Consider the following 56,909-nt stretch of genomic DNA (forward strand, 5'->3'; position numbering starts at 1 on the left):
AGGCGGCGCGTATCGCGAGCAGTTCGTCGACGCGGCGGGCGGTGGTCTCGTCGAGCGCGGGTTCCGGTGCGGCGAGCGCGGCCGGCGCGAGCGGCGCGAACCCGCAGAGCGCGACGATCACGACGGCCAGTACGCGAACGACGAACCGCAAGACGCCTCCCGGACAACGATGCACTCGGACACCCCACCGTAGCGGTGCGGGCCGGGCGCCGGTCTACCAGTAGACGCCGGGCACCAGATTGACCGCCCGGCGCAGCGCGGTGCCGGTGACCCAGCGGGCGCCGGAACGGCGGGTGAGCCGGGCGGGGCGGGCGGCGGGGATCTCGGTCTGCGGCTCGGCGTCGGCGGCGCCCTTGGCGGCCGGGGAATCGGGGATCGCGCGGTAGTACTGGTGCAGCACGAAGTCGCGCACCCTGGGGGCGAGCAGCGCCCCGAACTCGGCGACGGTGCCGAGCGGCACGTCGATGCGGCGCGGCCGTTCCACCAGGGCGCGCACGATGAGCGCGGCCGCCCATTCCGGCGACCGGGAGGGGCCCTGCCTGCCGGTGGGGGCGATCATCGGCGTGCGGACCAGCGGCATGTGGATGGTGGTGAAGGTGACCCCGTCGGCCATCGTCTCCACCGCCGCCACCTCGGTGAACTTGTCCAGCGCGGCCTTGCTGGCCAGGTAAGCGGAGAACCGGGGCGTGGTGGCCTGCACGCCCGCGCTGCTGATCTGCACGATGTGGCCGAACCCGCGCTCGCGCATGCCCGGCAGCACCGCGAAGGTGACCCGCAGCGCGCCGAAGTAGTTGACCGCCATGGTGCGCTCGTAGTCGTGCAGGCGGTCGGTGGAGCGGTGGATGGCGCGACGGATGCTGCGACCGGCGTTGTTGACCAGCATGTCCACGCGCTCGTGCTCGTCGAGGATCGTCTTCATGGTGTGTTCGACGGATTCGGCGTCGGTGACATCGCACTGGTAGCCGTACGCGGCGCCGCCCGCAGCGCGGATCTCCTCCACGGCGGTGACGAGCTCCTCGCCGCGGCGGGCCAGCAGGAACACGGTGGCACCGTGCTCGGCGATCAGCACGGCGGCGGCCCGGCCGATGCCGGAGGAGGCGCCGGTGACGAGCACGTGCCTACCCGCGAGGTCTCGCCGGTGCTGCGCAGCTGGGGCCATGATCGCTCCTCGTCGAACGGATGAGACGGCCGGAACGGCTGCCTGCCGGGCTCGAACTTACTCCAAAGTAAGTTCGACGCCAAGGGGTCCGCCTCTCCATTCTGCCCATGCGCACCCCCGGCCGGGCGGGGTTCCGGGGTGGCCGGGAGGCCTGTCCACCGGGCTTGCTGTTTCGTTGCCGGCGTCATCGGAAACCGAGGTGAGAATGCCCTCGAATGCGGCTCGAAACCTTCGAACATATGTGCGATACTCGTGCGCATGGCGGACGATCGGATGGCGGACATCTTTGCCGCGGTGCGGCTCGGCAGCGATAACCCGGAGGCGGCGCGCAAGTCGCTCGGGGCGCTGTGGGACGAGCTCGATCCCGTCGCGGCGCCGCTACAGCGCTGCGTGGTCGCCCATCACCTGGCCGTCCTCCAGGACGACGACTTCGAGGCGCTGGCCTGGGACCAGCGCGCGCTGGCGGCCATCTTCAGCCCCGGCGTCGCCCTGGACGAGGGGATGCGCTGCTTCCTGCCCTCGCTGTATCTGAACCTGGCCGACAGTCATCGCCGCGTCGGCGATTTCGACGCCGCGCGCATGCAGCTGGCCATCGCTCGCGGGCATCTGCGCATCCTCTCCGAAGACGCCTACGGCGAGCTGATCCGCACCGGTCTGGACCGGGTCGAGGAAGCCGTGCACGCGGGCGCGACCCAGCGCCTGCGCAGCGCGTAGGAGCGCGGCCGTGGCCTGGGACTCCGGCCCGCCCTCGTGGTCGGAACTGGAACGGGTGCTCTCCGGGCGCCCGGGCAGGCATGCCGCCGCCCAGGGCGACGGCGGTGACAGCCCGGCCTGGTCGCCGCGCCGCGAGCCCTATCGGCCCGCGCCGATCGCCGCCGCCGAGAGTCCCACGGTCGCCTACGCCGAGTTGCACGCGCACTCGGCCTACAGCTTCCTCGACGGCGCGAGCACGCCGGAGGAACTGGTCGAGGAGGCCGTGCGGCTCGGCCTGGAAGCCATCGCCCTCACCGATCACGACGGTTTCTACGGCACCGTGCGCTTCGCCGAAGCGGCCCAGGAATGGGGCATCGCCACGGTCTTCGGCGCCGAACTGTCCCTGGGGGCGAGCACCCCCGCCGAGCCGGCACCGCCCCGCGGCGGGCGGACTCTGTCCGGTTCGGCGCTGTTCTCCGGTGCGGCATCGTCTCCCGGTGCCGAGCCGCGCTCCGGTCCCGCGACGTCGGCCGTGGCACCCGACTCCGCGCCGCGCACCGGCGACCCCGATCCGCCCGGCCCGCATCTGCTGGTGCTGGCCCGAGGGCAGGAGGGCTACCGCAGGCTCTCCCGCGAGATCGCCGCCGCGCACCTGGCGGCGGGGGAGAAGGGCATCCTCCGCTACGACTACGACCGGCTGACCGCCGCCGCGGGCGGGCACTGGCACATTCTCACCGGCTGCCGCAAGGGCCACCTGCGCTCCGCACTCGCCGCGGACCTGGCCGGCGGCGACACCGGCCTGCCCCGTGCCGAGGCGGCGTTGCGCGATCTCGTCGACCGGTTCGGCGCGGACCGGGTGAGCGTGGAACTCACCCACCACGGCATCCCCGAGGACGACGAACGCAACGCCCTGCTCGTCGCGCTCGCCGACCGTGTCGGCCTGCCGGTCCTGGCCACCACCGGCGCGCATTTCGCCGGCCCCGGCCAACGGCACCGGGCGATGGCGCTGGCCGCGGTCCGGGCGCGGCGCAGCCTGGACGAGGCGGCGGGCTGGCTGGCCCCGACCGGCGGCGCGCACCTTCGGTCCGGCGCGGAGATGGCCCGGCTTTTCGCGCAGTGCCCCGGCGCGGTCGCCCGAGCCGCCGAACTCGCCCGCGAATGCGCCTTCGACCTGCGGTTGATCGCCCCGCAACTGCCGCCGTTCGAGGTGCCGGACGGCCACGACGAGAACTCCTGGCTGCGGGAGCTGACCCTGCGCGGGGCGGCCCGCCGATACGGGCCCCCGCACGCCGCCCCGCCCGCCTACCGCCAGATCGAGCACGAACTCGACGTCATCACCAGGCTCGGCTTCCCGGGCTACTTCCTCGTGGTGCACGACATCGTCGGCTTCTGTGAGCGCAACACCATCCTGTGCCAGGGCCGAGGGTCGGCCGCCAACTCCGCGGTCTGCTTCGCACTCGGCATCACCAACGTCGATCCGGTCGCCAACGAGTTGCTGTTCGAGCGATTCCTCTCCCCGGAGCGTGACGGCCCGCCCGATATCGACGTCGACATCGAATCCGATCGCCGGGAGGAGGTGATCCAGCACGTCTACGCCCGCTACGGGCGCGAATACGCCGCGCAGGTGGCGAACGTGATCACCTACCGGGGCAAGTCGGCGGTGCGCGATGCGGCCAAGGCGCTCGGTTTCCCGCCCGGCCTGCAGGACGCCTGGAGCAAGCAGGTCAGCCGCTGGACCGGGGTGGGCGCCGAGACCGGCACCGACATCCCCGAGCCGGTGCTGCGCCTGGCCGCCGATATCGAGGGACTGCCCCGGCATCTGGGCATCCACTCCGGCGGCATGGTGATCTGCGACCGGCCCATCGCCGATGTCTGCCCGGTGGAATGGGCGCGCATGCCCGGGCGCAGCGTCCTGCAATGGGACAAGGACGACTGTGCTGCCGTGGGCTTGGTGAAGTTCGACCTGCTCGGCCTCGGCATGCTCTCGGCGCTGCACTACATGATCGATCTGGTGCGTGAGCACAAGGGCATCGAGGTGCGGCTGCACGAACTCGACCTGCAGGAGCCCGCCGTCTACGAGATGCTCTCGCGGGCGGATTCGGTCGGGGTGTTCCAGGTGGAGTCGCGGGCGCAGATGGCGACCCTGCCCCGGTTGAAGCCGCGCGAGTTCTACGACCTGGTGGTCGAGGTCGCGCTGATCCGGCCCGGGCCCATCCAGGGCGGCTCGGTGCACCCCTACATCCGCCGCCGCAACGGCACCGAGGAGGTCACCTACGACCATCCGGCGCTGGCGAATTCGCTCGGTCGCACCCTCGGCGTGCCGCTGTTCCAGGAACAGCTCATGCAGATGGCCGTCGACATCGCCGGATTCAGCGCCGCCGAGGCCGACCAGCTGCGCCGCGCGATGGGGTCCAAACGCTCGCCGGAACGGATGGAGCGGCTGAAGGGCCGTCTCTATCAGGGGATGGCCGAGCTGCACGGAATCACCGGCGAGGTCGCCGACCGCATCTACGACAAGCTCTACGCCTTCGCCGATTTCGGCTTCCCGGAAAGCCATTCGCAGAGCTTCGCGGCGCTGGTGTTCTATTCGGCCTGGTTCAAGCTGCACCATCCCGCCGCGTTCTGCGCCGGGCTGCTGCGCGCCCAGCCGATGGGCTTCTACTCGCCGCAATCGCTGGTGGCCGACGCGCGCAGGCACGGGGTGCGGGTGCACGGTCCCGATATCAACGCCGGTCTCGCCGAAGCCACCCTGGAGGCCGAGGGCACCGAGATCAGGCTGGGGCTGGCCGCGGTCCGTCATCTCGGCGAGGACCTGGCCGAACGCATCGTCGCGGCCCGCGCGGGCGGCCCCTACACCTCCTTCCTCGACCTCACCGGTCGCGTGGAACTCACCGTCGCGCAAGCGGAATCGCTGGCCACCGCGGGCGCGCTCGACAGCCTCGGCATCAGCAGGCGCGAGGCGCTGTGGGCGGCGGGCGCGGCGGCCGGGGAGCGGGCGAACCGCCTGCCCGGCACCGGCGCGGCCACCGTCGCGCCGGCACTGCCCGGCATGAGCGCGCTGGAACTGGCCGCCGCCGACGTGTGGGCCACGGGCGTCTCGCCCGGCAGCTATCCGACCGAGTTCCTGCGGGAACGGATGAACGCACTCGGGGTGATCCCAGCCGCCGGGCTGCTCGACGTCCCCGACGGTTCCCGTGTCCTGGTCGGCGGTGCGGTCACCCACCGGCAGCGCCCGGCGACGGCGGGCGGTGTCACCTTCCTCAATCTGGAGGACGAGACCGGGATGGTGAACGTCGCCTGCTCGCCCGGCCTGTGGAAGCGTTATCGGGCACTGGCACAAGGGGCTTCGGCGCTGCTGGTGCGCGGGCGGGTGCAGAACGCCGAGGGGGCGGTCAGCGTGACGGCCGAACATGTGGAGCAACTGCGGCTGAGCGTGGCCGCGACCTCCCGTGATTTCCGTTGACGCGGCCGCGAACTCGGTGCTCACCCGGTTCGGCGATCCGTACGATAATCCTTCGTGTCTGTGATCGTCGCGTCGGTGCTGACGCTGCCGACCGTCCTGCTCAGCTTGCTGATCGCGGGCACGGCGGGTGCCCTGTGGGGCTCCTGGGCCGTGCTGGCGGTGGGTGGCGCGTGGCTGCTGTACGGGGTGGCGCTGGTCTGGGTCGCCTGGTACGCCCCGGAACGGGAGAAGGCCGGCACGATCCTGCACGACTACCGCCGTCCCGACACCGCCGAAGCACTGCGCCTGAACCGCGAATGGCGCACCGTCGCCGAGGATTCCGGCGTGCCGGGCGAGCACTATCCGCTCTGGGTGCAGGACACCGACCGGGTCAGCGCGCACGCCGCTCCCGCCCGCGCCCTCGCCGTCACCACCTGGGCGCTCGAGCATCTGCCCGCCCCGCAGATCCGGGCGCTGCTCGCCCAGTCGCTCGGCCACCACGCGGGCGCCGACCCCCGGCTTCGGCTGTGCCGGGACTGGTGCGCCTGGCCGGGCACGGTGCTGTGGCGGTTGCTCGCCCTGCTCGGCAAACCGCTCGACGCGCTCGGCTCCTACGCCCTGCCGGTGCGCGCCGCGCTCGTCTCGCTGTTGTTGCCGGCGCTGCTGTTCGCCTCCGGGCACCGGCTCGGCCTGCCGGGCGTCGTCGTGTTCGCCGTGCTGCTGGCCGTCGAACCCCTGGCGCGCGCGGCGTATTCGCGCGGCGCCGAGTCCGCGGCCGATCGCTATGCCGTCACCATCGGCTACGGCCCCGCGCTGGCCGAGGCGCTGCGCACCTGGTCCGCCCGCCACGAACCACCCGCTCCGTCGCTGATGCGCCGGTTGCTGAGTCATCGGGCATCCGCGCGAGTCCGGTTGCGGGCGATCGAACGCGCCGCGTAACGGCCGTCATCGGCGCTGTGGCGTGCTTCGGCCTCGCTGGATGCCCAGCGCCCGCAAGACATCGGGGGACGAGGATCGGTGTCGGCGCAGCGAGCGTTCACGCCGTCCGGGGCGGCGTGCCCGGCCGGTCGCGACGGCGGGATGTACTCGAGTGGTTCGGCTTTCCCGATCCGGCCGCTACGCTGCGTTCATGCGCAAGCTCGCGGTCATGTCTGTGGCCCTGCTCGGGTCGGTACTGCTCGTCTCCTGTGGCAGCGACGACGGCAGCAGCGGTGGCGCGCCCGCCCGAACGGACATGGGCACCGCCGCGCCCGCGATTTCCCCCGGACTGCGGGAGCAGGCGCCGTCGCCGTCCGACAGCGCCCCGGCCGCGGGCGTGGAACGCAAGGAAGTGATCACCGGCAGCGTCGACATCACCTCCGCCGACCCGGTCGCCGCCGCGGGCCGGGTCGCCGAGCAGGTCCGTGCTCTGGACGGCCGGATCGACAGTCGCACCGAACAACCCGGCACCGACGACACCGACCCATCGGCCACGCTCACCGTGCGGGTCCCCGCCGACCGCAGCGACGCCTTCGTCGACGGACTCGGCGGCGTCGGCGAGATCACCCGGGTGAGCACCAACCGCGACGACGTGACCATGCAGTGGGAGGATCTCGACGCCCGCATCAACGCGCTCCAAGCCTCCGTCGACCGCCTGCGGGCGCTGATCGCGACCGCGAGCAGCACCGCGGACCTGATCGACGCCGAAGAGGCGCTCAGCAGCCGCCAGGGCGAACTCGACAGCCTCACCGCCCAGCAGCGCCGCCTCGACGACCAGGTCGCGCTGTCCACCCTCACCATCTCGATCACCGCCCCCGGCAACGGCTCCGGCGCCGGGCCCGACAACTTCCTCGACGGCCTGGTGGCGGGCTGGAACTCCCTGATCGACTGGTTGCAGGACGCGATCGTGTTCGCGGGCAGGGCGATTCCGTGGCTCGGCTTCCTCCTCGTGCTCGGCGCGCTCGGCTGGTTCGGGCGCCGGCTGCTCCGCCGTCCCCGACCGGCCGCACACCGGCACGCGGCGCGGACCGAGAGCCCGGCTGCGCCCGGCAGTTCCGCGCGCACGGCGTCCGTGCCCGCCGGAGCCGAGCAGCCCGTGCCCGCGGAGAACGGACCGCCGAAAACCGAGTCGGCGAGAACCGGGTCCGCGGAGACCGCGTCCTCGAGAAACGCGCCTGAACGGACAGCGGCCGACGCCGGCGATGACTCCGGTGCGGGGGTCGCCGCCGAGCCCGCCGACGAGAAGCCCGAGACGACAGGAGGTTCCGGTGCCGCCGACCGTGGTGCGGGCGACGATCAAACCGAACAGTCGTAAGGGCCCGCTCGTCGAAACCGCCGAGGACGGCACGCTCACCCTCTACGTCCGCGCGCCCGCCGTCGAAGGCAAGGCCAACAAGGCCGCCGTCGAACTCCTCGCGGCCCACTTCGGCGTCCCCCGCTCGGCGGTACGCCTCACCGCGGGCGCGACCTCGCGCCACAAGCGCTTCGAGATCGACGCGTAGCCGAACGGCTCAGATCGCGCCGGGGAACCCGTGCTGGCGCCACGCCTCGTAGACCGTGACCGCGGCCGCGTTGGACAGATTCATCGACCGCCGCCCCGGCAGCATCGGGATCCGCACCTGCTCGGTGATGTGCGGATCGGCCAGCACCTCCGCGGGCAGGCCGGTCGGCTCGGTCCCGAACAGCAGCACGTCACCGGCTTCGTAGGCGATGTCGGTGTATCGGGAGGCGCCCGAGGTGGTGAACGCGAACACCCGCCGCGGCGTCAGCGCCTCCCACGCCGCCGCGAGACTCGCGTGCACGGTCACACTCGCCAGATCGTGGTAGTCCAGCCCGGCCCGCCGCAGCTTCGCCTCCGACAGGTCGAAGCCCAGCGGCTCGATCAGGTGCAGTTCGCATCCGGTCCCGGCCACCATCCGGATCGCGTTGCCGGTGTTCGGGGGAATGCACGGCTCGTGGAACATCAGATGGAACACACATGCCAGTCAATCAGGCGCCACCGTCGCCGGGCCGCCGGGATCGCTCGGCGCAGGATCGGCCGAACCCGTCGAGGGCGGGGCCTGCGGAATCCGTCGGCGGCGGGGCCTGCCGATCACCTCGCCGGTGCGGAAGTGTGCGCCACCGTGGCGCGGCCGGCTGTTCCGCCGATGTGGGGGACATGGCGGCGTCTGGAAGAATCTCGGGGGTGATGGACGTCGACGCTTCCACCGAATCCCAGGGCGGCCGGGCCGGGCGATTCCTGCGCGGAAATCTGCCGATGGTGGCGGTGGGACTGGTGGTGCTGGTGGCGGTGGTGTTCGTGGCCTCGGACCGGTGGCGGCGCGGGGCGCTCATCTTCGGCGGCGCGGCGTTGCTGGGGGCGGCGTTGCGCTTGTGCCTGCCGACCGTTCAGGTGGGTCTGCTCGCGGTGCGCAGCAAGCCGTTCGACGTGGGGGCGCTGACCCTGCTCGGGTCGTCGATCGTGTTCCTCGCGGTGACCATCAACACCCTCGGCGTGGGCTGACCGACGCGCCGAGCTCGGCTCGGCGCGCGGGAAAGATCTGTCAGCGGTTCTCCCTGGCCAGTCGCATCGTCTCGACGAGCAGTTGGCCGACGGCTTCGGTCTCGGTGAGGAAGCCGTCGTGGCCGTCGCGGGAGAGCACGATCTCGAGGCCGTCGCAGCCGGGCAGCAGGTCGGCGAGTTCCTGCTGGGTGTGCAGCGGGTAGAGGCGGTCGGAGTCGACGCCGCCGACCACGCACGGCACCGGGGTGGCGCGCAGGGCGGCCTCGATGCCGCCGCGGCCGCGGCCGACGTCGTGGCGGTTCATGGCCTCGGTGAGCAGCACGTAGGTGGCCGGATCGAAGCGCTTGGCCAGCTTGGTGGCCTGGTGGTCGAGATAGCTCTGCACCGCCCAGCGGCCGCCGTCGTAGGGGTCCTCGCCGTTCTGGGCCTGATTGGCGAAGCGGGCGTCGAGCTCGCCTTCGGTGCGGTAGGTGAGGTGCGCGATGCGGCGCGCGATGCCCATGCCGGTCAGCGGGGCGCGGCCGGTGCCGTGGTAGTCGCCGCCCTGCCAGTCCGGGTCGGCGGTGATCGCGGCGATCTGGGTGGTCTGGGTGCCGATCTGATCGGCGGTGGCCCGTGCGCCGACGGCCAGGACCAGCGCGGACGCCACGCGATCCGGAGCGCCGACCATCCATTCGAGCACCCGCATGCCGCCCATCGACCCGCCGACCACGGCGGCCAGGCGCCGCACGCCGAGCAGGTCGAGCAGCGCGGCCTCGGCGGTCACCTGATCGCGGATGGAGATCGCCGGGAAGCGCGAACCCCACGGCTTGCCGTCCGGGGCGATCGAGGACGGGCCGGTGCTGCCCTGGCAGCCGCCGAGCACATTGGTCGAGACGACGCACCACTCGTCGGTGTCCATCGGTGCGCCGGGGCCCACCATGCCGTCCCACCAGCCGGGAAGTTTGTGGATCGCGTCGGGGTTGCCGACGACGTGCGAGTCGCCGGTCAGGGCGTGCTCGACGAGCACCACGTTGTCGAGCGTGGGGGAGAGTTCGCCCCAGCGTTGCACGGCGAGTCGCACGTCGGGGACGACGGCACCGCTCTCCACCGTGACATCGCCGATGGGAATCACGCCGAGGGTGCCGTCCGGCGGCGGCAACAGATCGGCTCCGGTGGCGGACGGGCAGCGGTCGGGATCGGTGCGCACGGTCACCTGGACCACTCGCTCATCTCGTGCGACCTCCTGCCGGCGTTTGCTCCCGTCCTTCGGGAACCCGGTCATCACCCGGAGCACCCCACCGCGGGCTGGAGGGTTGCCGACCAGCGAGCCGGGGCTTGACGCTGGCGCTCATGACCTGATCGTCATGGTAACGGGCAATCGGTTCACGGCCGAAATCCACCCCTGGGTGCCATCATGGACGATGTGTGCTGAGTCACTCGAAAGCTACTTGCCGGTAACCATCACAGTGTCCGCACAAGGCACCCTCCCCGAGCGGTGAGACTCCCGGAACCAGTACGCTCGTCTTGTTTGCACCACGTGTCCCGCAGACAATGCGGGGCATATACGTTGTCTGTTGAACAGCTGGGGTCCGCTCACAAGCGTGTTCGCCTGGCCGTGCAATGAGGGCACCATCCTAGGAGGACACGAAGATCCATGTCCAAGATCAAGGTTGAAGGCACCGTCGTCGAACTCGACGGTGATGAGATGACCCGGATCATCTGGCAGTTCATCAAGGACAAGCTGATCCACCCGTATCTCGATGTGAATCTCGAGTACTACGACCTGGGCATCGAATACCGGGACAAGACCGACGACCAGGTCACCATCGACGCGGCCGAGGCCATCAAGCGTCACGGCGTCGGCGTCAAGTGCGCCACGATCACGCCGGACGAGGCCCGCGTCAAGGAATTCGGTCTCAAGAAGATGTGGCGCTCGCCCAACGGCACGATCCGCAACATCCTCGGCGGCACGATCTTCCGCGCCCCCATCATCATCTCTAACGTCCCGCGTCTGGTTCCGGGCTGGACCAAGCCGATCATCATCGGCCGTCACGCCTTCGGCGACCAGTACCGCGCCACCGACTTCAAGGTCTTCCAGGCCGGCACCGTCACCATCACCTTCACCCCCGACGACGGCAGCGAGCCGATCGTCCACGAGGTCGTGAAGATGCCCGAGGACGGCGGCGTCGTGATGGGCATGTACAACTTCCGCAAGTCCATCGAGGACTTCGCGCGGGCCTCGTTCAACTACGGCCTGCAGCAGAACTACCCGGTGTACATGTCGACGAAGAACACCATCCTCAAGGCCTACGACGGCATGTTCAAGGACACCTTCCAGGAGGTGTTCGACGCCGAGTTCAAGAGCCAGTTCGACGCGGCCGGCCTGACCTACGAGCACCGGCTGATCGACGACATGGTCGCCTCCTCCATGAAGTGGGAGGGCGGTTACGTCTGGGCCTGCAAGAACTACGACGGCGATGTGCAGTCCGACACCGTCGCGCAGGGCTTCGGTTCGCTGGGTCTGATGACCTCGGTGCTGCTGACCCCGGACGGCCGCACCTGTGAGGCCGAGGCCGCGCACGGCACGGTCACCCGGCACTACCGCCAGCACCAGCAGGGCAAGCCGACCTCGACCAACCCGATCGCGTCGATCTTCGCCTGGACCCGTGGCCTCGAGCATCGCGGCAAACTCGACAACACCCCCGAGGTGATCGGCTTCGCGCAGACCCTGGAGGACGTCGTCATCAAGACCGTCGAGGGTGGTCAGATGACCAAGGACCTCGCGCTGCTCGTCGGCGGCGACCAGGGCTACCTGAGCACCGAGGAATTCCTCGGCGCGCTCGACACCAACCTGGCTCGCGCGCTGCGCTGAGCCGATCGCGGGGCGGACCGACCGGTCCCGCCCCGGCCGGCGCCGGGCACACGAACCCGGCGCCGGATGAACCGGGCACCCGCCCCGCCGTCGACACGGTGGCACGGGTGCCCGATCTGTTTCCCGGCCGGGATCGGAGGCCGTGTGCGCGCGGCGGGAGCGGGTCCGGCGCGGCGTGGGTGGCCGAACTCACTCGCGCTCGGGAAGCAGCCGCGCGGACGCGCCGGTTACATGGACACGTGAACCGCCCCGTGACGACCGGTCCTGCCGGCGCTGCCCCTGTCGACGTCGGTCCTGCCGACTCCGGTCCCGTCGGCCTGGGTCCCGTCGACGTTGGTCCCGTCGACGGGGGTCCTGCGGGCGCCGGTCCTGCCGCCGCCGGATGCGCGGGCTCCGCGGCCGTCGAGGCCGCCGCCGCGGAGACGGCCCTCGCACCACGCACCACCTGGCACGTGCCCGCCATGCTCGCGCTGGCGGCCGGTGGGTTCGGCATCGGCACCACCGAATTCGTCATCATGGGCCTGCTACCCGATATCGCGGCCGCCTTCTCGGTGTCGGAGCCGACCGCGGGCCATGCCGTCTCGGCGTACGCGCTCGGTGTGGTGGCCGGTGCGCCGCTGATCGCCGCACTGTGCGCGCGAGTGCCGCGCAAGCGCCTGCTCCTGGCGCTGATGGTGGCCTTCACCCTGGGCAATGTCGCCACCGTGCTCGCCCCGGCCTTCCCGGCGCTGGTGATCGCGCGCTTCGTCGCCGGGCTGCCGCACGGCGCGTACTTCGGTGTCGCCATGCTGGCGGCGGCCACGCTCGCACCGGCGGGACAACGGGCCAAGGCGGTGGCCGCCGTGATGCTCGGGCTCAGCATCGCCAATGTGGTCGGGGTGCCGGCGGCCACCTGGCTCGGTCAGCACTACGGCTGGCGCGGGGCGTTCGTCCTGGTCGCGTTGATCGGCGCGGCGACGGTGGCGGCGCTGAGCCGGTACGTCCCGGAACTCACCGGATACGTCGCGACCGACCCGAGGACCGAGCTCGGCGCCCTGCGCAGGCCGCAGGTACTGGCCACGCTGCTGGTCGGCGCGGTCGGCTTCGGCGGCATGTTCGCCGTCTACACCTACATCGCGACCACGCTGACCGACGTGGCAGGGATGTCGGCCGCGACGGTGCCGCTGGTGCTGGCGCTGTTCGGACTCGGCATGATCGTCGGCAATGTGGCCGGCGGCGTACTGGCCGACCGGGGCGTGGACCGGTCGATCCTGCTCGGCCTGGTCGTGATGATCGTCGTGCTCGCCGGGTTCGTGCTCGCCGCCCATCACCCGCTGACCGCGAGCATCGGGGCCTTCCTGGTCGGCGCCTCCGGGGCGGCGCTCACACCCGGCCTGCAGACCCGGTTGATGGATGTGGCCGCCGACGCGCAGACCCTGGCCGCCGCGCTCAATCACGCGGCGCTGAACATCGCCAATGCGGCGGGAGCCTGGCTGGGCGGGCTGGTCATCGCCGCGGGCTTCGGCTACACCGCGCCCGCGATGGTGGGCACGGTGCTGGCGGTGAGCGGTCTCGCGCTGTTCGGCGCCACCGTGTGGGCGGCCCGGCGCCGAACCTAGACGCAGTTACATACAGAAGTGTACGTAAGCTGTAGGATCGCCGGATGACCACGACCGCGTCCGGCAGGCCGCGGCGGCGCACCCAGGAGCAGCGCAGCAGCGAGATGCGCACTCGCCTGCTCGACGCCACCATCGACTGCCTCGTCGACTACGGCTACGCGGGCACGACCACGCCCCGGGTGGCCGAGCGCGCGGGGGTCACGCGCGGCGCGCAGGTGCACCATTTCGGGTCCAAGACCGATCTGGTGGTGGCCGCGATCAACCATCTCGCCCAGCGCCGGGTGCAAGCGGTGCTCCGGGAGATCTCGGAGGTGCCGCCGGACGCCGAGCGCGTCGACGCCACCTTGAACTTCCTGTGGGAACTGCACCAGGACCGGTTGTTCACCGCGACCGTCGAGCTGTGGGTGGCCGGGCGCACCGACCCGGTACTGGCGGCGGCGATGGACGAGGTCGAGCCGTTCGTCAACAACGCGGTGCTGACCGCGGTGGAACGCTTCGTGCCCGACGAGGTGCGCCGCAAGGACGCCCGCGATTTCGTCTTCACCGCGATGGATGCCCTGCGCGGCATCCTCATCGCCGCGTGGGGCGACTCCGACACCGAACGCGCCCACCGGCGCTGGCAGCGGGCCTCGGCGTTGCTGCGGCTGACCGCCGAGACGATCGTCGGCTGAGCGCCGAAACGGCCGGCGCCCCCCTGTCGTCGGCGAACGCGCGGCGAATCGGCCGAACCGTTGCGCAGTTACATGCAGCTCTGTACGTTTGTTGCAGCTCGATACGCCGAGCCGGACGATGTGGTCCGGGTCATCCGGTTCCGGTGCCGTCCGGTCCCCGGGTTCCGGCGCGCCCGGCCGGGGGCCGAGTGGCACTGCGACAGGAGTGAACGACGATGTTCGAATGGTCCGAGACCGATCTGATGGTCCGCGACGCCGTACGCGCCTTCATCGACCGGGAGATCCGCCCGAACCTCGATGCCCTCGACAGCGGCGAGATGCTGCCCTACCCGATCCTGACCAAGCTGTTCGCCGAGTTCGGCATCGCCGCGATGGCGACCGATTCGCTGGAGAAGGCGCTGGCCGCCGAAGAAGCCGAGGCCGCGGGCTCGGCCGAGGGCGCCGAGAAGGCCGAGAGTGCGTCGGCCGCGGCCGCCGAGCAGCAGTCGATGATGGCCGTGCTGGTCAGTGAACTGTCCGGGGTCTGTCTCGGCCTGGTCAGCGCGCTGGGCGTGAGCACCGGCCTGGGCGCGGCGACCATCCAGTCGCGCGGCACGCTGGCGCAGAAGAAGCGCTGGCTGCCCGAGCTGGTGACCATGGAGAAGGTCGCCTCCTGGGCGATCACCGAACCCGACTCCGGCTCCGACGCCTTCGGCGGCATGAAGACCTACGTCCGCCGCGACGGCGAGGACTACATCCTCAACGGCCAGAAGACCTTCATCACCAACGGCCCGTTCGCCGACGTCATCGTCGTCTACGCCAAGCTCGACGAGGGCGACGCGAGCGTGGACAAGCGCGATCGCAAGGTGCTGACCTTCGTGCTGGACAAGGGGATGGAAGGCCTCACCCAGGGCAAGCCGTTCAAGAAGATGGGCCTGCACAGCTCGCCCACCGGTGAACTGTTCTTCGACAACGTCCGCCTCGGCCGCGACCGGCTGCTCGGCGAGACCGAGGAGCACCGCGGCGGCGACGGCCGCGAGTCCGCGCGCACCAACTTCGTCGCCGAGCGCGTCGGCGTCACCTTCCAGGCACTGGGCATCATCGAGGAATGCCACCGGCTCTGCGTGGACTACGCCAAGAACCGGAAGCTGTGGGGCCAGGAGATCGGCCGGTTCCAGCTGGTGCAGCTCAAGCTGGCCAAGATGGAGATCGCCCGCGTCAACGTCCGCAACATGGTGTTCAACGTCATCGAGCGCGGCCGCGCGGGCAAGCCCCTCTCGCTGGCCGAGGCCTCGGCGATGAAGCTCTACTCCTCCGAGGTCGCCACCGACGTGGCCATGGAGGCGGTACAGCTCTTCGGCGGCAACGGCTACATGAGCGAATACCGCGTCGAACAGCTCGCCCGCGACGCCAAGTCGCTGATGATCTACGCGGGCAGCAACGAGATCCAGGTCACCCACATCGCCAAGGGCCTGCTCGGCCGCTGAGCACGGCGAGCACTGAGAAAGGCATACACACAATGAGTTCAGCCGCACGTATCGCGGGCAAGGTCGTCGTCATCACCGGCGGCGCGCGTGGCATCGGCTTCGCCACCGCGCGCAAGCTGCGTGACCTCGGCGCGCAGGTCGCCATCGGCGACGTCGACGAGGCCAAGGTCAAGGAGTCCGGCGCCGAGCTGGGTCTCGAGGTCTACGGCAAGCTCGACGTCACCGACCCGGAGAGCTTCGAGGCCTTCCTCGACCAGGTCGAGCGCGTGCTCGGACCGATCGATGTGCTGGTCAACAACGCGGGCATCATGCCGGTCGGCCACTTCCACGAGGAGCCGGACCGCGTCTCCCGCCGCATGATCGACATCAACATCTACGGTGTGGTGCTCGGCAGCAAGCTGGCCGCCCAGCGGATGCTGCCGCGCGGCTCCGGGCACGTCATCAACATCGCCTCGCTGGCCGGCGTGCTCGCCACCCCGGGCCTGGCCACCTACGGCGGCAGCAAGGCCGCGGTGCTCACCATGACCGACGCCCTCTACGCCGAATACCGCGGCACCGGCGTCGAGTTCTCCTCGGTGGCGCCCACGTTCACCAACACCGAACTGGTCGCGGGCACCAAGGGCGCCAAGGGTGTGCGCAATGCCGAGCCGGAGGAGATCGCCGACGCGGTGGCCGGGCTGATCGTCAAGCCGCAGCGCCGGGTCGCGGTCACCAAGCTGGCGGGCCGGCTGGCGAACCTGCAGTACTACGTGCCCAACAAGATCCTCGACGCGCTGGGCGAGAAGTTCGGCATGAAGGAAGCCTTCCTCGGCGACATCGACAAGGAAGCGCGCGCCGCCTACGAGCGTCGTGCCCGTGGTGAAGAAGACCAGGCGGACTCCTGACCCGACGCGGGTGAGCCGGGTGCGTCAGACCGCGCGCAGCCTGTTGCGGCTGGCGTAGACGTGCTCGGCGATCAGGGTGGCGATCCGATCCGGCGCCTCCAGCATGGGGACGTGCCCGACCCGGTTGACCAGGATGCGGTCGGCCGAGTCGGGCAGTTCCCTCAGGTAACGCTGCGCGTAGACCCGGTTGGGGATGAACCGGTCGTACTCGGCCAGCAGCAGTCGGACCGGCGTCTTCAGCTCGGCCAGGTCGCCGGGGAGCGGGGCGCGCAAGCTGCCCCGGATCAGCGGCATCATCGCCCGGCAGTTGACGGCCGCGGTGATGGCCGCCGTCGCGTCGCGTCGCGAGACCGCCGACGGATTCTTGGCCACCACGAACAGCGCCACCCGCCGCGAGAACGGGTTGCGCGCGGTGAAGCCGGCCAGCTTCCTGCCCAGATGCGCCAGCGGCACCAGTGACAGAAATTTCAGCGCGACCCGGAACTGGGTCAGCGAGGGCACATTCCAGCCGCCGGTGGGCGCGATCAGAGTCAGCGTGCGGGCCCGGTTGCGCCGGGCCAGCTCCACTCCCACCCAGGCGCCCAGCGAGTTGCCCGCGATATGGCAGGTCCGCCAACCCATCTCATCGAGCTGTCGTTCCACCTCGTCGGCCAGGGCGGCGATATCGACGGTGTCGCCGATGGCCTCCGGGCCGCCCCAGTGCCCGGCCAGTGCGGGCGCGAACACCTCGCAGTGCGAGCCGAGCAGCGTCGCGGTCTGCTCCCAGCAGTGCGGCGAGAGCATGAAGCCGTGCAGCAACAGCAGCGGGTCGCCCGAGCCGATGTGCAGTGCCTTCATCGCGACCGGCTGGTCGGCGCCGCGGCGGATGTTCTGCCCGGCGGACTTCTCGGGCCCGGTCTCGTCCGCGGCGGCCGGGTCGAAGTCGGCGGAATCGAAGTCGTCGGCGCGCCTGGCGATATCGGCGGGGCGGGCCTTGTCGGACGGGCGGGAGGTGTCGGACGTCATCGTCAGCACCCCTTCCTGGACCGCGTGGTCCGGGGCAGGTACATCTGACCTGCATTGTACGGTCGGACAGTGCCGAACATTGTCTCAACGATCAACGCCAACGGGATCAGGGCCGCCGCGGGCAAGGGAATGCTCGCCTGGCTCGCGGCCACCGAAGCCGACTTCGTGTGCGTGCAGGAGACCCGCGCCACCGACGAGCAGACCCGCGCCGCGCTGGCACCCGCGCTCGACGACGGCTGGATCCTGACCGCCGCCGAGCCGAGCGCCAAGGGCCGGGCCGGCGTCGCGATCCTGTCCAGGCGCGCGCCCGACGCGGTGCGGATCGGCTTCGGCAGCGCCGAGTTCGACGCGACGGGTCGCTACGTGGAAGCCGACTTCGGCGAGCTGACCGTCGCCAGCGTCTACGTGCACTCCGGTGAGGCGGGCACCCCGCGCCAGGACGAGAAGTACCGGTTCATGGCCGAATTCGGCGCCTACCTGAAGGCCAGGACCGGGGAATTCGTGGTGAGCGGCGACTGGAACATCGCGCACACCGAGCGGGATCTGAAGAACTGGAAGGGCAATCGCTCCTCGGCCGGATTCCTGCCCGAGGAACGGGCCTGGATCGACGAGCTGATCGCGGCCGGATACGTCGACGTGGTGCGCACCCTGCATCCCGGCGTCGACGGCCCGTACAGCTGGTGGTCCTATCGCGGCCGCGCGTTCGACAACGACTCCGGGTGGCGCATCGACTATCAGCTGGCCCGCGGCGAACTCGCGGAGCGGGCGAAACAGGCCGTGGTGGAGCGGGCGCCGTCCTACGATCAGCGCTGGTCCGACCACGCGCCTGTCACCGTGCAGTATCGATGAACGGCCCCGCGTCCGCGCCGGGCGCCGACGAGCGAAGGACCAGCGCACGATGAATCCGAAGGTTCTCAAGGCGGTCGCGGCACTGGGCGCGCTCGCGCTGGTGCTGCTGCTGTCGCTGCTCACCACCCGGGGCGCCGACGATACCGCGGCGGACAGCACATCCGGCGCGACCCCGGCCGCCACCGCGAGCGCCGCCCCGGGCGCGACGACCACCGGCAAGGCGGCGCCGAAACCCGGTCCGGCGAGCCCGGTCACGTCCCGCGCACGGGTCGCGGGTGTCCCGGATCGCGCCTACGACACGCTCGCCGAGATCGACGCGGGTCGCTGGCCGGATTCGGCGAACGCGCCCGGCACCAAGGGCGGGGACCGTTTCATGAACCGCGACAAGGATCTGCCGCTCACCGACAGCGCCGGCAACCAGATCACGTATCAGGAGTGGGACGTCAATCCCAAGCAGCGCAACCGGTCCCGCGACGCCGAGCGCATCGTCACCGGCAGCGACGGATCGGCCTGGTACACCGGCGACCACTACGAGACATTCACGAGGATGCGCTGATGCCCCTTCCGCTCTCGCGTTTTCTCGCCCGCCCGGTCGACGCCGAGCCGGGCTCCGGCCCGCATCCGGTGCTCGGCGCCTTGCCGGTGACCGCGCCGGAACTCTCGGAGGTGCGCTACCGCGCGCCCGCCGGGTTCCTGGTGCGGGAGCTGCGCGGCGACCGGATGCGCACCGTCGCCGGGGTGTTCGACGAGTGGGCGGCGGCCTTCCAGTTCCCCTACTACTTCGGCGGCAACAAGAACGCCTTCGACGAATGCCTGCGCGATCTCGACGATTTCGTCGGCGAGGCCGCCGGTTACGTCGCGGTGGTCCGCGATGCCGCCGAGTTGCTGGCCGAGCAGGTCGAGGAGCGGGAGTGGTTCGTGGAGGCGATGCGCGATTGCGCCGACCACTGGCGTCGTCGTGAGGTCGCGTTCCTGGTGATTCTGCAGGACGATCCGGTCGCGGGCACGGTCGAGCTCACCCTCGACTGACCACGGCGCGGCTCAGCGCAGGCGGCCGGCCAGATCCTCGCCGAGCAGGACGAAGACATCGGTGGTGTGCTCGACGAGTTCGTCCTGGCTGAGCGCGATCTCGCCGTGCAACCACGACGTCAGCGTGTGCACCAGGCCGCCGACCAGGTAGGTCGCGCGGAAGTCGATCACCGCGTCGGGCAGCGGATCGGTGATGCCGTAGAAGCCGATGCCCTGCGCGGCGACCATGCGCGCGAATGCGCGGATGGTCTGGTTGCCGCGCGCCCGCAACTCCGGGGTGGCCATGCCCGCGACCAGCGCCACGTGCGCCTTGCGGGGGTCGTCGGTGAGCACGTGGATGCCCGCGGCGATGGCGGCGTGCGCCTTGCCCCTGGTCGTCTCGTCGGTGGTGTCGCGCAGCGCCTCCAGGATGGTGAGCGCCAGCTCCTCGGCGATGCGATCGAACAGTGCGGACAGCACGGCGTCGCGGCTGTCGAAACTCTCGTAGTAGTAGCGCTCGTTGAGCCCGGCCCGGCCGCACAGGCCGGAGACGGTGAGTTTGCCGAGTCCCTCGGTGCCGATGATGTCGAGCGCGGCGTCGAGCAGCGCGGTGCGCCGCTGAGCCCTGCGCTCCTCGGCGGAGACGCCGCCGTAGGTCCGCTGCGCAGTCACCCGTCCGATTCTGGCACGTTTCCGCATCGCGCAGTTTTGGCATGGGGTATTGCCAGAATCCCGCATCTGGTGGATTCTATTTCCAGATGACTCGACGAGGAGGCTCTCCCATGTCCCACGCGCCACTGACCGACCTCGGGCCGGATACGCCGAGCTCTCCCGAGCCCGGCTACTTCACCGACGACTCGATGATCCGGCGGGTCATGCGCAAGCGTGCGGTGGGCGTCACCTACGGCCTGCGCGCGCTGGTCATCGGCGCCGTGCATCCGCTGCTGTACGTGGGAACCGCCGAGAACACCCACCACCGGACCACGCCGTACACCCGGCTGGCCATCACCGGCAGGCTCTTCGAGGCCGTCTTCCTCGGCAGCAAGGCCGAGGCCGACCGGGCGCTGTCCTACACCGGCAAGCGGCACGTCAAGGTCAAGGGGCAGCTACCCGAGGACGCCGGCCCGCACAATCCGGCGGGCACGCCCTACTCGGCGCTGGACCCGGAGCTGATGTTCTGGACGATGGCCTTCACCATGGACTCTGCCGAGGTCATGCACGACATCCTGATCCGCGAGCTCACCGACGGCGAGCGCGAGGGCCTCTACCAGGACTATGTCACCTGGGGCGAGCTGTTCGGCATGCCGCGCTCGGCCGCCCCGGACACCTACGCCGGCTTCCGCGAGCGCTTCGACGGCTACATCGCCTCGCTCGAGCCGCATCTGACCGACGAGGCCGAGCTGGTCGGCTCCTACCTGATGGGCCAGCGCATTCCGTACCCGCTGCCGATGTCGGCCCAGCAGGTCAGTGTGGGGTACTACCGGCTGGTGCAGGGCAGCCTGCCGCCCGCGGTCCGCGCGATGTACGGGCTGGAGTGGGGTTCGCGTGAGCAGCGGCAGTTCGAGCTGATCGCGCGCGGCGTGCGGGCCGTGCACCGCACGCCGGTCCGCGCGGTGCGCCCGCTGAAGAACGCACTGCGCGGTCCCAGCGCGCCGCTGTACCAGACCGCCGCCAAGCGCGAGGCCGGATTGCAGCGGACCGGGCAGCCGAGCATGCCCGGTGTGGATCCGCGCACCTGGGCGGAGCGAAATTCCGCTTGAGCGGCATGGGAAGATCAGGGGTATGTCCAGTCCTGCATCAGCCCCGGCCGCGGAGCGCAAGCAGCGTGTGCTGTCCGGGATCCAGCCGACCAGTGCCTCCTTCCACCTCGGAAACTATCTGGGGGCGCTGCAGTACTGGGTAGGGATGCAGGACACCTACGACTCGCTCTACTTCATCCCCGATCTGCACGCCATCACCGTCAGCCAGGATCCCAAGGAGCTGCGGGCGCGCACCAGGGCGGCCGCGGCCCAACTGCTGGCCATCGGCATCGACCCCAAGCGATCGACGCTGTTCGTGCAGAGCCAGGTGCCCGAGCACGCCGAGCTGGCCTGGGTGCTGTCCTGCATCACCGGCTTCGGCGAGGCGAGCCGGATGACGCAGTTCAAGGACAAGTCGGCCAAGCAGGGCGCCGAGAACTCGACCGTCGGCCTGTTCACCTACCCGGTGCTGATGGCCGCCGACATCCTGCTCTACCGCGCCCATCAGGTGCCGGTCGGCGAGGATCAGCGCCAGCACCTCGAGCTGACCCGTAATCTGGCCCAGCGCTTCAACACTCGCTTCAAGAAGACCTTCGTGGTGCCCGAGGCGCACATCGTCAAGGGCACCGCCAAGATCTACGACCTGCAGGATCCGACCTCGAAGATGAGCAAGTCGGCGGCCTCGGACGCGGGTCTGATCAACCTGCTGGACGACCCGAAGGTCAGCGCCAAGAAGATCCGCTCGGCGGTCACCGACACCGAACGCGAGATCCGCTACGACCCGGAGGCCAAGCCGGGCGTCAGCAATCTGCTGGTGATCCTCGGCGCGTTGACCTCGACCCCGATCGTCACTCTCGAAAGCGACTACGCGGGCAAGGGATACGGCGACCTGAAATCCGATGTCGCCGACGCATTGGTCGAGTTCGTCACCCCGCTGCGCGCGCAGGTGGAAGAGTATCTGTCGGATCAGGGCGAACTCGACCGCATCCTCGCCGCCGGCGCGGCGCGGGCACGCGAGATCGCCGGCAACACTCTCGCGCAGGTCTACGACCGGGTGGGTTTCCTGGCTCCCTAGCCCGGGTACGACTCGTGCGAGGGCGGGCGTCGAAGGGGTGAGCGCGGTGCAGGTGGTCGACCAGGTCAAGGCCCGTATCGATCGGGAAGTGGGCCATCGCCCGTGGCTGAAGCATCTGATCCGGACAGCGGGCCGGTACCGGGACCGGCGCGGTGACCACTATGCCGCCGGCATCACCTATTTCACCGTGCTGTCGTTGTTCCCGCTGCTGATGGTGGCATTCGCGATCGCGGGCTTCGTGCTGGCGGGCAACCAGGAACTGTTCGAGGACCTGCAGGCCAAGATCGTCGAGAACATGCCCGGCGAGTTCGGCGCGCAGATCAACGATCTGGTGAACTCGGCGGTCGAATCGCGCGGCACCGTCGGCGTCCTCGGCCTGCTGACCGGTCTGTGGACCGGGCTGGGCTGGATGGCGAACCTCCGCGCGGCGCTCACCGAGCAGTGGGAAGGCAACCTGCCCGACGGTGGCAACTTCCTGACCACCAAGATCTCCGACCTCGGTGCGCTGATCGGCCTCGGTCTGGCGCTCGTGCTCTCGCTCGGTCTGTCGGCGGTGGGCTCGGGCGGACTCGGCGCGCGGGTGGTCGACGCGCTCGGGCTCGGCGACGTCTTCGGTATGGGCGTGCTGCTGCGCCTGGTGTCGATCGTGCTCGCCGTGCTGGCGACCTGGGCGGTGTTCGTCTGGACCATCGCCAGGCTGCCGCGCACGAAGGTCACGCTGGCCAGCGCCGCCAAGGCGGGGCTGATCGGCGCGGTGGCCTTCGAACTGTTCAAGTTCGTCGGCTCGATCTACCTGCGCTCGGTGCTGCACAGCCCCGCGGGCGCGACCTTCGGCTCCATCATCGGCCTGATGGTGTTCAGCTACATCACCTACCGGATCATCCTGTTCGCGACCGCCTGGGCCGCGACCACGGCGGAGAACGAGTTGCCCGCCGAGATCGAGCCGCCCCCGCCCGCGGTCATCCGGCCCAGGGGCGTCCGCAGCGGACTCTCCGGCGGGGTCGGTGCGGCCGCTTTCGGTGCGGGTGCCTTGGCGACCTTGGCTCTGACTCTGCTGCGCCGCAATTAGTTTCGGATGTCCGGCCACGGCGCGACCGGAACAGCCGGGTTCGATGGGCGGGCGAAACCTGTCAGGGGCGGCGGCGATTGATCCGGAACGCGCCGAGCAGCAGCACGACCACGGCGACGCTGCCGACGATCACCAGCAGCGCTCGGGTGTCGGCGTGCGAGACCGTATGCGGTGCGGCCAGATCCCCGTCCAGCGGCGGGGCCGCGGGTACGACGGTCGGTCCGTCGAGGTGGCTCTCGGCGCCGGGCAGGGCGCCGACCGCCGCGTCCTCGGGGAGCGCGAATCCGTAGTCGAGCAGCCGCGCCGCCTGCTCCCAGGGCCGGATCGGCAGCACGTCGGCCTTCAGCAGGGTGACGGCGAGGCGGCGGCCGCCGCGTTCGGCCGCGGCGACGAAGGTCTGGCGGGCGTCGTCGGTGAAGCCGGTCTTGCCGCCGAGCGCGCCCGGGTAGTTGTACAGCAGCGCGTTGTCGTTGCCGATGGGGAAGCCGGGGTGGTCGGTGTCGTCCGGGATCGCCGGATCCGCCGGATAACCGGGGAACTCGACCTGCTCGGTGCCGATCAGCTCGGCGAACAGCGGAATGGACATGGCCTCGCGCCACAGTGCCGACAGGTCGTAGGCCGAGGTCGACATACCCGGGCCGTCCAGGCCGGAGGGGGTGGCGGTGCGAGTGTCGAAGGCGGACAACGACTTCGCGAGCTCGTTCATCTTCGCCACCGCCGCCTCGTCGCCGCCGAGCTGGGCGGCGATCATGTGCGCGGCGTCGTTGCCGGAGACCATGATCAGCCCCTCCATCAGCTGACGGTTGGTGTAGCGCCCGCCCGGGCCGATGCCGACCCGCGAGCCCTCCACGTCCGCGGCCTCCCGGGTGCCGTACATCACCCGGTCCATGTCGAGGGTGCGCAGCGCGACGATGGCCAGCAGGACTTTGATGGTGCTGGCCGGCCGGTAGCGGCCGTGCGGATCCTTGGCCGCGAGCACCGCGCCGGTGTCGAGGTCGCTGACCAGCCAGGCGGTCGCGGAGATGTCGGCGGGCGGGGCGGGCGCTCCGTCGGGCAGCACGACGCCGCACTCGCTCATCCGCTCGCCGCCGAGCGCGGGCACCGGCACCGGCAGGGGCGCGGGTGTGGGATCGCCCGGCGCGGGCACCTCGGAGGCGTCGATCGCCGGGGGCGGGAGGTTCTTCTGCGGGCAGGTCGCGGTGTCGGGGGTGGTGAACGGCGCGGATGTGCTGGTCACCGGCTGGGAGGTGCCCGACGGTTGGGCCGCCGCCGGTTCGGCGGTGACCGGGGCGGCCGTCAGGCCGAGCGCGGCCGTGACGACGGCGGTGCACACGGCGCGTCCGAGGACCGAGGAGCGAGATCTCATCGCCACTGAGCCTAGCGGTCACGGCCGTGTGGAACCCGGCGCCACCGGCCGCCGGCGTCGAGCGGGGGCTACGGGGAACGGGGGCGCAGGGCGGTGCGGCACGACGAGGGCCCTCACCACCGGCCAGCCTCGGGCGAAGCGCCGCCGCGCACCGGCCGGGGGAGCGGCGCGGGCGGCCGGTCCGTGCGGGGATCGTGCCGCCGAGTGCGCACGGCCGGTGTCGGTGGGTGCTGGCATGATCGGCGAATCATCGTGTGCGACAGGGGGTTGGGATGTCGGTACCGATCTCGCGGATGCCCAGTGCGCAGCGGCCGAGGGAACGACTGTTCGCGCTCGGGCCGCAGGCGCTCAGCGACGGCGAACTGCTCGCACTGCTGCTCGGGCAGGGCCGACGCGGGGCGAGCGCGCTGGAACTGGCCGCCGAACTGCTCGCCGACCACGGCGGGGTCGCCGGTCTGGCGTCGGCTCGGCCCGAGGAACTCGCCGGCCGGGTCGGCGTCGGCTCGGCCAAGGCGGCGGCCCTCGTCGCGGCCTTCCAGCTCGCCAGCCGGGCCCGAGCCGATCCGGATCGGGCCCCGCGCCTGGTCGGCGCCGAAGATCTGGCCCGGGTCGCCGCCCCGCTGTTCGCCGGCGCCCGGGTGGAACGCATGCTGGTGCTGATCTGCGACGCCCAGCACCGGCTGCGCCGCACCGTGTTCGTCGCCGAGGGCGCGATCGACCGGGTGGCCGTCCCGGTACGGGAGATCCTCAACACCGTCCTGCGCCACGACGGCAGGTGTTTCGCCGTCGTGCACAACCACCCCTCCGGCGATCCCCATCCCAGCGTCGACGACCGCCGCGCCACCACCCTGCTGCGCGCCGCCGCGGAGACCGTGGGGCTGCGGTTTCTCGACCACGTGGTCCTCGCCGGTGATCGCTGGGCCCGCGCCGCGGCGCTGTCCGTCGGCGAGGACTGAGAGTTGTCGTGCGGGCGGACCCCGGGGCCTGCCGGGACCCTGGCTCTCAACCGAACTCGGCCGCCACGGAATCCGCGAAGTCACGGGGCGGCCCGCCGGTGATACGGGCGACCGTGTCGTGGACTTCGCCGCCTCGGCCCGCGCGACGAGGTAGATCGCGGCGGCTCCGTCGACGGCACGGCGATGGGTGGACGGGTCCGCCCAATCGAAACGCAGGTGTCGCGGGTCGTCCCCGCGTGGATGTCGGGTTGGCGAGCCGGACGGTGGCGCCCGCGCCGGTCAGGACCCTCGCGACCCGACGGCCGGTGGTCCTGCCCGATCTGGTCGCCGAGTCGGCCCGGCACCCGGCGCTGGGCGTTCCTCGTCGGCTCGAGCCGACAGGCCGACAGTGCGCCCCGGTGACGCCACAGTGGGGCCGGCCGGTTACATGACGGTGGCGGTCCCCGGCGGCCTGACAGTGCGGGCGGGTCGTGTGACGGCACCGGCCGGTGGCGCGACGGTACGGCCCCGGTGCGGAAACGACGAAGGCCGCCCGTGTCCGTCGACACGAGCGGCCTTCGCCCAGAGCGATGATCAGCGGGTGAACAGCAGGGCCCGCTTGACCTCCTGGATCGCCTTGGTGACCTCGATACCGCGAGGGCAGGCGTCGGTGCAGTTGAAGGTGGTGCGGCAGCGCCACACGCCCTCGACATCGTTGAGGATGTCCAGGCGCTCGCGGGCGCCCTCGTCACGGCTGTCGAAGATGAAGCGGTGCGCGTTCACGATCGCGGCCGGGCCGAAGTAGCTGCCGTCGCTCCAGTACACGGGGCAGGAGGTGGTGCAGCAGGCGCACAGGATGCACTTGGTGGTGTCGTCGAACCGGGCGCGGTCGGCCTGGCTCTGGATGCGCTCACGGGTCGGCTCGTTGCCGGTCGCGATGAGGTAGGGCTTCACCGCGCGGAACGCGTCGAAGAACGGCTCCATGTCCACCACGAGGTCCTTCTCCACGGGCAGGCCGCGGATCGGCTCGACGGAGACGGTGATGGCCTTGCCGTCCTTGGGCAGCATGTCCTTCATGAGCACCTTGCAGGCCAGCCGGTTGACACCGTTGATCCGCATGGCGTCGGAACCGCAGACACCGTGGGCGCAGGAGCGCCGGAAGGTGAGCGTGCCGTCCAGGTAGGACTTGATGTAGATGAGCACGTTCAGGAAGCGGTCGGTCGGCAGGACCGGCACCTGGAAGGACTCCCAGTGCGCGCCCTTGTCGTCTTCGGGGTTGAACCGCGCCACCTTGACCGTGATCATCACCGAGCCCTCCGGCACCGGGGCCGGATTCGACGGAGTGGTCTTCTCGAGTACGGCAGTCATCAGTACTTACGCTCCATCGGCTCGTAGCGGGTCTGCACCACCGGCTTGAAGTCGAGCCGGATGTCGGACAGCAGATCCGTGCCCTCCTTGTAGGCCATGGTGTGCCGCATGAAGTTCACGTCGTCGCGGTCCGGGTAGTCCTCGCGGGCGTGGCCGCCGCGCGATTCCTTGCGGTTGAGCGCGCCGACGACGGTGACCTCGGCCAGCTCGAGCAGGAAGCCCAGCTCGACGGCCTCGAGCAGGTCGCTGTTGTAGCGCTTGCCCTTGTCCTGCACCGTGATCCGCGCGTAACGCTCCTTGAGCTCGTGGATGTCGGTGAGGGCCTGCTTGAGGGTGTCCTCGGTGCGGAACACCGAGGCGTTGTTGTCCATCGACTTCTGCAGCTCGGTGCGGATGTCGGCCACCCGCTCGTTGCCGTGGTCGGACAGGATCAGCGACAGCCAGTCCTGCACCATCTGCGCCGGGTTCTCCGGCATGTCGACGAACTCGCTGCGCTCGGCGTACTCGGCGGCGGCGATGCCCGCGCGACGGCCGAAGACGTTGATGTCGAGCAGCGAGTTGGTGCCCAGGCGGTTCGCGCCGTGCACCGAGACGCAGGCGCATTCGCCCGCGGCGTAGAGGCCGGGCACGATATCGGTGTTGTTGCGCAGCACCTCGCCGCGGATCCGGGTCGGGATGCCACCCATCACGTAGTGACAGGTCGGGAACACCGGCACCAGTTCCTTCACCGGGTCCACGCCCAGGTAGGTGCGGGAGAACTCGGTGATGTCGGGCAGCTTCTCCTCGAGCACGTCCTCGCCGAGGTGGGTCACGTCGATGTAGACGTAGTCCTTGTTCGGTCCGGCGCCGCGGCCTTCGAGCACCTCGAGCACCATCGAGCGGGCGACGATGTCGCGGGGCGCGAGGTCCTTGATGGTGGGGGCGTAGCGCTCCATGAAGCGCTCGCCGTCGGCGTTGCGCAGGATGCCGCCCTCGCCGCGGACCGCCTCGGAGATGAGGATGCCCAGGCCGGCCAGGCCCGTGGGATGGAACTGGTGGAACTCCATGTCCTCGAGCGGCAGGCCCTTGCGGAACACGATCGCCATGCCGTCGCCGGTCAGCGTGTGCGCGTTCGAGGTGGTCTTGTACATGCGACCCGAACCACCGGTGGCGAACACGATCGACTTGGCGTGGAAGATGTGCAGCTCGCCGGTGGCCAGCTCGTAGGCGACCACGCCGGTGGCGACCGGACCGCGCTCGGTCTCGGTGAGCACCAGGTCGAGCACGTAGAACTCGTTGTAGAACTCCACGTCGTGCTTGACGCAGTTCTGGTACAGCGTCTGCAGGATCATGTGACCGGTGCGGTCGGCGGCGTAGCAGGCGCGGCGCACGGGGGCCTTGCCGTGGTCGCGGGTGTGGCCGCCGAAGCGACGCTGGTCGATCTTGCCTTCGGGGGTCCGGTTGAACGGCAGACCCATCTTCTCCAGGTCGAGCACCGCGTCGATGGCCTCCTTGGCCATGATCTCCGCGGCGTCCTGGTCGACGATGTAGTCACCACCCTTGACGGTGTCGAAGGTGTGCCACTCCCAGTTGTCCTCTTCCACGTTGGCCAGCGCGGCGCACATGCCGCCCTGGGCCGCGCCGGTGTGGCTACGGGTCGGGTACAGCTTGGTCAGCACGGCCGTCCGGACGCGGGGGCCCGCCTCGATGGCCGCGCGCATACCCGCGCCGCCGGCACCGACGATGACGACGTCGTAGCGATGCTCCTGAACAGGACGGGCTGCGACGGCGCCGCTGTTACGTTCGCTGGACTCACTCATGCGAGGTGGCCTGTTCCTAACTGATGTTGGGGTCGAAGGTGAAGATGACGTACGTGCCGACGCCCATGACCAGGATCATCGATACGGCCAGCAGGGTCTTGAGCCAGAAGCGGGTCGAGTCCTTGCGGGAGTAGTCGTCGATCACGGTGCGCAGGCCGTTGCCGCCGTGCAGCTGGGCCAGCCAGAGCATGGTCAGATCCCAGATCTGCCAGAACGGGGACGCCCAGCGGCCGGCCACGAACGCGAAGTTCAGCCGCTTCACGCCGCCGTCCATCATCAGCATGATGAACATGTGGCCGAGGACCAGCACGATCAGCAGCAGGCCGGAGAAACGCATGAACAGCCACGCGTACTTCTCGAAGTTGTTCTTCGAGCGGGCACGCGGCGAGCGCGGCAGATCGAGGCTGGCAGGCCGGTCGTAGGACTTGCCGAGAACAGGTGCGCTCATCGTGATCAGTGCTCCGTCAGCAGGTAGAAGAACTGGCGGCCGACGCCGGCGGCCGAGACCAGGATCCAGATCGTCAGCACGATCCAGAGCATCTGGCGCTGGAAGCGCGGGCCCTGGGACCAGAAGTCGACGAGGATCACGCGGACGCCGTTGAGTGCGTGGAACAGCACGCAGACGACCAGGCCCATCTCCATCAGAGCGACGAGTGGGCTCTTGTAGGTCTCGATCGCCTCGTTGTACGTCTGCGGGCTGACCCGGACCAGGGCGGTGTCCAGCACGTGTACGAAGAGGAAGAAGAAGATCGTGACACCGGTGATCCGGTGCAGCGCCCAGGACCACATTCCGGGGTCGCCTCGATAGAGCGTCTTCCGCTTCGGCTGAGCCGGAGCTTCGATCGTGGTCATAGAGTGCGCTGCCTCCAACGTCGTCGATGGACCCGGTTGCAGGCCCGGTGCCGACCGCGCTTGATGGGGCGAAATCCCCAGGTGGCTGTGCCTTGCTCCTCTAGCACGTGCCCGCTGTCGGGAACCTGAACCGATCTATCTCGGACTCTAATCCTCTCCGTTTCCCGGAACTAATTCGGCGTGCCGTGCGTTACCTGGCGAGCCGGTGGGTTAGGTTTACCTTCGTTGCCACGAAACGGGACGCGCTTCGCCATGCGCGCGCGTGGCCGCGACCCGTTCGAGCGGAGGTCGGTCATGCCCGAAATCGACTGGAATGTATTGCGCGACAATGCTGTTCACGCAATGCGACGAGCCTATTCGCCGTACTCGCGGTTTCCGGTCGGCGCTGCCGCTCTCAGCGGCGACGGCCGAATTGTGAGCGGATGCAATGTGGAAAATGTCTCATACGGACTGGGCCTGTGTGCCGAATGTGTACTCGTCGGTAACTTTATCGTGACCGGCGGCGGACGCTTGGTGGCGGTCTCCGTGTGCGATTCCCGGGGCGAAATTCTGACCCCCTGCGGCCGCTGCCGCCAGGTGTTGCTGGAACACGGCGGCGCCGAGTTGCTGATCGACCACCGCGACGGCCCGCGCCCGCTGCGCCAACTGCTGCCCGACGCGTTCGGGCCCGACGATCTGGCGGCCGGGCAGTCCTGAGCGCGCTCGGATCGCGCATGCCAGACTGGCGCGCGTGACGGCATTGGACGCGGTTTCGATCATCACGACCAAACGCGACGGCGGGCAGCTGTCCGACGAGCGGATCGACTGGGTGATCGATGCGTTCACCCGCGGCGAGGTCTCCGACGAGCAGATGGCCGCGCTGGCGATGGCCATCGTGTGGCGGGGGATGACCAGGGCCGAGACCGCGCGCTGGACCGCGGCCATGATCGCCTCCGGACAGCGACTGGACTTCACCGATCTGCCCCGCCCGACGGTGGACAAGCACTCCACCGGCGGTGTCGGCGACAAGATCACCCTCCCGCTCGCGCCGCTGGTCGCCGCCTGCGGCGCGGCGATACCGCAACTGTCCGGGCGCGGCCTCGGTCACACCGGCGGCACGCTGGACAAGCTGGAGTCGATCCCGGGCTGGCGCGCCGACCTCGGGCCCGCAAGGCTGCGCGAGATCCTCGCCGACCCGGCGATCGGCGCGGCGGTGTGCGCGGCGGGCGCCGACCTCGCTCCGGCCGACAGGCGCCTCTACGCGCTGCGTGACGTGACCGGCACCGTCGAATCGATCCCGCTGATCGCCAGTTCGATCATGAGCAAGAAGATCGCCGAGGGCACCGCCGCGCTGGTGCTGGATGTGAAGGTGGGCACGGGCGCCTTCATGAAGGACCGGGCCGGCGCCACCGAACTGGCCACCACCATGGTCGAGCTCGGCGCCGACGCCGGGGTACGCACGGTCGCCCTGCTGACCGCCATGGACATCCCGCTCGGCCGCACCGCGGGCAACGCCCTGGAGGTGGCCGAGTCGGTGGAGGTGCTGGCGGGCGGCGGACCCGCCGACGTGGTGGAGCTGACGCTGGCCCTGGCCACCGAGATGATCGCGCTGGCCGGCCTGGACGTCGATCCGGCCGAGGCGCTCGCCTCCGGCCGGGCCATGGACCACTGGCGCGCCATGGTGCGCGCGCAGGGCGGCGACCCCGACGCGCCGTTGCCGCGCGCCGCCCACACCGAGACGCTGCGCGCCGATCGCGACGGCGTGCTCACCCGGCTGGACGCGCTCGGCGTGGGAGTGGCCGCCTGGCGGCTCGGCGCGGGCCGGGCCAGGCAGGGCGACCCGGTGCAGTACGGCGCCGGTGTCGAGTTGCACGCCAAGCCCGGCGACATGGTGCGCGCCGGGGATCCGCTGGTCACCATGCACACCGACACGCCGCACGCCTTCGCCGGCGCCGCGTCGGCCCTGGCCGAGGCGACGGAGATCGGTGACCAGGCGCCCCCCGCGGCACCGCTCATCCTCGATCGCATCGGCTGACGGCCCGCGCCGCACCAGACCCTCGGTCACGGGCTCGAGCAGCCGATTCCGGCCCGCGGCTCCCGCGATGCCGGTGCGGGTGGCCGCTGCCGTGCATCGGCGCGGGTTGGTCGCGTGTGCCGCCGGGCTTCGGCGTGCTGCGTGCGTGCGTTGCGGGGTTTCGGCGTGCTGCGTGCGTGTGCCGCCGGGGCTCGGCGCGCTGTGTGCGTTGCGGGGTTTCGGCGCGGGTTGCTCGCATGCGCTGCCGGGCACGGTAGCCGGCCGATGACCGTGTGACCTGCGCGGCGACGCAACATGCCTGCGCTGCGGTCGCTCACCGCGTGTCGGGACAGCCGCGCCGGCGGGTGCGAGGGGATCGGTGAGATGGACGGAACCGGTCGCCCGGGTGACCTCCCGGTGTCACCTGCGCGGTCCGCTGCCGAAACGGGGGACCGCGGCTAACGTATTGCTATGACAGGACCGACGCCACCGACCCTCGCTTCGATCCGCCGAGCTCCCAAGGCCTTGCTGCACGATCACCTCGACGGTGGCCTGCGGCCCGCCACGGTGCTGGAACTCGCCGCCGAGTGCGGTTACGACGAGCTACCGGCCGACAACGAAGCCGATCTGGCGGCCTGGTTCCGGGAAGCCGCCGACTCCGGCTCGCTGGAGCGCTATCTGGAAACCTTCGCCCATACCGTCGCCGTCATGCAGACGCCCGAGGGCCTGCGCCGGGTCGCCCGCGAGTGCGTCCTGGATCTGGCCGACGACAGCGTCGTCTACGCCGAGGTCCGCTTCGCCCCGGAACAACACCTCGAACGCGGCCTGAGTCTCGACGAGGTGGTCGAGCACACCCTGGCCGGATTTCGGGAGGGCGAGGCCGAGGCCGCCGCGGCCGGGCAGCCGATCGTGGTGATCTGTCTGCTGACCGCCATGCGGCACGCGGCGCGCTCGCGCGAGATCGCCGAGTTGACCGTGCGCTGGCGTGACCGCGGCGTCGGCGGCTTCGACATCGCGGGCGCCGAGGCCGGTTTCCCGCCCACCCGGCACCTGGACGCCTTCGAATACATGCGCGCCAGCAACGCCCACTTCACCATCCACGCGGGCGAGGCGTTCGGGCTGCCGTCGATCCACGAGGCGCTGGCCTACTGCGGCTGCGACCGGCTCGGGCACGGGGTGCGCATCATCGACGACATCCGGGTGCCCGGCGGCGACATCGCCGAGGCCGAGCTCGGCAGGCTGGCCTCTTATGTGCGCGACAAGCGCATCCCGCTGGAACTGTGCCCGTCGTCGAATGTGCAGACCGGCGCGGTGCCCTCGCTCGACAAGCATCCCTTCGACCTGCTGGCCCGGCTGCGTTTCCGGGTCACGGTCAACACCGACAACCGGCTGATGAGCGACACCAGCATGAGCAAGGAGATGCTGGAGCTGTCGCAGACCTTCGGCTACGGCTGGAGCGATCTCGAGCGGTTCACCATCAACGCCATGAAGTCGGCGTTCATCCCGTTCCCGGAACGCCTGCGCATCATCGACGACATCATCAAGCCGGGTTATGCGGTCCTGATCGGCTGATCAGGACCTATTCCGAGGTCAAGCGGGCCTCGAACGCGCGCTCGAGCTCCCGCCAGGCCTGCGCCTCGGCGTTGAACGGCGGGTTCGGGGCCAGCCGGGTCGGGTCCGGGTTGAGCAGGTAGGAGACATACCAGCCCAGTGGGGTGGACTTGGCCAGCGCCACCTCGACCACGTCGTCGTCGGCGTAGTCGGCGGCGTCGGTGAACAACTCGACGGCGAGGTCGAGCTGGTCGATGTCCACGGCGTCCGGGCCCGCGGCCAGGTCGTCGGCCAGGCCGGGCAGCACGTAGACGTTCTCGTCGGTGACCTCGACCTCGAGCGAGCCGTCGATGGCGGCCGTCTGCACCTCGCCGAAGGTGCTGACCCTGGCCAGATCGTGCTCGTGGTCGTCGGCGAGGTAACGGGCCAGCGCGCGCTCGGAGGCGAAGGTCAGGATCGCGCCGTCGTTGCCGAGGAAGATCGGCTCGTCGTCGAGGTAGCAGCGCAGCGTGAAGTGGCTGCCCTCGGAGGTGATGATCTTGATCGGGTCGATGCCGACCTCGTGCCAGAACGAGTCGTCCTCGTCCTCGTCCTCCTCGTCGGCCGCGTCGAGGTCGACCGGTTCGAACTCGGACTCTTCCTCGCTGTCGGCGACGTCGTCGGCGTCGACGACGTTCTCCTCGGCGGCCAGCAGCTCGGCCTCCGCCACGGACACCGCCGTGGCATCCACGTCGGGAGTGCTCACCACCGAGTCGATCGCGTCGAGCACGCCGTCCCAGTCCTTGGCGATCGCGGCGCCGATCTGATCCCAGAGTTCCTCGCCGTCACGCCCGACGAACGCGCTCACCCCGCCGGGCAGCGCGCCGAGCACCGGGTGCGAACTGAAGAATTTGGTGACCGCCTCCAGCTCGCATACCTCGCCCAGGTTGCGCACCATGTCGAGGGTGTCCTCGAGTTCGGCGACGGTTTCCGGCTCCGGGTCGCCCGCGGCCAGCTCGGGGACGCCGACCAGGTCGAAGGTGTGGTGTTCCTGCGGCTCCAGTTCCACCGCTGACAGCCCCACCACGACCTTCCACGCGGGATGGTCGACCAGATCGTTGTCGGTGTCGGTGCGGACGAAGGCCGCCAGTTCCGCGACGGACTCGAATCCGTAGAGGTCGTCCTCGTGTCCGAGGAACGCCATCCACTCGTCGTCACCGTCTCGCCAGCGCGGTGCCCACAGAGTGACGAGATCGCCGTCGGTCAGGCCGAGCTCGATCGGGACGATGTCTCCAGAAGCCATGAGCGGAAGCCTATCGAGCTTCCGGCTCAGGCACTATCCCGCCCGCCCCCGAGCGGACCCGAAATCGAGTTCGTGTCCGAGGCGAACGACTCGTTCAGTGCCGCAACGACCTTCGAACGCTGTTCACCGGCGTCCTCGGCGGCCTGTCGGCACGCCCAGATGATCAGCTGACCGACATCGGCCGGGGCCATCGTGGTGACCGCTTCCGAGAGCCGCAGCCCGACCAGCGCGCCGTTGCTGTCGATCTCGACGGCGACCGCGCCGTCCTCGCTGGTGAAGCTGCCGCGCACCTGGCCGAGGCCGTACAGGGCGGCCTCGAGCGCCTCCAGCTTGGCGGTCGCGTTGGCGACCAGGGCATCCATCTCCGCGCTCACAGTGGCCTCATCCAGGTGGTCGGTCCGGTGTCGGCGTCGTCGATCCGGTCGAGCTCGTCGACCGCCTGCTGCCGGGTCGGCAGGCCGAGCTTGTCGAGGATGTCGGCGGGCATGCCCGTCTCGGCGAGCAGCTCGCGGCGCTTGGCCCGCGCGGCGATGGCCGAGCGCTGGGTGAGCCGCAGGATCTCGTTGGCCAGTGCCTGCGCGCCGTAGCGGTATTCGCTGCGCTCGAACTTGATCTCCACCGGCATGCCCTGATCGGTCGCGCGCACCGCGATGGTGCCCGACCGGTTCTGGCTGACCGCCACGGTGACGTTCGGAATCTGCTGTTCGCTCATTCTGTGGGCCTGTAGAAGCCGTAGAACTCCATACCCATGTTCTCCGTTCGGATATTGCTGATCGAGACCGGATCGCCCGCCTCGATGAGCTGGCCGTTGCCGACCACCATCGCGACGTGGCCGTCCCACACCGCCAGATCGCCGGGCATCAGATCACCGGGGGAGACCTGCGGGTGGCCGATGTGCTGCTCCTGCGCCAGGCGCGGCAGCTCCACCCCGGCCTCGCCGTAGGCCCACTTGGTCAGACCGCTGCAGTCGATGCCGGAGCCGGGAGTGTTGCCGCCCCAGACATAGGGGGTGCCGGTGGCGCTGATCGCCGAGGTGACCGCCTTGGCGGCCTTCTCGTTCGGCGCCTCGACCACGCTGCCGTCGGGCAGGGTGATCTTCACGCCGTCGGAGGTGGCGCTCGACGAGTTCGAGGTGTTCGTGTTCTGGCCGCTCGGCGTGCTCGCGGCCGGGGTGGTGGAGGTGCTGGTCTGCGCGACCTGCTTCAGTGGCGTGCTCGCCAGCGAGGTGGCCAGCGAACCGGCCTGGCCCGCCATGCCGAGCAGGCTCTGCAGTCCGGAACCCGCCTGGCTGGTGACGGCCCCCGGCAGGCTCGCCACCGCCGGGCTCGACGGCGCGGGCGTCAGCTGGGTGATCGCGGCCGTCTGGGTGTCGAGTTCGCTGCGCACCCGGCCGACCACGCCGATGCCCTGGTTCAGATGCTCGATGGCCGAGCCGACCAGCAGCGAGAAGCCCTGCGGCGTGGCCACGGTCGGACCGAGCGCGGTGGCCGTGTTCACGAAGGACTGCACGATGGCGTTCAGGTCCTTCTGACCCGTTTCCACTTCGGCGGCAGCCTGATTCACCACGGTGGCCATCTCGGTGCCCCGGTCGGAGATGGTGGCCGCGGAGGTCTGCACCCGCAACGCCTTCGAGGTCGCCGAGTCGGCCGCGAGGCCGTCCCACACGCTGTTGAGTTGGTTGATGCTCGCCTTGCCGAACTGGTGCAACTGATCGAGCGCGGTGGAGGTGGACACCAGCGAATCGCCGGGGCCGCCGCTGGGCTGCACGCCCGTGCCGAAACTGCTGAGCAGGTCGAGCAAGGGCTTGACCAGCACATTGATGTCGATCACCGGCTCACCCGTCCAGATCGGCCGAGCGCAGTGCCGCCGCGTTGTTCAGGTCCGTCTCGGTGAGCACGGTGGCCGAGGCCGCGGCCGCGCCGCCCATGCTCGACAGCACCGCCGACAACTGGGCGATCGAGGCCACGTGCCCGGCGTGCGCCGCGGCATAGGCGGCCATGAAGTCGCCACCGATGAGACCCATGATCGGACCGAGCAAGGCGGGCGAGGCGCCCGCGGCCCCCGCTGCGATCCCAGCCATTTCCCCCGCCATGACACCGGCGGTCGCGCCATAGGCGACGATGCCCTCGGTGTCCGCCGACATCTTGGTCATGAAGTGCTTCCCCCATCCGTTCGTTCCCAGGCAGAGTACGTCATCCACCTATTTCGACGCGCCGTCTCGCCGCGTGGTTCCACACCCCCGGGAAAAAGATTCACGCCTTCGCTCGCGATCGACCTTATCGTTCCTTGCATGCGCACCCACACCGTGGATCACCCGCTGGCCGCCGCCCTGCTGACGACGATGCGCGACGAGCGCAGCACCGACGCCGCGTTCCGCGCGGCGCTGTCCGACCTCACCGGAATACTGATCTACGAGGCGCTCCGGGACGCCCCGGTGGCCACCTACGAGATCACCACCCCGGTCTCGCGGACCGTCGGCGTCCGGCTGGCGACCCCGCCGCTGCTGGTGCCGGTGCTGCGGGCCGGACTCGGAATGGTCGACACCGCATCGGGTCTGATCCCGCAGGCGCGGGTCGGATTCGTCGGCATCGCCCGCGACGAGACCACCCACGAGCCGGTGCCCTATCTGGAATCGCTGCCCGACAACCTCGCTCACATCCCGGTTCTGGTGCTCGATCCGATGCTCGCGACCGGCGGCTCCATGCGCCACACCCTGGAACTGCTCGCCGCCCGCGGAGCCACCGACATCACCGCGGTGTGCGTGGTCGCCGCTCCCGAGGGCATCGCCGCGCTGGAGGACAGCGGGTTGCCGGTGCGCTTGCTGACCGCCGCCATCGACGACGGGCTCAACGAGAACGCCTACATCGTCCCGGGTCTCGGTGACGCGGGCGACCGCCAGTTCGGGCCGCGCTGACGCGAGTTGCCGTCGCGGCGCGCCTCAAAGGGTCCGGCAGAACTCGGCCAGCTCGGAAAGTCGCCGCCGCGCAGCATTCTTCGCCTCCGGCAGGGCCTCGCGGCCGGACACCGGCAGCACGACCTCCAGATAGCACTTGAGCTTCGGCTCGGTCCCGGACGGGCGTATCACCACTCGCGACCGCTCGCCGTCGAAAATCAGTGCGTCCGTACGCATCCGCCCGCGCACCGCGAGCTGGTCGGTGTAGCGCATCGGCTCGCCGGCGATCACCCCCGGCGGCGCCGCGCGCAGTCGGGCGACCGCCGCCGACGCGGCATCGGCATCGGCGAGGCGCAGCGAGACCTGGTCGCCCGCGTGCAAACCGAAGGACAGCGCGTACTCGTCCAGATCGTCGAGCAGGCTGCGTCCGCGCGCCTTGCCCGCGGCGACCGCGTCGGCGGCCAGCACCGCCGCGGAGATCCCGTCCTTGTCGCGCACCACGGCCGGGTCGACGCAGTGCCCGATCGCCTCCTCGTAGGCGTAGACCAGCCCGTCGCCGGCGCGGGCCAGCCATTTGAAGCCGGTCAGCGTCTCGGCGTAGCGGGCGCCCCTGGCGGCGGCCACTTTCGACAGCAGTCGGGAGGAGACGATCGTGGTGGCCACCAGCGCGTCCGGCGCGGCGGTGCCGAGCACCCGGTCACCGAGCAGCACCCCGGTCTCGTCGCCGCGCAACATCCGCCAGCCGTCCGGTCCGGGCACGCCGAGGGCGCACCGATCGGCGTCTGGGTCGAGGGCGATGGCCAGGTCGGCGTCCACCCGTCGCGCGAGCGCCAGCAGCAGATCGGCGGCGCCGGGTTCCTCGGGGTTGGGGAAGGCCACGGTCGGGAAATCCGGGTCGGGATCGAACTGTTCGGCCACCACGTGCACATCGGTGAACCCGGCCGTCGACAGCGCCCGCAGAGCCGTCTCGCCGCCCACGCCGTGCAGCGGGGTCAGCGCGATCCGGATGGGCGCCCGCGGGCCGTCGCCGCCGATACGCGAGGGCAGTTCGGCGACCCGTGCCAGATAATCGCGCAGCAGCGTGTCGCCGGCCGGCTCGACGGGGGAGCGGTCGAACGGCGGTCGCGCGGCGTCGATGCAGCGTTCGATCTCGGTGTCCGCGGGGGCGATCAGCTGCGAACCGCCCTCCAGGTACAGCTTGTAGCCGTTGTCGCTCGCGGGATTGTGCGAGGCGGTGATCTGCACCCCGGCCACCGCTGCGAGCGCGCGCACCGCGTAAGCGACCACCGGGGTGGGCAACGGCTCCGGCAGCAGCGTCACGGGAAACCCGGCGGCCTGGAAGATCTCCGCGGTGACGGTCGCGAATTCCGCCGAGCCGTGCCTGGCGTCGCGCCCGACCACCACCCGGCCGCCGCCGAGACAGCGCTCGCGCAACCACGCGGTCACCCCGGCGGTGGCCCTGGCGACGGTCTCGGCGTTCATCCCGTCGGGACCCGCTCGCAGCGGACCGCGCAGGCCTGCCGTACCGAAGCGCAGCATCAGAGCCGTTCCAGCACGCCGCGCAGCAGCTTGCCCAGTCGTGGCGCGGCGGCCGCGCCCTCGGCCAGCACCTCGGCGTGCGAGAGATGCTGGCCGGTCACGCCCGCGGCCAGGTTGGTCACCAGGGACAGGCCGAGCAGGCGGACGCCGAGCGAGCGGCAGGCGATCGCCTCGAGCACGGTGGACATGCCGACCAGGTCGGCGCCGACGGTGGCGAGCATGCGGATCTCGGCGGGCGTCTCGTACTGCGGGCCGGTCAGGCCCGCGTACACGCCTTCGGTCAGGCCGGGGTCGATCTCGCGGGCCAGCGCGCGCAGGCCGGGATCCCAGGCGTCGACCAGGTCGACGAAGGCGGCCCCGGTCAGCGGCGAACGGCCGGTCAGGTTCAGATGGTCGGCGATCAGCACCGGCTCGCCGACGCTCAGGCCCGGACGGATGCCGCCCGCCGCGTTGGTCAGCACGATGATCTCGGCGCCCGCCGCCACGGCCGCGGTCACCGGGTGCACCACCTCGGCGGGGGAGTAGCCCTCGTAGAGGTGCTGACGGCCCATCAGCACCAGCACCCGGTTGCCGCCGACCGGGACCGAATGCAGCACGGGCACATGGCCCTGTGCGGTCGGCGTCCCGAAGCCGGGCAGCTCGGGCATCGGCACCGAGGCGGTGGGCGCGCCCAGTTCGGCGGCGGCGGCCTGCCACCCCGATCCGAGCACCACCGCGACGCGATGGCGGGGGGCTCCGGTCCGTTCGGCGATCGCTTCGGCGGCCTGTTCGGCAAGCATGGCACCAGTATCGCCATCCGCGGTGTGACCTGTCGCGCCGGGGCGGGCGACCCGCCTGCCGGGTGCGTACCGCGCCACGCTCCGCGCGCAGTGCCAGACTGTGTGCCATGCCACTTCCGCGTCCCGTCCCCTCGTCGCCCGACGGGGAGCAGCGAACGCGCGGCACCGCCGCCTCCACCCGCGCTCCGGACCCGGCCCGCTCCGACGTCCTCGTGCGCGCCGATGCCGCGGCGCTGGCGGCCGGTCCGCGGCTGATCGCCCTCTCGCACGCGCTGCACGCCGAACCGGAACTGGCCTTCGCCGAGTTCCGCAGCGTCGCCAAGGTCGTCGAGCCGCTGGCCGAGCGCGGCTTCACGATCCGCCGCGATGTCGCCGGGCTGCCGACCGCCTTCCGTGCCGAGTACGGCAGCGGCGCGCTGACCATCGGCCTGTGCGCCGAATACGACGCGCTGCCCGAGATCGGGCACGCCTGCGGGCACAACATCATCGCCGCCGCGGCGGTGGGCGCGGCGCTGGCGCTGGCCGAGGTCGCCGACGCGCTGGACATCACCGTGGTGGTGCTCGGCACGCCCGCCGAGGAGAGCGGCGGCGGCAAGGTGCTCATGCTGGAGGCCGGCGCCTTCGACGACATCGCGCTGGCGATGATGGTCCATCCCGGCCCGCTCGAGATCGCGGGCGCGCACTCCCTGGCGCTGGCCGATATCGCCGTCCGGTTCCACGGCAGGGAGGCGCACGCCAGCGCCGCGCCCGAGCAGGGCCGCAACGCCGGTGACGCGGTCACGGTCGCCCAGGTCGCGCTGGGTTTGCTGCGTCAGCACCTCCGGCCCGGCCAGCAACTGCACGGTATAATCAGCGACGGTGGCGTCGCCCCGAACATCGTGCCCGGCCATGCGGAACTGCTGTACTACCTGCGCGCAGCCGACTCCGCGTCGCTCGACGATCTGATGAGACGAGCCTCGGCCTGCTTCGAGGCGGGCGCCCTCGCGACCGGTTGCACGCACGAGATCCGGACGGTGGCGCCCACCTACACCGAGCTCACGCCCGACCCTGATCTGCTGGCGGTCTATCGCGAACAGATCGCCGCCCTGGGCCGGGTGCCCATCGCCGCGGATCTCGAGGCACGACGTCCGCTCGGCAGCACCGACATGGGCAACGTCACCAACGTCATCCCGGGGATCCACCCGGTCATCGGTATCGACACCGATGGGGCGGTGACGCACCAGCCGGGCTTCGCCACGGCCAGCGTCAACGCCTCGGCCGACCGCGCGGTGACCGACGGCGCGCTCGCGCTCGCGCGTACCGCGATCGCCGTCGCCCGCGATGACAACCACAGAGAGAGCGTGTTGCAACGTCTGGCCCGACGACAGGAGGAACTTCGGTGAACAATCTCGGCCGGCCCCTCGATCACGTGCACGGCCCCGCCGCGGGCGCGTGTGTGACCGCGGAAGGCCCGGCGACGGACACCGCGGGGACGGACACGATGGCGTGTACCACGGCCGAGACCGCTGCGGACGGAGATCCGGTGCAGGCTTGCGGCGCACATCCGGTGATCGAACAGTGGCTGGCCGCCCACGGCGCGGACCTCATCCGGTGGCGCAGGCACATCCACGCCCACCCGGAACTGTCCCGCACCGAGTTCGCCACCACCGAGTTCATCGAGGAACGCCTCGCCGAAGCCGGGCTGAACCCGCGCCGCATCTCCGGCGGCACCGGTCTGCTGTGCGATATCGGTCCCGAGGACGGGCCGCGTGTCGCGTTGCGCGCCGATATCGACGCGCTGCCGTTGCAGGAGTTCACCGGCCTGCCGTACTCCTCGACCGTGCCCGGCGTCTCGCACGCCTGTGGTCACGACGCGCACACCACGATCCTGCTCGGCACGGCGCTGGCGCTGGCCCAGCTGCCCGAGCTGCCGGTCGGCGTCCGGCTGGTCTTCCAGCCCGCCGAGGAGGTCATGCCCGGCGGTGCCATCGACATGGTGGCCGCGGGCGCGATGGCCGGGGTCGATCGCATCTTCGCGGTGCACTGCGATCCGCGCCTGGAGGTGGGCCGGGTCGGTGTCCGGGTCGGCCCGATCACCTCCGCCGCCGACACCGTCGAGCTGGTGCTGGACTCGCCCGGCGGGCACACCTCGCGCCCGCATCTGACCAGCGACCTGGTCTACGCGATCGGCACGGTCATCACCGGCCTGCCCGGCCTGCTCAGTCGCCGCATCGACCCGAGGACGAGCACGGTGATGGTCTGGGGCGCGGTCTCGGCGGGCAAGGCGCCGAACGCGATTCCCCAGACCGGGATGCTCACCGGCACCGTGCGCACCGGCGACCACGCGACCTGGTCGCTGCTCGAGCCGATGGTGCACGAGATCGTCGACGGCTTGCTCGCGCCCACCGGCGTGCGCTACCAGCTGAACTACCGCCGCGGGGTGCCGCCGGTGGTCAACGACGAGCAGTCCACCCGGTGGTTCGAGGACGCGATCCGCGCGCTCGGTCCCGACGCGCTGGCCGATACCCCGCAGTCCGGTGGCGGCGAGGACTTCTCCTGGTACCTCGAGGAGGTGCCGGGCGCGATGGCCAGGCTGGGCGTCTGGTCCGGCGAGGGCGAGCAGCTCGACCTGCACCAGCCAACCTTCGACATCGACGAGCGGGCGCTGGCCGTGGGCGTCCGGCTGTTCACGAATCTGGTGCTGTATCCGCAGCACTGAGAGCGCGCCGTGCGCGAGACGACACGAGCCTCCGGTCCCGCACGGGGCCGGAGGCTCGTCTCGTCGTGCGATGCCGGACCCGGAAGGTGTCCTCAGGCCGGGAAGTCGCCGTCAGACCGAGAAATTGCCCGGCCCGACATTGCGGCTGTTCCTGGTGCGCAGCGCGTGCACGTAGTCGGCGGGGGCGCCCGCCTTCTCGGCCGCGTCGGCCATGACGCCGATGTAGCGGGCCGAGGGCAGGCCACCCTCGTAGGCGTCCAGGACGTAGAGCCAGGCCAGTCGCGGTTCGGTGCCGCTGCCGGGGCTCGGCGTCACCCGCAGGCGGATCTTCTTGTGGATGCCGAAGTCCGAGCCCTCCCAGCGGTCCAGCGACTGCTCGTCCTCCGGCGAGACGTCGTAGAGCACGACGAACACGCGGGAGTTGGGGTCCTCCACCACCGTCGCGAGCGGGCCCTCCCAGCCGATGTCGTCACCGGCGAAGGTCAGCCGCCAGCCCTCCAACCAGCCGGTCCCGGACATGGGGGAGTGCGGACAGCGCTCGAGCATCTGCGACGAGTCCATGTTCGACCCGTAAGCGGCGTAAATCGGCACGTTGCAAAGGTTAGCCTGCCCGGGTCACAGTTCGCCGCGCATCCACTGTCCAGGTGTGTGGCGAAGGCGACACCGGCCCGGCGATTACCGTAAAGCTCATACCGGAGATCCCGGGCGACGAGCCGAAAGGGAAGTACCCATGACCCGAATCGCGATCATCGGCGGCGGACCGGCCGGCTACGAAGCCGCGCTGGTGGCGGCCCAGCACGGCGCCCAGGTGACCCTGATCGATCGGGACGGTATCGGCGGGGCGTGCGTGCTGTGGGACTGCGTGCCGTCCAAGACCTTCATCGCCTCCACCGGCATGCGCACCGACCTGCGCCGGGCCCGTGGCCTCGGCATCACGCTGGACCCCGACCAGGCCGCTGTGCAGTTGCCGGAGGTGAACGCGCGCGTGAAGGCGCTCGCGCTGGCCCAGTCCTCCGATATCCGCTCGAAGCTCCAGTCCGCCGGTGTGACCTTGGTCTCCGGCAAGGCCCGGTTCACCGATCCCGCGCCGGGGCGTTCCCCGCACCGCCTCCGGGTGGAGACCTCCGACGGGCGCGATCGCTCGATCGACGCCGAGGTGGTGTTGATCGCCACCGGCGCGAGCCCGCGTGTGCTGCCCGGCGCCGAGCCCGACGGCGAGCGCATCCTGACCTGGCGCCAGCTCTACGACCTGCGCGACCTGCCGGAAACGCTGGTGGTGGTCGGTTCCGGCGTCACCGGCGCCGAATTCGTCTCCGCCTACACCGAATTGGGCGTGCAGGTGAAGCTGGTCTCCAGTCGCGATCGGGTGCTGCCCGGCGAGGACGCCGACGCCGCCCTGGTGCTGGAGGAGGCGCTGGCCGAGCGTGGTGTCGAACTGGTCAAGCACGCTCGCGCGGATGCGGTGAAGCGCACCGCCGATGGCATCGTGGTCGAACTCTCCGACGGTCGCACGGTCGCGGGCACGCACGCGCTGATGACCGTCGGCTCCACCCCCAACACCGAGGATCTCGGCCTGGAGAAGGTGGGCATCGAGCTGGACAAGGGCGGATACCTGCGGGTGGACCGGGTTTCGCGCACCGGGCTGTCGGGCGTGTACGCCGCGGGCGACTGCACCGGCCTGCTGCCGCTGGCCTCGGTGGCGGCCATGCAGGGCCGGATCGCGATGTATCACGCGCTCGGCGAAGGGGTCAGCCCGATCCGCCTCAAGACCGTCGCCTCGGCGGTGTTCACCCGCCCGGAGATCGCGACCGTGGGCGTCAGCCAGACGGCGATCGACAACGGCGAGGTGCCCGCGCGCACGGTCATGCTGCCGCTGAACACCAATCCGCGCGCCAAGATGTCGGGTCTGCGACGGGGTTTCGTCAAGATCTTCTGTCGACCCGCGACCGGCGTGGTGATCGGCGGCGTGGTGGTGGCGCCGATCGCCTCCGAATTGATCCTGCCGATCGCGCTGGCGGTACAGAACAATCTTACGGTCAACGATCTCGCCCAGACATTCTCCGTTTACCCCTCGCTCACCGGCTCGGTCACCGAGGCGGCGCGCCTGCTCATGCGCCATGACGACCTGGACTGAAACAACCGCCGCCGGGCTCCGATAGTCCTGGCAGTGCGCGGGTTTCGTCGCGTTGCCTCCGATACCCGTGGTGTGGTTGACTCGCTCGCGAGAGATGCGATCGAGCGGATCGCCATGGGGTTCTGGTGTGGGGGGATGGTCCTTTCCGAACCGAACGAGAATGACCGATCGGTCATTCGGCGATCCGGCGCGTCTCGTCAGGGACAACTGAGTGCGGCCGAATTCACGGCCGCACCCGGGAAAGGGATTGGCGAAAAGTGAAACATCGTAAGCCGAGTCGGGCGCAGCGAGCGATGGCGAGCACGTCGTTGCCTCTGGCCACCGCTGCTGCCGTGGCTACCCTGTTCGCGTCGCCGGCGGGGGCCGTTCCGAACGATCCGACCACGCCTGCCACGCCCGCTCCGGTGCAGCCGGGCACCAACGACGCGCCGCAGGGCGGTTCCCAGCCCGGCACCGCGCAGCCCGGGCAGGGCGGCGAGAACGAGCAGGAGAAGAAGCCGGAGAACAAGCCGACTCCCAGCCAGCCCGGCGTCACCACGCCGGAGCAGGAGCAGGTGATGCCGGAGCCGAAGAAGGATCCGAAGCTGGCGACGCCGACCCAGCCGGGTGTCACCACCCCGCGCGTCGCCCCGCTGCCGGTGCCGGGTCAGGCCGAGGCGCCGCAGCCCGCCGCGACTCCGGAGGACGGCACCGAGAAGCCCGAGACCGCTCCGGCCGCGCCGGGCGCGGGCGAGACCGAGCCCGCCGCGCCGGGCGTGGAGAAGCCGAAGCCGCAGGCGGGCGCCCCCGCTCAGGCGGGCACCCCGTCGGAGACCGAGACCCTCGTGCAGGAGCCGCGCTGGTCGGCGCCGCGCCTGGAGACCGCTCCCGCCGCGCCGGTCGTCGAGATGACCGGTCCGCACCAGGAGATCGGCGCCAACATCGACGGCGGCGCGGTGCTGCCCGGCTACGTCGCCAACACCCACCACTTCAGCAACGAGGCGGGCTACGTCGGCACCATCGGCTACGCCACCCCGACCGGAGCCGGTGAGGCGGGCGCGTCGGTGGAGTTCGTCGACGTGAACACCATCAAGGTCACCACCTACACCGGTGGTGCGGGCCTGGCCGACAACAAGACCGAGTTCGTGCTCGACACCACCCAGGTCAACGAGGCCAAGGCCGCGGTGGAGTCCTGGATCGCCGCGCAGCCGGGCGGCGCGGCCGCGCTCGAAGCGGCCGCCCAGGTTAAACTTCCGCCGCTCGTCCCCGCGGGCGACGTCGCGCCGCAGACGGTGAACGTCGCAGGCGTGACCACCCAGTGGGGTGGTTCGTTCCAGTACTGAACGGGATGATTCGACGGGTGGGGCGGTCGGCAACGGCCGCCCCACCCGCGTGTTCCCGGGGAGAGGATTCGTGTGGTTTCCGAGGATGACGCGAAGGATCGCGACACCGACCGGCCGGGATCGCAATTCGGTCCCGCGGTAGGTGATTTCGGTCCTCCGGTCGGTGACTTCGGTCCGCCCGTCGGCGATTTCGGCCCGCCGGTGGACGAGTTCGGTGGCCCGTCCCTGGCGGAGACCGGCCCGATGTGGAAACCCACGGCCGACACACCGGAGATCGGCTGGCGTCCCGCCGACGGCTCGGTCCCGCCGCCCCCGCCTGCGTCCGCAAGCCCGGTCCCGCCGCCATCCGCTCCCGCGCCCCGGCCCGCTCCCACGGCCCAGGCCGCTCCCGCCGATCCGACCGTGAAATTCTCCGCGCCGACGGCCGACCCGTTCCGCGCCCCGGACGGCTCCGGATTCGCCGATGCCCCGTCCGTCGCGGAAGCCGAGGGCGATGCCTCGGTGGAGGAGACGGTGCGCTATTCCGCGCCCGGGGGCAAGCCGGCGGCGAGTACGCCCGCCGCACCGGTCAAGCCGGCCCAGGAGGGGCCGCAGCGCTGGTGGAACAGCCCGACCGAGTCCGGCGACGTGCCCAAACCGCCGACCGATTCCGGCTCGCCCGCCGGTCTGTCGTGGGCCGACGATCCGATCGCCAAGCGCCTGGCGCCCAAGCCCGCCGCCGCGAGTTCCGGCGGCGGTTCCGGATCCTCGCCGAATGTCTCCACCCGCAACATGCTGATCGGCATCGCGATCGTGGTCGTGCTGCTGATCGCGCTGGTGGTCACCATCGTCTCGCTCAGCGGCGACGACGAGACCGGCCGCGCGTCGGGCCCGAGTTCCACCGCCGCGTTGAGCTGCCCGGCCAGCCGAAGCGGCAAGGTCGTCGTCGGCAACGGGCAGGGTTCCACGGCGAGCGGCGCCGAGGCCATCCTGGGCTTCCAGTACGCGTTCTATGTCGAGCGCGACGGTGACCGGGTCCGCCGGTTCGTCGCCGACGACGCGGCCAACATCTCCAGTGCGCCGGTCATCCAGCAGGCGATCGACGAGCAGATCCCGCCGGGCACCACGCACTGCCTGCGGATCACCGAAGTGGCATCGGACACCTTCGACGTCGACCTGACCGAACACCGCCCGGATGGCATCACCACGGTGTATCCGCAGCGTGTGACCACGGTGGAGCGCAACGGCAAGATCTTGGTGACGGCCATCGAAGGACGCCCATAATCTCAACATTCGAGATCAACGTTTCATATTCTGGTTCGAGATGTGAAACAGTGGAGGCATCCTGTTCCGTGGCGTCTCCCGGAGGTCTCGATGTCGTCGACGTTCCCGTCGCTGTCCGCCAAGCTCGCCGGTCTGCAGAGCTCGGCCATTCGTGACCTGCTGAAGCTCACCGCGAACCCGCAGATCATCAGCCTCGCCGGCGGTCTGCCCGACGCCGAGCTCATGCCGCGCGAGCGCATCGCCGAGGCCGCCGAGGCCGCCCTGCGCGGTCCCGGCTGCCTGCAGTACACCGAGTCGCCGGGCTGGGGCCCGTTGCGCGAGGCGCTGGCCGAGCGCGAGTCGGCGCGGCTGGACCGGGCCGTGCCGGTGCCGGAGGTCTTCGTGACGCACGGCTCGCAGCAGGCGCTGTCGCTGCTGGCCGAGGTGTTGCTGGATCCGGGCGCGCTGGTGGTCGTCGAGGATCCCGCCTATGTCGGCGCGCTGCAGGTCTTCCGTGCCGCGGGTGCGCGCATCGTCGCGGTGCCGCTGGATGCCGAGGGGATGCGGACCGACGCGCTGCGCGAACTGCTGGCAGCCGGTGAGCGCCCGGCCGTGGTGCACACCGTCAGCAATTTCCACAATCCCGGCGGGGTCACCCTGAGCCCCGCCCGACGCGCCGAGCTGGCGCGGCTCGCCGAACAGTACGGCTTCTGGGTCGTCGAGGACGACCCCTACGGCGAACTGTGGTTCGACGCGCCCGCACCCGCGCCGGTGGCCTCCTACTCGGCGCACGTGATCCGGCTCAGCAGTGCCTCCAAGATCATCGCGCCGACTCTGCGCGTCGGCTGGATGGTCGCCCCCGACGAGGTGTGCCGGGCGGTCGAGCTGCTCAAGCAGGGCGCCGACCTGTGCGGTTCGGCGCTGACCCAGCAGATCGCCGCCGACCTGCTCACCGACGAGGCCTGGCTGTCGGGACATCTGCATCGCGTCCGCGACAGCTACGGCACCAGGGCGAAGGCGCTGGTGAACGCGGTGCGCACGACCTTCGGCGAGCGCGTGAGCTGTACCGACGCGGCTGGGGGCATGTTCGTGTGGGCCGACTTCACCGACGGCACCGACACCAAGGCGATGCTGGCGAGCGCGCTGGACGCCGGCGTGGCCTATGTGCCGGGCTCGGCCTTCGCCGCCGCCGACGGCGGCTACCAGGGCTCGATGCGGATGTGCTTCACCACTTCGGCCCCGCCGGTGCTCGAGGAGGCCGTGGCACGCATGGCGAAGGCGCACGCCACCGTGAGCGCCTGATCTTCTCCGCCCGGTCGACCGGGTCGGCTCAGTCGGCCCAGTTGTAGGTGCGTTCGACCGCCTTGCTCCAGGCGGCCAGATGCGCGTCACGGTCCCGCTGCGACATCGCGGGCAGCCAGGTGGTGTCGGCCTCCCAGTTCGCCCGGATGTCGTCGGTGCCCGTCCAGTACCCCACCGCGAGCCCGGCCGCGTAGGCGGCGCCCAGTGCGGTGGTCTCGGCGACCACCGGGCGAACCACCGGCACGTCGAGGATGTCGGACTGGAACTGCATGAGCAGCTCGTTGCCGGTCATCCCGCCGTCCACCTTGAGCGTCGTCAATTCCAGGTCCAGGCGCTGGGATTCGGCGTCGGCGCGCATGGCGTCGACCACCTCGCGGGTCTGGAAGGCGGTGGATTCCAGTACCGCGCGCGCCAGATGCGCCTTGGTGACGAATCGCGTCAGCCCGGCGATCACCCCGCGCGCGTCCGGGCGCCAGTGCGGCGCGTACAGGCCGGAGAAGGCGGGCACGATGTAGGCGCCGCCGTTGTCCTCGACGCTGCGGGCCAGCGGCTCTATCTCCGTGGCCGAGGAGATCAGGCCCAGGTTGTCGCGCAGCCACTGCACCAGCGAGCCGGTGACCGCGATGGAGCCTTCCAGCGCGTAGACCGCGGGCTGATCGCCGAGCCGGTAGCAGATCGTGGTGAGCAGGCCGTGCTTGCTGAACACCGGGGTGGTCCCGGTGTTGAGGAGCATGAAATTGCCTGTGCCATAGGTGTTCTTGGCCTCTCCCGGGGAGAGGCAGGCCTGTCCGAAGGTGGCGGCCTGCTGGTCGCCGAGGATGCCGGCGACCGGCACGCCGGTCAGCGGCCCCGCGGTGATCTCGCCGTAGACCTCCGAGGAGCCGGCGATGCGCGGCAGCATCGCGACCGGCACCCCGAGGTCCGCGCAGATGCCCTCGTCCCACTGCTGGGTGCGCAGGTCCATCAGCATGGTGCGGGAGGCGTTGGTGACGTCGGTGACGTGCTCGCCGGTCAGGTTCCACAGCAGCCAGCTGTCCACCGTCCCGAAACACAGCTCGCCGGCCTCGGCGCGTTCCCGGGCGCCCGGCACGCTGTCGAGGATCCAGCGCAGCTTGGGCCCGGAGAAGTAGGTCGACAGCGGCAGGCCGGTGCGGTCCTGGTAGCGGGCCGGGCCCTCGTCTCCGCCGAGTTCGGTGACCAGCCGGTCGGTGCGGACGTCCTGCCAGACGATGGCGTTGTGGATCGGCTCGCCGGTGGCTCGCTCCCACACCACGGTGGTCTCGCGCTGATTGGTGATGCCGACGGCGGCGATGTCCTCCCGGCTCAGGCCCAGCGTGTCGAGCGCCTCGCCGAGCACGAGCTCGGTATTGCGCCAGATGGCACGGGCATCGTGTTCGACCCATCCCGGCCGCGGGAAGATCTGTTCGTGCTCACGCTGAGCGATGCCGATGACCCGTCCGCCGCGGTCGAAGACGATGCACCTGCTCGAGGTCGTGCCTTGATCGAGGGCAGCCACATACCGACGCATGCAGGCAGGATACGCAACGGCCCGGATGGCGGGGATCACATCGCCGCGCGCGGGTGCGGGATGAAGATCGGAGTTACCGTCGAGTAGTCCGTGCCGGGCGGCGGCGAGGCACCGTGCTCACCGGTGTCCGGAGTGCCTAGCCTGTACACGAACCGCCCTGTTGCCGAACCGCCCGCAGAACCAACCGCCGGAATCGCGCGCTCGCAGACCAGTCGCTGGAGGAGCCGAGCATGACCAAGAAACCGCAATCGCAGATGCTCGGGCCCGAGCAGCGCCGTACGGCCTGGGAACGGCTCGGCAAGGAGCATTTCGACGTGGTGGTCGTCGGGGGCGGCGTGGTCGGCGCGGGCATCGCGCTGGACGCGGCCACCCGCGGCTTGGATGTGGCGCTGGTCGAGGCGCGCGACCTGGCCTCCGGTACCTCGAGCCGGTCGTCGAAGATGTTCCACGGCGGCCTGCGCTATCTGGAGCAGCTCGAGTTCGGCCTGGTGCGCGAGGCGCTGCGGGAGCGCGAACTCGCGCTGTCGACGCTCTCGCCGCACCTGGTCAAGCCGCTGCGCTTCCTCTACCCACTGACCCACCGCGGCTGGGAGCGCCCCTATGTGGCCGCGGGCCTGGTCCTCTACGACACCATGGGTGGCGCGAAATCCGTTCCGGGGCAACGTCATCTGACCCGCCACGGCGCGCTGCGGCTGGCCCCCGGCCTGCGCCGCGACGCGCTGATCGGCGGGGTGAGCTATTACGACACGGTCGTCGACGACGCCCGCCACACCATGACCATCGCCCGCACGGCCGCCCACTACGGCGCGGTCATCCGCACCTCGACCCAGGTCGTCGGCTTCCTGCGCGAGGCCGACCGGGTGAGCGGGGTGCGGATCCGCGACACCGAGGACGGTCGCACCGGCGAGGTCAGGGGACACGTCGTGATCAACGCGACCGGCGTGTGGACCGACGAGGTGCAGGCGCTGTCCAAGACCAGGGGCCGCTTCCAGGTGCGCGCCTCCAAGGGCGTGCACATCGTGGTCCCGCGCGACCGCATCGTCAGCGACACCGCCATGATCCTGCGGACCGCGACCTCGGTGCTGTTCGTCATCCCGTGGGGCGCGCACTGGATCATCGGCACCACCGACACCGACTGGAATCTCGATCTCGCCCATCCGGCGGCGACCCAGGCCGACATCGCCTACCTGCTGGACCGGGTGAACGAGGTGCTGGTCACCCCGATCACCCATGACGACATCACCGGCGTGTACGCCGGGCTGCGCCCGCTGCTGGCGGGCGAGAGCGACTCCACCTCGAAGCTGTCGCGCGAGCACGCCGTCGCGCGGATCGCGCCGGGCCTGGTCGCCATCGCGGGCGGCAAGTACACCACCTATCGCGTGATGGCCTACGACGCGGTGGACGAGGCGGCCCAGGACATCCCGGCCCGGGTGTCGCCGAGCATCACCGAGAAGGTGCGCCTGCTCGGCGCCGAGGGCTACTTCGCGCTGGTCAATCAGACCGTGCAACTGGCCGACGTCTACGGTCTGCACCCGTATCGGGTCAAGCACCTGCTCGACCGGTACGGCTCGCTGATCGACGAGGTGCTCGCACCCGCCGAGGATCAACCCGACCTGCTGCAGCCGATCGCCGCCGCGCCCTCGTATCTGCGGGCCGAGGCACTGTACGCGGTGACGGCCGAGGGTGCGTTGCACCTCGACGACATCCTGGCCAGGCGCACCCGCATCTCCATCGAGTACGACCATCGCGGCGCGGACTGCGCCGAGGAGGTGGCCCGCCTGGTCGGCCCGGTGCTCGGCTGGGACGAGACCGAGACCGAGCGCGAGATCGCCACCTACCGCTCGCGCGTCGAGGCCGAGATCCGCTCGCAGAAACAGCCCGACGACGCCTCCGCGGACGCCCTGCGGGTGGCCGCGCCGGAACCGCGCCCGCAACTGCTCGAACCGGTTCCGGTCGAGGGCTGAGCGCACCCGCGCCTCTACCCGCGCTCGCCGGCTTCCATGCGGACGGCCCAGCCGACGACGGCCCGCAGATAGCGCAGAACGGTGTCGTCGTCGCAGGCGACGGGGTCGGCCAGGTGCAGCCGGAACAGTTCTTCGATGGCGGCCAGCAGCAGCCGGGTGGTCGCGCCGTTCGGGTCGACCGTGACACCCGCGTAGCGCGACAGGTGCCTGGCGGTGATCGCCCGGGAGAACTTGCGGCCGACCTCCAGTTGCTTGCGCAGCAGCGGCGGCCCGCCGTCGGGCGGGCTGAGCAGGATGCGCCAGCTGTCCGGCGCGGCGTGCACGTAGGCGAGGATGCCGCGGCCGACCTCGTCGACGTCGGCGCCGGCGGCGTCCTCGCCCGACCAGTCCACGGTGAGCATGCCGCTGAGCGCGACCTGGGTCTCGCGTTCCAGCAGCGCCGCGGTCAGCCCGGCCAGGTCGCCGAACTGCTGGTAGATCAGGGCGCGCGCGACCCCGGCCGCCCGCGCGACCCGGTCGATGCCGACGGCGGCGAAGCCCTCGGCCACCACGATGTCGCGGGTGACGTCGAGCAGCTGATCGCGCCGCTCGGCCGCCGACATCCGCTTGCGTTTGCCCCCCTGCTCCTGGTTCACCGCGCCGGTGGTTGCGCCAGCAGCAGGTCCACCGCCTTGGCGGCGCTCTGGACGGCGCTCTCCATCGTGGCCGACCAGTCGGTGGCGGTCCAGTCGCCCGCCAGCACCAGCGAGGGCACCGAGGTGCGCTGCGGCGGGCGCAGCGCGTGGGTGCCGACGGTCTGGGAGAAGGTGGCCTTCGGCATCCGCACCACGTGCCCCTGCACCACCTTCGCCTCGGCGGCGGCCGGGTAGTACCGGCGCAGCAGCGCCAGCTGCTCGGCGATGATCTCGGCGTTGGTCTTGTGGATCTGCTCGTAGGCGCCGCTGGTGGTCAGGCAGTACAGCCACGCCTTCTCGGTGCTGCGCCCGGTCATCAGCTGCCGGTCGAAGACCTCGTCGATGACGCCGGTGCCGCCGATCAGGGCCTCGAACTCGGCCTCGGTGCCCAGCGGGCGGTCCAGGTACAGGTTGGTGCTGACGATCGGGGTGTAGTGCAGCTTGTCCGCGGCGGCGTAGATCTCGGAGTGCTCGGGCAGGTCGTCGAGCAGGCCGCCGATACCGGTGTTGGGGACCGCGCAGATCACCGCGTCGGCGGGCACCACCGAGCCGTCGGCCATGGCCACCCCGGTCACCGTGCCGTCGACGATGTGGATGCGCCGCGCCACCGCCCGGTATCGCACGTCCACGCCGTGCTTCTCGAACACCCGCAGCGCGCCGTCGACGTAGAGGGTGTCCAGGTCGGTGGTCGGGTAGCCGATGGAGACCGGAGTCCGGTGTTTGGCGCCCAACCGGAAACCGGTGGCCATCACATCGGCGAACACCTTGGCCGATTCGATCTCGACGGGTTCGGCGGCGATGCCGAGTGCCAGCCAATCCCACAGCGCCTCACGGGATTTCGCGGGCATGCCGATCCGCTCGAACCACTGCGCGGTGGTGATGTCGGCCAGGTCGTGCGGCTGGTTGAGTGCCTGCCAGACCAGCAGACCGGTGGCGCGCAGGGTGCGCAGCCGGTCCAGCAGGCCGGTGTCGGGGTGCAGGCCGGTGAGGGTGCGGATCGCGCCGAGGCCGCTGGTGGACATGGTGACCTTGCGGCCGTCGGGCCAGCGCAGGGTCGACCGGTCGGGGAAGGCGACGTATTCGCGGGTGCCGACGCTGGTGAGGTAGCGGAAGAGGTGTTCGTACCCGCTGGCGATGACGTGCTGACCGTTGTCCGGCGGATCGTCGACCGCGTCGACCTTCATCGCGTGGGCGCGCCCGCCCAGCCTGCCGCGCCGCTCGAGCAGCGTGACCTTCTTCCCCGCCTCGGCCAGCCAGACCGCCGAGGCCAACCCCGCCAATCCGCCGCCGATCACCACATACTGCCGCGGATCACCCATACCCGCTCCTCCCGCTCCGATTACGAATTGTTAGTTAATCGGGATTCTCATTCGGGCGCAAGGGGATCGGCGGCATCGCGCCGGGATGGTTATGAAGTGATCCGCAGGGTCCAGCGGGCTCGGTGACGCAGGCGCACGAGGCCGCCGGGGGCCACGTCCAGCCGCCAGAACGAGGCGGGCGGCGCGTCGAGGGTGATCAGCAGCGCGGACCGGATGATCGCGGGATGGGTCACCGCCACGGTCGCGACCCCCGCGGCGACCACATCGGCGAGCCAGTCCCGGGTGCGGGCCACCAGATCGGTGATCGATTCGCCCCCGTGCCCGGCGAAGGCGGGGTCGGTGAGCCAGCGCTGCAGGTCCTCGGGCGGCAGCGCGGTCAGATCGGCTCCGCGCCACTCGCCCGCGTCGAGATCGCGCAGACGCGCGTCGGGCCTGCCGGCGAGTCCGAGCCGTTCCGCGGTCTGCACCGCGCGACGCTCGGGCCCGGTCAGCACCGCGGCCCCCGCGGGCGGGGTGTAGCCGGGCAGGGCGTTGCGGCCAGCCTCGGTGAGCGGTTCGTCGTCGGGGAAGCGCGCGGCCCGCAGCGCCTCGGTGACGCCGTGACCGATCAGGTCGAGTTTCAGCGTGGTGCCCACGCGCAGCAGCGTACGGCCCCGCCTCCCGGCGCCGGTCGCGGCTGGTTGTCGGTGCGCGGGTGCACACTGAACGAGTGTCCCCGTTCTCGACCGCCAGGTTCTCCCGCGCGACCAGGGAATGGTTCGACGGCGCCTTCGCCGCGCCCACGTCGGCCCAGCTGGGCGCCTGGCAGGCGATCGCCGCGGGGGAGCACACGCTGGTGGTGGCGCCGACCGGATCCGGCAAGACGCTCTCGGCCTTCCTGTGGGCCATCGACGAGCTCGCCCGCCCGGGCGGCGACGCGGCGGAGGCTTCCGGGGCACCGTCCACGAAGGGCTCCTCGGTGCTCTACGTCTCCCCGCTCAAGGCCCTCGCGGTGGATGTCGAGCGCAATCTGCGCGCGCCGCTGGCGGGCATCACCCGCACCGCCGCCCGTCTCGGTCTGGAGGCGCCGGAGATCACCGTCGGCGTCCGCTCCGGCGACACCTCCCAGGCCGCGCGCCGGGCCATGCAGCGCACCCCGCCCGACATCCTGATCACCACCCCCGAATCGCTGTTCCTCATGCTCACCTCGGCCGCGCGCGAGACGCTGCGCACCGTGCGGACGGTCATCGTCGACGAGGTGCACGCCGTCGCCGGGTCCAAGCGTGGCGCGCACCTGGCGCTGTCGCTGGCCCGGCTCGACCTGCTCACCGAGCGGCCCGCCCAGCGCATCGGCCTGTCGGCGACGGTGCGCCCGGCGGAGGAGGTCGGCCGGTTCCTGAGCGGATCGGCCCCGGTCACCATCGTCGCGCCGCCCGCGCCCAAGACCTTCGACCTCAGCGTGCGGGTGCCGGTGCCGGACATGACCGAGCCGGGCGATTCCGACCAGCCGGGCTCGATCTGGCCGCATGTGGACGAGGCCGTGGTCGATCTGGTGCTCGCGCACCGCTCGTCGATCGTCTTCGCGAATTCCCGCAGGCTGGCCGAGCGCTTGACCGCCCGGCTCAACGAGTCCTACGCGGCCCGGCTCGGCGACCCGGTGGAGACCTCGCACGCCCCGCCCGCCCAGCTCGGGCCGAGTACCGAGGTCGTGCACGGCGCCGGGCAGCTGCTGGCCCGCGCGCACCACGGCTCGGTGAGCAAGGAGCAGCGCGCCCTCATCGAGGACGATCTCAAGAGCGGGCGGCTGCGCTGCGTGGTGGCCACCAGCAGCCTGGAACTGGGCATCGACATGGGCGCGGTCGACCTGGTGGTGCAGGTGGAGGCGCCGCCCTCGGTGTCGAGCGGGTTGCAGCGGATCGGCCGCGCCGGGCACCAGGTGGGGGAGACCTCGCGCGGCGTGCTGTTCCCCAAGCACCGCACCGACGTCGTGCACTGTGCGGTGACCGCGCACCGGATGGTGTCCGGGCAGATCGAGGCGCTGCGCATCCCGGCCCATCCCCTCGACATCCTGGCCCAGCAGACGGTGGCGGTGTGCGCGCTCGAGCCCGTCGACGCCGACGCCTGGTTCGAGACCGTGCGCAGCACCGGCAGTTTCGCCATGCTGCCCCGCTCGGCCTACGAATCGGTACTCGACCTGCTCGCCGGCCGCTATCCTTCCGACGAATTCGCCGAGCTGCGCCCGCGTCTGGTGTGGGATCGCGATGCGGGCACCCTCACCGGCAGGCCGGGCGCGCAACGCCTGGCGGTGACCTCCGGCGGCGCCATCCCCGATCGCGGCATGTTCGCGGTGTACATGGTGGGCGAGAAGAACTCGCGCGTCGGCGAACTCGACGAGGAGATGGTCTACGAATCCCGCGTCGGCGACGTGTTCGCCCTCGGCGCGACCAGCTGGCGCATCGAGGAGATCACCTTCGACCGGGTTCTCGTGACCCCGGCGTTCGGGCAGCCGGGCCGGTTGCCGTTCTGGCACGGCGACGGTCTGGGCCGCCCCGCCGAACTGGGCTTCGCGCTGGGGGAGTTCGTGCGCAAGGCGGTGAAACGGATCCCGGAGAGCGCCTCGGAGGCGGCGCGGGTGGACGGCGCGCTCGGCGATCTGCTCTCCGGCGCCGGGCTGGACGAGAACGCGACGGCCAATCTGGTCGCCCTGCTCGCCGACCAGCGGGCCGCCACCGGGCAGGTGCCCACCGACAAGACGCTGGTGGTGGAGCGGTTCCGCGACGAGCTCGGGGACTGGCGACTGGTGCTGCACTCGCCGTTCGGGCTGCCGGTGCACGCGCCGTGGGCACTGGCGGTCGGGTCCCGCCTGCGTGAACGGTTCGGTGTCGACGCCGCGCCGAACGCTTCCGACGACGGCATCGTGGTGCGCCTGCCCGACACCACCGACGAGCCGCCCGGCGCCGAACTGTTCGTCTTCGAGCCGGACGAGATCGACGAGATCGTCACCGAGCAGGTCGGCGCCTCGGCGCTGTTCGCCTCCCGCTTCCGCGAGTGCGCCGCCAGGGCGCTGCTGCTGCCGCGCCGCGACCCGGGCAAACGCGCTCCGCTGTGGCAGCAACGGCAACGCTCGGCCCAATTACTCGATGTGGCCAGGAAATTCCCCGATTTCCCGATCCTGCTGGAAACGGTGCGCGAATGCCTGCGCGATGTCTACGACCTGCCCGCCCTGACCGATGTGCTCGGCCGCGTCGCCCGCAGGCAGCTGCGCCTGATCGAGGTGGAGACCGCCACCCCCTCGCCGTTCGCCAACGCCCTGCTGTTCGATTACATCGGCCAGTTCATGTACGAGGGCGACAGCCCGCTGGCCGAACGCCGCGCCGCCGCCCTGTCACTGGACTCC

The 56,909-nt window shown here is 70.8% G+C and carries 52 protein-coding genes and 1 riboswitch (1 of these 53 running past the window's edge); of the genes, 30 read left to right on the forward strand and 22 right to left on the reverse strand.

The window, feature by feature from the left end:
* Positions 1–214: 214 nt before the first annotated feature.
* Positions 215–1,159 (reverse strand): SDR family NAD(P)-dependent oxidoreductase, encoded by a 945-nt coding sequence (locus ON26_RS04260; RefSeq protein ID WP_040794649.1) that lies wholly within the window; start codon positions 1,157–1,159, stop codon positions 215–217.
* Positions 1,160–1,417: 258 nt separating this feature from the next.
* Between ON26_RS04260 and ON26_RS04265 the strand changes: the two genes are divergently transcribed.
* The 5 genes from ON26_RS04265 (at position 1,418) to ON26_RS04285 (ending at position 7,774) form a co-directional block, all read left to right on the forward strand.
* Positions 1,418–1,873 (forward strand): hypothetical protein, encoded by a 456-nt coding sequence (locus ON26_RS04265; protein WP_040794650.1) that lies wholly within the window; start codon positions 1,418–1,420, stop codon positions 1,871–1,873.
* A 10-nt stretch (positions 1,874–1,883) separates the two neighbouring features.
* Positions 1,884–5,315: an error-prone DNA polymerase gene (locus ON26_RS04270; protein ID WP_040794651.1), complete on the forward strand. Its 3,432-nt coding sequence runs from the start codon at positions 1,884–1,886 to the stop codon at positions 5,313–5,315.
* A gap of 54 nt (positions 5,316–5,369) precedes the next feature.
* Positions 5,370–6,233: a M48 family metalloprotease gene (locus ON26_RS04275; RefSeq protein ID WP_083883721.1), complete on the forward strand. Its 864-nt coding sequence runs from the start codon at positions 5,370–5,372 to the stop codon at positions 6,231–6,233.
* A 190-nt stretch (positions 6,234–6,423) separates the two neighbouring features.
* A complete protein-coding gene (locus tag ON26_RS04280) occupies positions 6,424–7,587 on the forward strand; it encodes a DUF4349 domain-containing protein (protein ID WP_083883722.1) in 1,164 nt (387 codons plus the stop codon).
* On the forward strand, positions 7,541–7,774 hold the full coding sequence (locus ON26_RS04285) for a DUF167 domain-containing protein (RefSeq protein ID WP_245545717.1): 234 nt from the start codon (positions 7,541–7,543) through the stop codon (positions 7,772–7,774). The genes ON26_RS04280 and ON26_RS04285 overlap by 47 nt, the downstream gene beginning before the upstream one ends.
* 9 nt (positions 7,775–7,783) lie before the next feature.
* Here the strand turns inward: ON26_RS04285 and ON26_RS04290 are convergent, their stop codons facing one another.
* On the reverse strand, positions 7,784–8,248 hold the full coding sequence (locus ON26_RS04290) for a tRNA (cytidine(34)-2'-O)-methyltransferase (protein WP_040794653.1): 465 nt from the start codon (positions 8,246–8,248) through the stop codon (positions 7,784–7,786).
* A gap of 212 nt (positions 8,249–8,460) precedes the next feature.
* Here ON26_RS04290 and ON26_RS04295 point away from each other — a divergent pair, with 212 nt between their 5' ends.
* Positions 8,461–8,775 carry a DUF3017 domain-containing protein gene (locus tag ON26_RS04295; protein ID WP_051026659.1) on the forward strand — a complete coding sequence of 105 codons (315 nt, stop codon included), beginning with the start codon at positions 8,461–8,463 and terminating at the stop codon, positions 8,773–8,775.
* Between the two features lie 40 nt (positions 8,776–8,815).
* Here the strand turns inward: ON26_RS04295 and metX are convergent, their stop codons facing one another.
* On the reverse strand, positions 8,816–10,039 hold the full coding sequence (metX, locus tag ON26_RS04300) for a homoserine O-acetyltransferase MetX (protein WP_157171782.1): 1,224 nt from the start codon (positions 10,037–10,039) through the stop codon (positions 8,816–8,818).
* Positions 10,002–10,113, reverse strand: a riboswitch (SAM riboswitch). (Overlaps the previous gene by 38 nt.)
* Positions 10,114–10,411: 298 nt before the next feature.
* On the opposite strand from metX, the gene ON26_RS04305 reads away from it, so the two are divergent.
* From ON26_RS04305 to ON26_RS04325, 5 genes are all read left to right on the forward strand, one after another.
* The gene (locus ON26_RS04305) at positions 10,412–11,629 is read left to right on the forward strand and encodes an NADP-dependent isocitrate dehydrogenase (protein ID WP_040794654.1); all 1,218 of its coding nucleotides are present in this window, start codon (positions 10,412–10,414) and stop codon (positions 11,627–11,629) included.
* A 461-nt stretch (positions 11,630–12,090) separates the two neighbouring features.
* Complete coding sequence (locus ON26_RS04310; protein ID WP_040794689.1) at positions 12,091–13,227, forward strand: MFS transporter; 1,137 nt, start codon at positions 12,091–12,093, stop codon at positions 13,225–13,227.
* Positions 13,228–13,271: 44 nt separating this feature from the next.
* Complete coding sequence (locus ON26_RS04315; RefSeq protein WP_040794655.1) at positions 13,272–13,898, forward strand: TetR/AcrR family transcriptional regulator; 627 nt, start codon at positions 13,272–13,274, stop codon at positions 13,896–13,898.
* A gap of 215 nt (positions 13,899–14,113) precedes the next feature.
* Positions 14,114–15,364, forward strand: coding sequence for an acyl-CoA dehydrogenase family protein (locus ON26_RS04320; RefSeq protein ID WP_040794656.1), 1,251 nt, complete (start codon positions 14,114–14,116; stop codon positions 15,362–15,364).
* Positions 15,365–15,396: 32 nt separating this feature from the next.
* On the forward strand, positions 15,397–16,248 hold the full coding sequence (locus ON26_RS04325; protein ID WP_040794657.1) for an SDR family oxidoreductase: 852 nt from the start codon (positions 15,397–15,399) through the stop codon (positions 16,246–16,248).
* Between the two features lie 24 nt (positions 16,249–16,272).
* On the opposite strand, the gene ephH is transcribed toward ON26_RS04325, so the two are convergent.
* Entirely contained in the window at positions 16,273–17,253 is a 981-nt protein-coding gene (gene ephH, locus ON26_RS04330) for an epoxide hydrolase EphH (protein WP_083883726.1), read from the reverse strand.
* A gap of 129 nt (positions 17,254–17,382) precedes the next feature.
* Here ephH and ON26_RS04335 point away from each other — a divergent pair, with 129 nt between their 5' ends.
* From ON26_RS04335 to ON26_RS04345, 3 genes are read left to right on the forward strand one after another with little or no spacing between them, the layout of a single operon-like run.
* Positions 17,383–18,102 (forward strand): exodeoxyribonuclease III, encoded by a 720-nt coding sequence (locus ON26_RS04335; protein WP_245545720.1) that lies wholly within the window; start codon positions 17,383–17,385, stop codon positions 18,100–18,102.
* A gap of 49 nt (positions 18,103–18,151) precedes the next feature.
* Positions 18,152–18,658, forward strand: a complete 507-nt coding sequence (locus ON26_RS04340; RefSeq protein WP_040794659.1) for a guanyl-specific ribonuclease — start codon at positions 18,152–18,154, stop codon at positions 18,656–18,658.
* Positions 18,658–19,131: a barstar family protein gene (locus tag ON26_RS04345; protein WP_040794660.1), complete on the forward strand. Its 474-nt coding sequence runs from the start codon at positions 18,658–18,660 to the stop codon at positions 19,129–19,131. The genes ON26_RS04340 and ON26_RS04345 overlap by 1 nt, the downstream gene beginning before the upstream one ends.
* A 12-nt stretch (positions 19,132–19,143) precedes the next feature.
* On the opposite strand, the gene ON26_RS04350 is transcribed toward ON26_RS04345, so the two are convergent.
* Positions 19,144–19,782 (reverse strand): TetR/AcrR family transcriptional regulator, encoded by a 639-nt coding sequence (locus ON26_RS04350; RefSeq protein ID WP_040794661.1) that lies wholly within the window; start codon positions 19,780–19,782, stop codon positions 19,144–19,146.
* 110 nt (positions 19,783–19,892) lie between these two features.
* On the opposite strand from ON26_RS04350, the gene ON26_RS04355 reads away from it, so the two are divergent.
* The 3 genes from ON26_RS04355 to yhjD are packed head-to-tail and all read left to right on the forward strand — an operon-like array spanning position 19,893 to position 22,993.
* A complete protein-coding gene (locus ON26_RS04355) occupies positions 19,893–20,870 on the forward strand; it encodes an oxygenase MpaB family protein (protein ID WP_051026667.1) in 978 nt (325 codons plus the stop codon).
* 22 nt (positions 20,871–20,892) lie between these two features.
* Positions 20,893–21,924, forward strand: coding sequence for a tryptophan--tRNA ligase (trpS, locus tag ON26_RS04360; protein ID WP_040794662.1), 1,032 nt, complete (start codon positions 20,893–20,895; stop codon positions 21,922–21,924).
* Between the two features lie 46 nt (positions 21,925–21,970).
* On the forward strand, positions 21,971–22,993 hold the full coding sequence (gene yhjD, locus ON26_RS04365; protein ID WP_040794692.1) for an inner membrane protein YhjD: 1,023 nt from the start codon (positions 21,971–21,973) through the stop codon (positions 22,991–22,993).
* Positions 22,994–23,054: 61 nt separating this feature from the next.
* Here yhjD and ON26_RS04370 read toward each other — a convergent pair whose 3' ends face one another.
* On the reverse strand, positions 23,055–24,359 hold the full coding sequence (locus tag ON26_RS04370; RefSeq protein ID WP_083883723.1) for a D-alanyl-D-alanine carboxypeptidase family protein: 1,305 nt from the start codon (positions 24,357–24,359) through the stop codon (positions 23,055–23,057).
* Positions 24,360–24,652: 293 nt separating this feature from the next.
* Between ON26_RS04370 and ON26_RS04375 the strand changes: the two genes are divergently transcribed.
* Complete coding sequence (locus ON26_RS04375) at positions 24,653–25,315, forward strand: JAB domain-containing protein (RefSeq protein ID WP_051026685.1); 663 nt, start codon at positions 24,653–24,655, stop codon at positions 25,313–25,315.
* A 573-nt stretch (positions 25,316–25,888) separates the two neighbouring features.
* Here the strand turns inward: ON26_RS04375 and ON26_RS04380 are convergent.
* The 4 genes from ON26_RS04380 to sdhC are packed head-to-tail and all read right to left on the reverse strand — an operon-like array spanning position 25,889 to position 29,313.
* Entirely contained in the window at positions 25,889–26,662 is a 774-nt protein-coding gene (locus ON26_RS04380) for a succinate dehydrogenase iron-sulfur subunit (RefSeq protein ID WP_040794665.1), read from the reverse strand.
* Positions 26,662–28,461 carry a succinate dehydrogenase flavoprotein subunit gene (gene sdhA / locus ON26_RS04385; protein ID WP_051026668.1) on the reverse strand — a complete coding sequence of 600 codons (1,800 nt, stop codon included), beginning with the start codon at positions 28,459–28,461 and terminating at the stop codon, positions 26,662–26,664. The genes ON26_RS04380 and sdhA overlap by 1 nt, the downstream gene beginning before the upstream one ends.
* 16 nt (positions 28,462–28,477) lie before the next feature.
* A complete protein-coding gene (locus ON26_RS04390) occupies positions 28,478–28,909 on the reverse strand; it encodes a succinate dehydrogenase hydrophobic membrane anchor subunit (protein WP_040794666.1) in 432 nt (143 codons plus the stop codon).
* A 5-nt stretch (positions 28,910–28,914) separates the two neighbouring features.
* Complete coding sequence (sdhC, locus tag ON26_RS04395) at positions 28,915–29,313, reverse strand: succinate dehydrogenase, cytochrome b556 subunit (protein ID WP_051026670.1); 399 nt, start codon at positions 29,311–29,313, stop codon at positions 28,915–28,917.
* A 294-nt stretch (positions 29,314–29,607) separates the two neighbouring features.
* Here sdhC and ON26_RS04400 point away from each other — a divergent pair, with 294 nt between their 5' ends.
* The 3 genes from ON26_RS04400 to ON26_RS04410 all read left to right on the forward strand — a co-directional run bounded on the left by ON26_RS04400 (position 29,608) and on the right by ON26_RS04410 (position 32,878).
* Entirely contained in the window at positions 29,608–30,009 is a 402-nt protein-coding gene (locus ON26_RS04400; RefSeq protein WP_040794695.1) for a cytidine deaminase, read from the forward strand.
* Between the two features lie 34 nt (positions 30,010–30,043).
* A complete protein-coding gene (locus ON26_RS04405; RefSeq protein ID WP_051026673.1) occupies positions 30,044–31,327 on the forward strand; it encodes a thymidine phosphorylase in 1,284 nt (427 codons plus the stop codon).
* 450 nt (positions 31,328–31,777) lie between these two features.
* Positions 31,778–32,878 carry an adenosine deaminase gene (locus tag ON26_RS04410; RefSeq protein ID WP_040794668.1) on the forward strand — a complete coding sequence of 367 codons (1,101 nt, stop codon included), beginning with the start codon at positions 31,778–31,780 and terminating at the stop codon, positions 32,876–32,878.
* 7 nt (positions 32,879–32,885) lie between these two features.
* On the opposite strand, the gene ON26_RS04415 is transcribed toward ON26_RS04410, so the two are convergent.
* The 5 genes from ON26_RS04415 to ON26_RS04435 are packed head-to-tail and all read right to left on the reverse strand — an operon-like array spanning position 32,886 to position 36,291.
* Positions 32,886–34,139 (reverse strand): SatS C-terminal domain-containing protein, encoded by a 1,254-nt coding sequence (locus tag ON26_RS04415; protein WP_040794669.1) that lies wholly within the window; start codon positions 34,137–34,139, stop codon positions 32,886–32,888.
* Positions 34,140–34,165: 26 nt separating this feature from the next.
* Complete coding sequence (locus ON26_RS04420) at positions 34,166–34,513, reverse strand: YbaB/EbfC family nucleoid-associated protein (protein WP_040794670.1); 348 nt, start codon at positions 34,511–34,513, stop codon at positions 34,166–34,168.
* A complete protein-coding gene (locus ON26_RS04425; protein ID WP_051026675.1) occupies positions 34,510–34,851 on the reverse strand; it encodes a hypothetical protein in 342 nt (113 codons plus the stop codon). Before ON26_RS04425 ends, ON26_RS04420 begins: the two co-directional genes overlap by 4 nt.
* Positions 34,848–35,969 carry an NlpC/P60 family protein gene (locus tag ON26_RS04430; RefSeq protein ID WP_040794671.1) on the reverse strand — a complete coding sequence of 374 codons (1,122 nt, stop codon included), beginning with the start codon at positions 35,967–35,969 and terminating at the stop codon, positions 34,848–34,850. The genes ON26_RS04425 and ON26_RS04430 overlap by 4 nt, the downstream gene beginning before the upstream one ends.
* Positions 35,970–35,973: 4 nt before the next feature.
* On the reverse strand, positions 35,974–36,291 hold the full coding sequence (locus ON26_RS04435; RefSeq protein ID WP_040794672.1) for a hypothetical protein: 318 nt from the start codon (positions 36,289–36,291) through the stop codon (positions 35,974–35,976).
* A gap of 138 nt (positions 36,292–36,429) precedes the next feature.
* Between ON26_RS04435 and upp the strand changes: the two genes are divergently transcribed.
* On the forward strand, positions 36,430–37,053 hold the full coding sequence (upp, locus tag ON26_RS04440; RefSeq protein WP_040794673.1) for a uracil phosphoribosyltransferase: 624 nt from the start codon (positions 36,430–36,432) through the stop codon (positions 37,051–37,053).
* A 24-nt stretch (positions 37,054–37,077) separates the two neighbouring features.
* On the opposite strand, the gene ON26_RS04445 is transcribed toward upp, so the two are convergent.
* Entirely contained in the window at positions 37,078–38,571 is a 1,494-nt protein-coding gene (locus tag ON26_RS04445; RefSeq protein ID WP_051026678.1) for a phospho-sugar mutase, read from the reverse strand.
* Positions 38,571–39,350 (reverse strand): purine-nucleoside phosphorylase, encoded by a 780-nt coding sequence (locus ON26_RS04450; RefSeq protein WP_040794674.1) that lies wholly within the window; start codon positions 39,348–39,350, stop codon positions 38,571–38,573. The genes ON26_RS04445 and ON26_RS04450 overlap by 1 nt, the downstream gene beginning before the upstream one ends.
* Positions 39,351–39,457: 107 nt before the next feature.
* On the opposite strand from ON26_RS04450, the gene ON26_RS04455 reads away from it, so the two are divergent.
* Together ON26_RS04455 and ON26_RS04460 are read left to right on the forward strand one after the other, a co-directional pair.
* Positions 39,458–40,732, forward strand: a complete 1,275-nt coding sequence (locus tag ON26_RS04455; protein ID WP_083883724.1) for a M20 family metallopeptidase — start codon at positions 39,458–39,460, stop codon at positions 40,730–40,732.
* 98 nt (positions 40,733–40,830) lie between these two features.
* Positions 40,831–42,048, forward strand: coding sequence for a M20 family metallopeptidase (locus tag ON26_RS04460; RefSeq protein WP_083883727.1), 1,218 nt, complete (start codon positions 40,831–40,833; stop codon positions 42,046–42,048).
* 111 nt (positions 42,049–42,159) lie between these two features.
* Here the strand turns inward: ON26_RS04460 and ON26_RS04465 are convergent, their stop codons facing one another.
* Positions 42,160–42,639 carry a gamma-glutamylcyclotransferase family protein gene (locus ON26_RS04465; RefSeq protein WP_040794676.1) on the reverse strand — a complete coding sequence of 160 codons (480 nt, stop codon included), beginning with the start codon at positions 42,637–42,639 and terminating at the stop codon, positions 42,160–42,162.
* Positions 42,640–42,778: 139 nt separating this feature from the next.
* Here ON26_RS04465 and ON26_RS04470 point away from each other — a divergent pair, with 139 nt between their 5' ends.
* From ON26_RS04470 to ON26_RS04485, 4 genes are all read left to right on the forward strand, one after another.
* The gene (locus ON26_RS04470; RefSeq protein ID WP_040794677.1) at positions 42,779–44,182 is read left to right on the forward strand and encodes an NAD(P)H-quinone dehydrogenase; all 1,404 of its coding nucleotides are present in this window, start codon (positions 42,779–42,781) and stop codon (positions 44,180–44,182) included.
* Positions 44,183–44,514: 332 nt separating this feature from the next.
* Positions 44,515–45,504 (forward strand): hypothetical protein, encoded by a 990-nt coding sequence (locus tag ON26_RS04475; RefSeq protein WP_040794678.1) that lies wholly within the window; start codon positions 44,515–44,517, stop codon positions 45,502–45,504.
* A 72-nt stretch (positions 45,505–45,576) separates the two neighbouring features.
* On the forward strand, positions 45,577–46,767 hold the full coding sequence (locus ON26_RS04480; RefSeq protein WP_245545718.1) for a DUF8176 domain-containing protein: 1,191 nt from the start codon (positions 45,577–45,579) through the stop codon (positions 46,765–46,767).
* Between the two features lie 90 nt (positions 46,768–46,857).
* On the forward strand, positions 46,858–48,048 hold the full coding sequence (locus ON26_RS04485; protein WP_040794680.1) for an aminotransferase-like domain-containing protein: 1,191 nt from the start codon (positions 46,858–46,860) through the stop codon (positions 48,046–48,048).
* 28 nt (positions 48,049–48,076) lie between these two features.
* On the opposite strand, the gene glpK is transcribed toward ON26_RS04485, so the two are convergent.
* Positions 48,077–49,576, reverse strand: coding sequence for a glycerol kinase GlpK (glpK, locus tag ON26_RS04490; RefSeq protein ID WP_040794681.1), 1,500 nt, complete (start codon positions 49,574–49,576; stop codon positions 48,077–48,079).
* 230 nt (positions 49,577–49,806) lie between these two features.
* Here glpK and ON26_RS04495 point away from each other — a divergent pair, with 230 nt between their 5' ends.
* A complete protein-coding gene (locus ON26_RS04495) occupies positions 49,807–51,540 on the forward strand; it encodes a glycerol-3-phosphate dehydrogenase/oxidase (protein WP_040794682.1) in 1,734 nt (577 codons plus the stop codon).
* A 14-nt stretch (positions 51,541–51,554) separates the two neighbouring features.
* On the opposite strand, the gene ON26_RS04500 is transcribed toward ON26_RS04495, so the two are convergent.
* From ON26_RS04500 to ON26_RS04510, 3 genes are all read right to left on the reverse strand, one after another.
* Positions 51,555–52,175, reverse strand: a complete 621-nt coding sequence (locus ON26_RS04500) for a TetR/AcrR family transcriptional regulator (RefSeq protein ID WP_306307238.1) — start codon at positions 52,173–52,175, stop codon at positions 51,555–51,557.
* Positions 52,172–53,533, reverse strand: coding sequence for a hydroxysqualene dehydroxylase HpnE (gene hpnE, locus ON26_RS04505; protein WP_040794683.1), 1,362 nt, complete (start codon positions 53,531–53,533; stop codon positions 52,172–52,174). Before hpnE ends, ON26_RS04500 begins: the two co-directional genes overlap by 4 nt.
* Positions 53,534–53,622: 89 nt before the next feature.
* Positions 53,623–54,168 (reverse strand): histidine phosphatase family protein, encoded by a 546-nt coding sequence (locus tag ON26_RS04510; protein ID WP_040794684.1) that lies wholly within the window; start codon positions 54,166–54,168, stop codon positions 53,623–53,625.
* A 74-nt stretch (positions 54,169–54,242) separates the two neighbouring features.
* Between ON26_RS04510 and ON26_RS04515 the strand changes: the two genes are divergently transcribed.
* Positions 54,243–56,909, forward strand: part of the annotated coding region (locus ON26_RS04515; protein ID WP_245545719.1) for a DEAD/DEAH box helicase (this coding region is incomplete at its 3' end). Its footprint extends 243 nt past the window's final position; 2,667 of its 2,910 annotated nt are in view.

Source organism: Nocardia higoensis NBRC 100133 (assembly GCF_000308595.1).
Taxonomy (GTDB): domain Bacteria; phylum Actinomycetota; class Actinomycetes; order Mycobacteriales; family Mycobacteriaceae; genus Nocardia; species Nocardia higoensis.

Bases quoted from the DNA above. Each gene is read 5' to 3' on its own strand.
- ON26_RS04260 (WP_040794649.1), bottom strand. From the start codon at position 1,159: ATGGCCCCAGCTGCGCAGCACCGGCGAGACCTCGCGGGTAGGCACGTG.
- ON26_RS04265 (WP_040794650.1), top strand. From the start codon at position 1,418: ATGGCGGACGATCGGATGGCGGACATCTTTGCCGCGGTGCGGCTCGGC.
- ON26_RS04280 (WP_083883722.1), top strand. From the start codon at position 6,424: ATGCGCAAGCTCGCGGTCATGTCTGTGGCCCTGCTCGGGTCGGTACTG.
- ON26_RS04295 (WP_051026659.1), top strand. From the start codon at position 8,461: ATGGACGTCGACGCTTCCACCGAATCCCAGGGCGGCCGGGCCGGGCGA.
- metX (WP_157171782.1), bottom strand. From the start codon at position 10,039: ATGACCGGGTTCCCGAAGGACGGGAGCAAACGCCGGCAGGAGGTCGCA.
- ON26_RS04305 (WP_040794654.1), top strand. From the start codon at position 10,412: ATGTCCAAGATCAAGGTTGAAGGCACCGTCGTCGAACTCGACGGTGAT.
- ON26_RS04310 (WP_040794689.1), top strand. From the start codon at position 12,091: ATGCTCGCGCTGGCGGCCGGTGGGTTCGGCATCGGCACCACCGAATTC.
- ON26_RS04315 (WP_040794655.1), top strand. From the start codon at position 13,272: ATGACCACGACCGCGTCCGGCAGGCCGCGGCGGCGCACCCAGGAGCAG.
- ON26_RS04320 (WP_040794656.1), top strand. From the start codon at position 14,114: ATGTTCGAATGGTCCGAGACCGATCTGATGGTCCGCGACGCCGTACGC.
- ON26_RS04325 (WP_040794657.1), top strand. From the start codon at position 15,397: ATGAGTTCAGCCGCACGTATCGCGGGCAAGGTCGTCGTCATCACCGGC.
- ephH (WP_083883726.1), bottom strand. From the start codon at position 17,253: ATGACGTCCGACACCTCCCGCCCGTCCGACAAGGCCCGCCCCGCCGAT.
- ON26_RS04335 (WP_245545720.1), top strand. From the start codon at position 17,383: ATGCTCGCCTGGCTCGCGGCCACCGAAGCCGACTTCGTGTGCGTGCAG.
- ON26_RS04340 (WP_040794659.1), top strand. From the start codon at position 18,152: ATGAATCCGAAGGTTCTCAAGGCGGTCGCGGCACTGGGCGCGCTCGCG.
- ON26_RS04345 (WP_040794660.1), top strand. From the start codon at position 18,658: ATGCCCCTTCCGCTCTCGCGTTTTCTCGCCCGCCCGGTCGACGCCGAG.
- ON26_RS04355 (WP_051026667.1), top strand. From the start codon at position 19,893: ATGTCCCACGCGCCACTGACCGACCTCGGGCCGGATACGCCGAGCTCT.
- trpS (WP_040794662.1), top strand. From the start codon at position 20,893: ATGTCCAGTCCTGCATCAGCCCCGGCCGCGGAGCGCAAGCAGCGTGTG.
- ON26_RS04370 (WP_083883723.1), bottom strand. From the start codon at position 24,359: ATGAGATCTCGCTCCTCGGTCCTCGGACGCGCCGTGTGCACCGCCGTC.
- ON26_RS04375 (WP_051026685.1), top strand. From the start codon at position 24,653: ATGCCCAGTGCGCAGCGGCCGAGGGAACGACTGTTCGCGCTCGGGCCG.
- ON26_RS04380 (WP_040794665.1), bottom strand. From the start codon at position 26,662: ATGACTGCCGTACTCGAGAAGACCACTCCGTCGAATCCGGCCCCGGTG.
- sdhA (WP_051026668.1), bottom strand. From the start codon at position 28,461: ATGAGTGAGTCCAGCGAACGTAACAGCGGCGCCGTCGCAGCCCGTCCT.
- ON26_RS04390 (WP_040794666.1), bottom strand. From the start codon at position 28,909: ATGAGCGCACCTGTTCTCGGCAAGTCCTACGACCGGCCTGCCAGCCTC.
- sdhC (WP_051026670.1), bottom strand. From the start codon at position 29,313: ATGACCACGATCGAAGCTCCGGCTCAGCCGAAGCGGAAGACGCTCTAT.
- ON26_RS04400 (WP_040794695.1), top strand. From the start codon at position 29,608: ATGCCCGAAATCGACTGGAATGTATTGCGCGACAATGCTGTTCACGCA.
- ON26_RS04410 (WP_040794668.1), top strand. From the start codon at position 31,778: ATGACAGGACCGACGCCACCGACCCTCGCTTCGATCCGCCGAGCTCCC.
- ON26_RS04415 (WP_040794669.1), bottom strand. From the start codon at position 34,139: ATGGCTTCTGGAGACATCGTCCCGATCGAGCTCGGCCTGACCGACGGC.
- ON26_RS04425 (WP_051026675.1), bottom strand. From the start codon at position 34,851: ATGAGCGAACAGCAGATTCCGAACGTCACCGTGGCGGTCAGCCAGAAC.
- ON26_RS04435 (WP_040794672.1), bottom strand. From the start codon at position 36,291: ATGACCAAGATGTCGGCGGACACCGAGGGCATCGTCGCCTATGGCGCG.
- upp (WP_040794673.1), top strand. From the start codon at position 36,430: ATGCGCACCCACACCGTGGATCACCCGCTGGCCGCCGCCCTGCTGACG.
- ON26_RS04445 (WP_051026678.1), bottom strand. From the start codon at position 38,571: ATGCTGCGCTTCGGTACGGCAGGCCTGCGCGGTCCGCTGCGAGCGGGT.
- ON26_RS04450 (WP_040794674.1), bottom strand. From the start codon at position 39,350: ATGCTTGCCGAACAGGCCGCCGAAGCGATCGCCGAACGGACCGGAGCC.
- ON26_RS04455 (WP_083883724.1), top strand. From the start codon at position 39,458: ATGCCACTTCCGCGTCCCGTCCCCTCGTCGCCCGACGGGGAGCAGCGA.
- ON26_RS04460 (WP_083883727.1), top strand. From the start codon at position 40,831: ATGGCGTGTACCACGGCCGAGACCGCTGCGGACGGAGATCCGGTGCAG.
- ON26_RS04470 (WP_040794677.1), top strand. From the start codon at position 42,779: ATGACCCGAATCGCGATCATCGGCGGCGGACCGGCCGGCTACGAAGCC.
- ON26_RS04485 (WP_040794680.1), top strand. From the start codon at position 46,858: ATGTCGTCGACGTTCCCGTCGCTGTCCGCCAAGCTCGCCGGTCTGCAG.
- glpK (WP_040794681.1), bottom strand. From the start codon at position 49,576: ATGCGTCGGTATGTGGCTGCCCTCGATCAAGGCACGACCTCGAGCAGG.
- ON26_RS04495 (WP_040794682.1), top strand. From the start codon at position 49,807: ATGACCAAGAAACCGCAATCGCAGATGCTCGGGCCCGAGCAGCGCCGT.
- hpnE (WP_040794683.1), bottom strand. From the start codon at position 53,533: ATGGGTGATCCGCGGCAGTATGTGGTGATCGGCGGCGGATTGGCGGGG.